This window comes from Sphingomonas alpina (genome assembly GCF_014490665.1).
Lineage (GTDB): Bacteria > Pseudomonadota > Alphaproteobacteria > Sphingomonadales > Sphingomonadaceae > Sphingomonas > Sphingomonas alpina.
This window is the reverse complement of record NZ_CP061038.1, coordinates 1,142,268-1,198,953: the sequence shown is the minus strand read 5'-3', so window position 1 is coordinate 1,198,953 and position 56,686 is coordinate 1,142,268. Positions and strand designations below refer to the sequence as shown.

The 56,686-nt window shown below is 63.8% G+C and carries 55 protein-coding genes and 3 tRNA genes (2 of these 58 only partly in view); 30 read left to right on the top strand and 28 right to left on the bottom strand.

Going from position 1 to position 56,686, the window contains the following annotated elements; translation table 11 throughout:
• From H3Z74_RS05540 to H3Z74_RS05530, 3 genes are all read right to left on the bottom strand, one after another.
• Positions 1-190, bottom strand: partial view of a hypothetical protein gene (locus H3Z74_RS05540; RefSeq protein WP_187762953.1) — the 5' portion only. The gene continues 317 nt to the left of window position 1, outside the view; only the first 190 of its 507 coding nucleotides appear in the window; it begins with the start codon at positions 188-190; its stop codon lies off the left edge, out of view.
• Between the two features lie 204 nt (positions 191-394).
• Entirely contained in the window at positions 395-601 is a 207-nt protein-coding gene (locus H3Z74_RS05535; RefSeq protein ID WP_187762952.1) for a hypothetical protein, read from the bottom strand.
• 101 nt (positions 602-702) lie between these two features.
• Positions 703-1,647 (bottom strand): LysR substrate-binding domain-containing protein, encoded by a 945-nt coding sequence (locus H3Z74_RS05530; RefSeq protein ID WP_187762951.1) that lies wholly within the window; start codon positions 1,645-1,647, stop codon positions 703-705.
• Between the two features lie 81 nt (positions 1,648-1,728).
• On the opposite strand from H3Z74_RS05530, the gene H3Z74_RS05525 reads away from it, so the two are divergent.
• The 4 genes from H3Z74_RS05525 (at position 1,729) to purC (ending at position 4,786) form a co-directional block, all read left to right on the top strand.
• Complete coding sequence (locus H3Z74_RS05525) at positions 1,729-1,899, top strand: hypothetical protein (protein ID WP_187762950.1); 171 nt, start codon at positions 1,729-1,731, stop codon at positions 1,897-1,899.
• Between the two features lie 167 nt (positions 1,900-2,066).
• Positions 2,067-2,936 (top strand): alpha/beta hydrolase family protein, encoded by an 870-nt coding sequence (locus tag H3Z74_RS05520; protein WP_229726912.1) that lies wholly within the window; start codon positions 2,067-2,069, stop codon positions 2,934-2,936.
• 64 nt (positions 2,937-3,000) lie between these two features.
• Positions 3,001-3,882, top strand: a complete 882-nt coding sequence (locus tag H3Z74_RS05515) for a hypothetical protein (protein ID WP_187762948.1) — start codon at positions 3,001-3,003, stop codon at positions 3,880-3,882.
• Between the two features lie 124 nt (positions 3,883-4,006).
• Positions 4,007-4,786 (top strand): phosphoribosylaminoimidazolesuccinocarboxamide synthase, encoded by a 780-nt coding sequence (gene purC, locus H3Z74_RS05510; RefSeq protein ID WP_187762947.1) that lies wholly within the window; start codon positions 4,007-4,009, stop codon positions 4,784-4,786.
• Positions 4,787-4,799: 13 nt separating this feature from the next.
• Here the strand turns inward: purC and H3Z74_RS05505 are convergent, their stop codons facing one another.
• Entirely contained in the window at positions 4,800-4,949 is a 150-nt protein-coding gene (locus H3Z74_RS05505; RefSeq protein ID WP_187762946.1) for a hypothetical protein, read from the bottom strand.
• A gap of 148 nt (positions 4,950-5,097) precedes the next feature.
• On the opposite strand from H3Z74_RS05505, the gene purS reads away from it, so the two are divergent.
• From purS to H3Z74_RS05485, 4 genes are all read left to right on the top strand, one after another.
• Positions 5,098-5,328, top strand: coding sequence for a phosphoribosylformylglycinamidine synthase subunit PurS (purS, locus tag H3Z74_RS05500; protein WP_187762945.1), 231 nt, complete (start codon positions 5,098-5,100; stop codon positions 5,326-5,328).
• A complete protein-coding gene (gene purQ, locus H3Z74_RS05495) occupies positions 5,325-5,993 on the top strand; it encodes a phosphoribosylformylglycinamidine synthase subunit PurQ (RefSeq protein WP_187762944.1) in 669 nt (222 codons plus the stop codon). Before purS ends, purQ begins: the two co-directional genes overlap by 4 nt.
• 147 nt (positions 5,994-6,140) lie before the next feature.
• A tRNA-Pro gene (locus H3Z74_RS05490) sits at positions 6,141-6,216 on the top strand.
• Between the two features lie 136 nt (positions 6,217-6,352).
• A tRNA-Cys gene (locus tag H3Z74_RS05485) sits at positions 6,353-6,423 on the top strand.
• 17 nt (positions 6,424-6,440) lie between these two features.
• Here the strand turns inward: H3Z74_RS05485 and H3Z74_RS05480 are convergent.
• A complete protein-coding gene (locus tag H3Z74_RS05480) occupies positions 6,441-6,770 on the bottom strand; it encodes a hypothetical protein (RefSeq protein ID WP_187762943.1) in 330 nt (109 codons plus the stop codon).
• Positions 6,767-7,516 carry a queuosine precursor transporter gene (locus tag H3Z74_RS05475; protein WP_187762942.1) on the bottom strand — a complete coding sequence of 250 codons (750 nt, stop codon included), beginning with the start codon at positions 7,514-7,516 and terminating at the stop codon, positions 6,767-6,769. The genes H3Z74_RS05480 and H3Z74_RS05475 overlap by 4 nt, the downstream gene beginning before the upstream one ends.
• Before the next feature lie 58 nt (positions 7,517-7,574).
• Here H3Z74_RS05475 and H3Z74_RS05470 point away from each other — a divergent pair.
• A tRNA-Arg gene (locus tag H3Z74_RS05470) sits at positions 7,575-7,651 on the top strand.
• Between the two features lie 40 nt (positions 7,652-7,691).
• Here the strand turns inward: H3Z74_RS05470 and H3Z74_RS05465 are convergent.
• Together H3Z74_RS05465 and H3Z74_RS05460 are read right to left on the bottom strand one after the other, a co-directional pair.
• A complete protein-coding gene (locus H3Z74_RS05465) occupies positions 7,692-8,276 on the bottom strand; it encodes a TetR/AcrR family transcriptional regulator (protein ID WP_229726911.1) in 585 nt (194 codons plus the stop codon).
• Between the two features lie 135 nt (positions 8,277-8,411).
• On the bottom strand, positions 8,412-9,428 hold the full coding sequence (locus H3Z74_RS05460; protein ID WP_187762940.1) for an NAD-dependent epimerase/dehydratase family protein: 1,017 nt from the start codon (positions 9,426-9,428) through the stop codon (positions 8,412-8,414).
• A 284-nt stretch (positions 9,429-9,712) separates the two neighbouring features.
• Here H3Z74_RS05460 and H3Z74_RS05455 point away from each other — a divergent pair, with 284 nt between their 5' ends.
• The gene (locus H3Z74_RS05455; protein ID WP_187762939.1) at positions 9,713-12,457 is read left to right on the top strand and encodes a TonB-dependent receptor domain-containing protein; all 2,745 of its coding nucleotides are present in this window, start codon (positions 9,713-9,715) and stop codon (positions 12,455-12,457) included.
• A gap of 665 nt (positions 12,458-13,122) precedes the next feature.
• Here H3Z74_RS05455 and H3Z74_RS05450 read toward each other — a convergent pair.
• The 9 genes from H3Z74_RS05450 to H3Z74_RS05410 form a co-directional block, all read right to left on the bottom strand.
• The gene (locus H3Z74_RS05450) at positions 13,123-15,105 is read right to left on the bottom strand and encodes a serine hydrolase domain-containing protein (RefSeq protein WP_187762938.1); all 1,983 of its coding nucleotides are present in this window, start codon (positions 15,103-15,105) and stop codon (positions 13,123-13,125) included.
• 363 nt (positions 15,106-15,468) lie between these two features.
• Positions 15,469-16,776: a metal-dependent hydrolase family protein gene (locus H3Z74_RS05445; protein WP_187762937.1), complete on the bottom strand. Its 1,308-nt coding sequence runs from the start codon at positions 16,774-16,776 to the stop codon at positions 15,469-15,471.
• A gap of 41 nt (positions 16,777-16,817) precedes the next feature.
• Entirely contained in the window at positions 16,818-17,828 is a 1,011-nt protein-coding gene (locus tag H3Z74_RS05440; protein ID WP_187762936.1) for a dipeptide epimerase, read from the bottom strand.
• 41 nt (positions 17,829-17,869) lie between these two features.
• Positions 17,870-19,303, bottom strand: coding sequence for a serine hydrolase domain-containing protein (locus H3Z74_RS05435; RefSeq protein WP_187762935.1), 1,434 nt, complete (start codon positions 19,301-19,303; stop codon positions 17,870-17,872).
• A 174-nt stretch (positions 19,304-19,477) separates the two neighbouring features.
• Positions 19,478-21,106 (bottom strand): N-acyl-D-amino-acid deacylase family protein, encoded by a 1,629-nt coding sequence (locus H3Z74_RS05430; protein ID WP_187762934.1) that lies wholly within the window; start codon positions 21,104-21,106, stop codon positions 19,478-19,480.
• Positions 21,107-21,144: 38 nt separating this feature from the next.
• On the bottom strand, positions 21,145-22,230 hold the full coding sequence (locus H3Z74_RS05425; RefSeq protein WP_229726910.1) for an alpha/beta fold hydrolase: 1,086 nt from the start codon (positions 22,228-22,230) through the stop codon (positions 21,145-21,147).
• Positions 22,227-23,396 (bottom strand): YkvI family membrane protein, encoded by a 1,170-nt coding sequence (locus tag H3Z74_RS05420; RefSeq protein ID WP_187762932.1) that lies wholly within the window; start codon positions 23,394-23,396, stop codon positions 22,227-22,229. The genes H3Z74_RS05425 and H3Z74_RS05420 overlap by 4 nt, the downstream gene beginning before the upstream one ends.
• The gene (locus tag H3Z74_RS05415) at positions 23,393-24,442 is read right to left on the bottom strand and encodes a DUF1611 domain-containing protein (protein ID WP_187762931.1); all 1,050 of its coding nucleotides are present in this window, start codon (positions 24,440-24,442) and stop codon (positions 23,393-23,395) included. Before H3Z74_RS05415 ends, H3Z74_RS05420 begins: the two co-directional genes overlap by 4 nt.
• A 457-nt stretch (positions 24,443-24,899) precedes the next feature.
• A complete protein-coding gene (locus H3Z74_RS05410; protein WP_187762930.1) occupies positions 24,900-25,562 on the bottom strand; it encodes a helix-turn-helix domain-containing protein in 663 nt (220 codons plus the stop codon).
• Between the two features lie 103 nt (positions 25,563-25,665).
• Between H3Z74_RS05410 and bla the strand changes: the two genes are divergently transcribed.
• The 3 genes from bla to H3Z74_RS05395 all read left to right on the top strand — a co-directional run bounded on the left by bla (position 25,666) and on the right by H3Z74_RS05395 (position 29,593).
• Positions 25,666-26,817 (top strand): class A beta-lactamase, encoded by a 1,152-nt coding sequence (bla, locus tag H3Z74_RS05405; protein ID WP_187762929.1) that lies wholly within the window; start codon positions 25,666-25,668, stop codon positions 26,815-26,817.
• 4 nt (positions 26,818-26,821) lie between these two features.
• Complete coding sequence (locus tag H3Z74_RS05400) at positions 26,822-29,209, top strand: serine hydrolase (protein ID WP_187762928.1); 2,388 nt, start codon at positions 26,822-26,824, stop codon at positions 29,207-29,209.
• Between the two features lie 78 nt (positions 29,210-29,287).
• The gene (locus H3Z74_RS05395) at positions 29,288-29,593 is read left to right on the top strand and encodes a DUF6916 family protein (protein ID WP_187762927.1); all 306 of its coding nucleotides are present in this window, start codon (positions 29,288-29,290) and stop codon (positions 29,591-29,593) included.
• On the opposite strand, the gene H3Z74_RS05390 is transcribed toward H3Z74_RS05395, so the two are convergent.
• The 6 genes from H3Z74_RS05390 to H3Z74_RS05365 all read right to left on the bottom strand — a co-directional run bounded on the left by H3Z74_RS05390 (position 29,572) and on the right by H3Z74_RS05365 (position 35,487).
• On the bottom strand, positions 29,572-30,114 hold the full coding sequence (locus H3Z74_RS05390; RefSeq protein ID WP_187762926.1) for a GNAT family N-acetyltransferase: 543 nt from the start codon (positions 30,112-30,114) through the stop codon (positions 29,572-29,574). The genes H3Z74_RS05395 and H3Z74_RS05390 overlap by 22 nt on opposite strands.
• Before the next feature lie 19 nt (positions 30,115-30,133).
• Positions 30,134-30,673 (bottom strand): phage tail protein, encoded by a 540-nt coding sequence (locus tag H3Z74_RS05385; protein WP_187762925.1) that lies wholly within the window; start codon positions 30,671-30,673, stop codon positions 30,134-30,136.
• A gap of 16 nt (positions 30,674-30,689) precedes the next feature.
• Positions 30,690-31,229 carry a phage tail protein gene (locus H3Z74_RS05380; RefSeq protein WP_187762924.1) on the bottom strand — a complete coding sequence of 180 codons (540 nt, stop codon included), beginning with the start codon at positions 31,227-31,229 and terminating at the stop codon, positions 30,690-30,692.
• A 33-nt stretch (positions 31,230-31,262) separates the two neighbouring features.
• The gene (locus H3Z74_RS05375) at positions 31,263-31,772 is read right to left on the bottom strand and encodes a phage tail protein (RefSeq protein ID WP_187762923.1); all 510 of its coding nucleotides are present in this window, start codon (positions 31,770-31,772) and stop codon (positions 31,263-31,265) included.
• 578 nt (positions 31,773-32,350) lie between these two features.
• Positions 32,351-34,261 carry an asparagine synthase-related protein gene (locus H3Z74_RS05370; RefSeq protein WP_187762922.1) on the bottom strand — a complete coding sequence of 637 codons (1,911 nt, stop codon included), beginning with the start codon at positions 34,259-34,261 and terminating at the stop codon, positions 32,351-32,353.
• Positions 34,258-35,487, bottom strand: a complete 1,230-nt coding sequence (locus H3Z74_RS05365) for a sulfotransferase (RefSeq protein WP_187762921.1) — start codon at positions 35,485-35,487, stop codon at positions 34,258-34,260. The genes H3Z74_RS05370 and H3Z74_RS05365 overlap by 4 nt, the downstream gene beginning before the upstream one ends.
• A gap of 92 nt (positions 35,488-35,579) precedes the next feature.
• Between H3Z74_RS05365 and H3Z74_RS05360 the strand changes: the two genes are divergently transcribed.
• From H3Z74_RS05360 to H3Z74_RS05285, 16 genes are all read left to right on the top strand, one after another.
• Entirely contained in the window at positions 35,580-36,179 is a 600-nt protein-coding gene (locus H3Z74_RS05360; protein WP_187762920.1) for an aspartyl/asparaginyl beta-hydroxylase domain-containing protein, read from the top strand.
• Positions 36,180-36,329: 150 nt separating this feature from the next.
• Positions 36,330-36,629: a TrbC/VirB2 family protein gene (locus H3Z74_RS05355; RefSeq protein WP_412034839.1), complete on the top strand. Its 300-nt coding sequence runs from the start codon at positions 36,330-36,332 to the stop codon at positions 36,627-36,629.
• A gap of 3 nt (positions 36,630-36,632) precedes the next feature.
• Positions 36,633-36,917, top strand: coding sequence for a VirB3 family type IV secretion system protein (locus tag H3Z74_RS05350; RefSeq protein WP_187762918.1), 285 nt, complete (start codon positions 36,633-36,635; stop codon positions 36,915-36,917).
• Positions 36,896-39,268 carry a VirB4 family type IV secretion/conjugal transfer ATPase gene (locus H3Z74_RS05345; protein WP_187762917.1) on the top strand — a complete coding sequence of 791 codons (2,373 nt, stop codon included), beginning with the start codon at positions 36,896-36,898 and terminating at the stop codon, positions 39,266-39,268. Before H3Z74_RS05350 ends, H3Z74_RS05345 begins: the two co-directional genes overlap by 22 nt.
• Entirely contained in the window at positions 39,268-40,539 is a 1,272-nt protein-coding gene (locus H3Z74_RS05340) for a type IV secretion system protein (protein ID WP_187762916.1), read from the top strand. Before H3Z74_RS05345 ends, H3Z74_RS05340 begins: the two co-directional genes overlap by 1 nt.
• Positions 40,536-41,363: a VirB8 family type IV secretion system protein gene (locus H3Z74_RS05335; RefSeq protein ID WP_187762915.1), complete on the top strand. Its 828-nt coding sequence runs from the start codon at positions 40,536-40,538 to the stop codon at positions 41,361-41,363. Before H3Z74_RS05340 ends, H3Z74_RS05335 begins: the two co-directional genes overlap by 4 nt.
• Positions 41,360-42,043 carry a TrbG/VirB9 family P-type conjugative transfer protein gene (locus tag H3Z74_RS05330; RefSeq protein ID WP_187762914.1) on the top strand — a complete coding sequence of 228 codons (684 nt, stop codon included), beginning with the start codon at positions 41,360-41,362 and terminating at the stop codon, positions 42,041-42,043. The genes H3Z74_RS05335 and H3Z74_RS05330 overlap by 4 nt, the downstream gene beginning before the upstream one ends.
• Positions 42,043-43,134 (top strand): TrbI/VirB10 family protein, encoded by a 1,092-nt coding sequence (locus H3Z74_RS05325; protein WP_229726909.1) that lies wholly within the window; start codon positions 42,043-42,045, stop codon positions 43,132-43,134. The genes H3Z74_RS05330 and H3Z74_RS05325 overlap by 1 nt, the downstream gene beginning before the upstream one ends.
• Positions 43,131-44,126, top strand: coding sequence for a P-type DNA transfer ATPase VirB11 (gene virB11 / locus H3Z74_RS05320; protein WP_187762913.1), 996 nt, complete (start codon positions 43,131-43,133; stop codon positions 44,124-44,126). The genes H3Z74_RS05325 and virB11 overlap by 4 nt, the downstream gene beginning before the upstream one ends.
• Before the next feature lie 80 nt (positions 44,127-44,206).
• Positions 44,207-44,701, top strand: coding sequence for a dienelactone hydrolase family protein (locus tag H3Z74_RS05315; RefSeq protein WP_187762912.1), 495 nt, complete (start codon positions 44,207-44,209; stop codon positions 44,699-44,701).
• A gap of 155 nt (positions 44,702-44,856) precedes the next feature.
• On the top strand, positions 44,857-45,741 hold the full coding sequence (locus tag H3Z74_RS05310; protein WP_187762911.1) for a LysR family transcriptional regulator: 885 nt from the start codon (positions 44,857-44,859) through the stop codon (positions 45,739-45,741).
• 78 nt (positions 45,742-45,819) lie between these two features.
• The gene (gene dgcN / locus H3Z74_RS05305; protein ID WP_187764182.1) at positions 45,820-46,818 is read left to right on the top strand and encodes an N-acetyltransferase DgcN; all 999 of its coding nucleotides are present in this window, start codon (positions 45,820-45,822) and stop codon (positions 46,816-46,818) included.
• A complete protein-coding gene (dgcA, locus tag H3Z74_RS05300) occupies positions 46,815-47,804 on the top strand; it encodes an N-acetyl-D-Glu racemase DgcA (protein WP_187762910.1) in 990 nt (329 codons plus the stop codon). The genes dgcN and dgcA overlap by 4 nt, the downstream gene beginning before the upstream one ends.
• Positions 47,801-49,369 (top strand): N-acyl-D-amino-acid deacylase family protein, encoded by a 1,569-nt coding sequence (locus H3Z74_RS05295; RefSeq protein ID WP_187762909.1) that lies wholly within the window; start codon positions 47,801-47,803, stop codon positions 49,367-49,369. The genes dgcA and H3Z74_RS05295 overlap by 4 nt, the downstream gene beginning before the upstream one ends.
• The gene (locus tag H3Z74_RS05290; protein ID WP_187762908.1) at positions 49,366-50,616 is read left to right on the top strand and encodes a dicarboxylate/amino acid:cation symporter; all 1,251 of its coding nucleotides are present in this window, start codon (positions 49,366-49,368) and stop codon (positions 50,614-50,616) included. The genes H3Z74_RS05295 and H3Z74_RS05290 overlap by 4 nt, the downstream gene beginning before the upstream one ends.
• A gap of 22 nt (positions 50,617-50,638) precedes the next feature.
• A complete protein-coding gene (locus H3Z74_RS05285) occupies positions 50,639-51,478 on the top strand; it encodes a phytanoyl-CoA dioxygenase family protein (RefSeq protein WP_187762907.1) in 840 nt (279 codons plus the stop codon).
• 432 nt (positions 51,479-51,910) lie between these two features.
• On the opposite strand, the gene H3Z74_RS05280 is transcribed toward H3Z74_RS05285, so the two are convergent.
• The 3 genes from H3Z74_RS05280 to H3Z74_RS05270 all read right to left on the bottom strand — a co-directional run bounded on the left by H3Z74_RS05280 (position 51,911) and on the right by H3Z74_RS05270 (position 53,922).
• Complete coding sequence (locus H3Z74_RS05280) at positions 51,911-52,378, bottom strand: SRPBCC family protein (RefSeq protein WP_187762906.1); 468 nt, start codon at positions 52,376-52,378, stop codon at positions 51,911-51,913.
• Between the two features lie 38 nt (positions 52,379-52,416).
• A complete protein-coding gene (locus H3Z74_RS05275) occupies positions 52,417-52,806 on the bottom strand; it encodes a putative immunity protein (protein ID WP_187762905.1) in 390 nt (129 codons plus the stop codon).
• An 81-nt stretch (positions 52,807-52,887) separates the two neighbouring features.
• Complete coding sequence (locus H3Z74_RS05270; RefSeq protein WP_187762904.1) at positions 52,888-53,922, bottom strand: saccharopine dehydrogenase family protein; 1,035 nt, start codon at positions 53,920-53,922, stop codon at positions 52,888-52,890.
• A gap of 100 nt (positions 53,923-54,022) precedes the next feature.
• Between H3Z74_RS05270 and H3Z74_RS05265 the strand changes: the two genes are divergently transcribed.
• The gene (locus H3Z74_RS05265) at positions 54,023-54,652 is read left to right on the top strand and encodes a TetR/AcrR family transcriptional regulator (protein ID WP_187762903.1); all 630 of its coding nucleotides are present in this window, start codon (positions 54,023-54,025) and stop codon (positions 54,650-54,652) included.
• A 3-nt stretch (positions 54,653-54,655) separates the two neighbouring features.
• On the opposite strand, the gene H3Z74_RS05260 is transcribed toward H3Z74_RS05265, so the two are convergent.
• Both H3Z74_RS05260 and H3Z74_RS05255 read right to left on the bottom strand, forming a co-directional pair.
• Positions 54,656-56,521, bottom strand: coding sequence for an amidohydrolase family protein (locus H3Z74_RS05260; protein ID WP_187762902.1), 1,866 nt, complete (start codon positions 56,519-56,521; stop codon positions 54,656-54,658).
• Between the two features lie 5 nt (positions 56,522-56,526).
• Positions 56,527-56,686, bottom strand: the 3' portion of a protein-coding gene (locus H3Z74_RS05255) for a S9 family peptidase (RefSeq protein ID WP_229726908.1). 1,232 nt of this gene lie beyond the right edge of the window; only the last 160 of its 1,392 coding nucleotides appear in the window; the start codon falls outside the window, past its right edge; it ends in the stop codon at positions 56,527-56,529.

Here is a 56,686-nt window from a genome sequence, read left to right as displayed (position 1 = left end):
CGAACGGTTCCGCCGGCCGGGTCAGGGTAAGCGTCACGGCACGATAGGGCCCTGCCGAACCTTTGACGGGGGGATGCGCCAATTCTCGCCCGGCGAGCGCCGCTTGATCGGGGGCGGAAGATGCCGAAGCCGGCGCCGCCAAAGAGATCGGGACGGATAAGATCGGGGCAGATAGGATCAGGGCCGGCAAGATCAGGCAAGTCGCTGGAACGGATCTGATGCCCATGCCTCACCTCCGGGTCGAGATGGCCATAAAGCGTTGATTATACGAACACAGTCATCAACGCTGCCGCCGCCTTGAACCGCCGGACGCGGCCTTGGTTCCACAAATGATCCCGGCATTGGAAAAGGGCCGCGCCTCCTTTCGGAAATGCGGCCCTTTATCGTCATCAGATCAGCATTTGACGTTGTGACCCGCCCGAGTGCGGCAACGGACGACCTTGATCGGGTGTTTCCGCTTGAAATTGACGCTCGGGCGGAACGCCTTGTGACATTTGACATGATGACCACGAACATAGGTACGGCAGACCTTCGCGTTGGCCGGGATTGCCGACGTCACCGCAACACCTGCCAGAGCGATCGCCAACGCGATCCGTGTCATATCCTTCTCCTTTGCGGACGATCCGCCGGAAACAGTCTACGAAGTCGCGTGCCGAAAAACATCCCGCATTGCGCCAAAGCGTCGCTTCACGAATTGGCGGATCACCCCTTTGGCGGCAGCGCATCCAGCCCGCGGTCGCGCGCGATCTCGCTCACCAGCCAGTCGCGGAAACGCCGGATCTTGGGCGTGTTGCGGCGATGCTCGGGATAGACCAGCCAATAGGCATAGCCGCGCGTCGACGCCTGATCCGACAGCCGCACCAGCCGCCCCTCGGCAATGTCGTTGCGCCAGAAGAAGGGCGTGAGCATCGCCACGCCCTGCCCGGCCATGGCGGCATGACCCTCATGCGCTTGCGAATCGAGCCGCACGCCGAGCCGCGGCGGGCCCTGGGGAACATCGATGCCCGCTTCGCGCAACCATAGCGACCACCACGTATCCTGCGGGCTGATCTGCGGCAGGGAGGTCAGGTCGGCGGGCAGGATCTTGCCGCCATGCTGGGCGAGGAAATCCGGGCTGCACATCGGCGTGAAGTCGATCGGCAGCAGCAATTCCCGGGCAAGGTCCGGCCATTCCCCCTGCCCCGTGCGGATCGCCACATCGACATCGCCCGACACGAAATCGCTCAACACGTCGCTGGTCAGCAACCGCACCGCCATGTCCGAATACGCCATCTGGAACCCGCCCAGCCGCCATGCGAGCCAGGTATTGGCGAAGGTGTTGGTGGTGGACACGGTGAGCAATGCCTCATCCTCCGCCCGGATCGAGCCGAAGGCCGAATCGAGGGCGTCGAACGCGCGCACCACCTGGGGCGAAATGCGCCGTCCCGCATCGGTCAGCAGCACGCGCTTTTTTTCGCGACGGAACAGCGGCACGCCGAGCCGCTCCTCGAGCAGTTTGATCTGATAGCTGACCGCGGCCTGAGTCATGCCGAGCTCGACCGAAGCAGCGGTGAAATTCTCGTGACGCGCGGCCGCTTCGAACACGCGGACGGCAGCGAGAGGGGGATGCGGCGCATGGCGAATTGATAAGGTCAGCTTGTTGATCATGTCCAACGATTTGTTGGCGGCGATTCGGCAGGAGCGGCATAACACGAGTGTCGGCAGCACAGCCCGGCAAGGAGACAAGCAATGCGTGACGATTTTCACAGCCAGGCTTGGGCCGACCATCACGGCGACCTGACCGCCTCGATCAATAAGGCCATCCGCAGCTTCATGGCCGGCCTTGAGCGACTCAACGCCCGTCAGTTCGACGCCCCTTGGCGCGCCGGATCGCAGGCGAAGACGAGCCTCAAACATTGATCGCACGATCCGTTGCCGGCCGCCACCAGGTGGCCGGCACGACCAATAGCTGAGCCCGCGCCGACAGCCTGCGGCATAAGCGGACTTCGACAGCGCCCCGGCCGACGACTATGGCAATAGGCATGTTCCGGCTTGCCCTGCTCGCGCTTCTCGCGTTCACCCCGTCCATGACTTCTGCTGCCGACCGGAAATTGCTCACCTGGCCCGACCTGACCGGCCGCACCCAGCCCAGCCCTGACGCGACGATCGCCTATGGCCCCGACCATATGCAGAAGGTCGATGTGTGGCTGCCCGCCGGGAACGGCCCTCACCCAACAGTCTTGATGGTGCATGGCGGCTGCTGGACGACCAGCATCGCCGATCGCAGCCTGATGAACTGGATCGCCGACGATCTGCGCCGCGACGGGATCGCGGTGTGGAATATCGACTATCGTGGCGTCGACCGCAGCGGCGGCGGCTATCCCGGCACCTTTCTCGATGCGGCTGCGGCGGCCGATGCGCTGCGCGACCATGCCGCGCGCTTTCACCTCGATACCAGGCGGATCGTCGCGGTCGGGCATTCGGCCGGCGGGCATCTCGCGCTGTGGCTCGCGGCCCGTCCCAACCTGCCCGAACACAGCCCGCTCCGTCACGGCAAGCCGATCGGGATTGCGCATGTCGTCAGCCTTGGCGGCCTGCCCGACCTCGAAGCGACCGCCGCCAGCCCGGACAATGGCTGCGGCGTCGAGGTGGTCGCGCAACTGGTCGGGGCGCCCTCCGCCACCCGGCCCGACGTTTATGCCGACACCTCCGTCCCGCGCCTGTTGCCGCTTCGCCTGGCGCAGGACCTGGTCAATGGCATTGAGGACAAGATCATCCCGATCCGGCTCGGCACGGGATATGAAGCGCAGGCGAAGAAAGCCGGCGACCGGGCCGTGCTGCACATCGTGCCGAAAACCGGCCATGTCGAACTGGTCGCGCCGGAAAGCGCAGCCTGGCAGGAAAGCAAGCGCCTGATCCGCGACGCGCTCCAGCAAAGAGGTGCGGCAAAGCGTTAGTTTTCCGCGTTGACTTGATGCTCCATCGATGTGATGTTGTATCTAATTCAACGGGAGATCGGCGATGCGTGGCTTGCTGTTGGTATCAATACCCCTCGCGCTTTCAGCCTGCAGCCCCGCTCCCGAGCATCGCGAAGCACCCGTCGCCCAAGCCGACAGCACTGGGGCGCGGGCCAATTATGATCTTGCCGAGTCGCCGCCACCGGGCATTGCGGTGACCGCCGCACCCGGCGTCGCCTTCACCTATCGCTACGCCTTCCGCCTGCCGTCGACGAGCATTTCAGCCTCGCAGGAAGCGCATGCGACAGCGTGCGAGAAGCTCGGCATTGCGCGGTGTCGGATCACCGGCATGCGGTATCGCCTGCTTGGCGAGAACAATATCGAGGCGATGCTGTCGTTCAAGCTCGATCCGGCGATCGCGCGCGAGTTCGGCAAGAATGCCATCGCCCAGGTCACCACGGCCAAGGGCGCGCTGGTCGATGCCGAGATCACCGGCACCGACGCCGGCGCGGAGATCGGCCGGCTCACCACGCAGCGGAGCCGCGCGGCGGATGAGCTGCGCCGTATCGACACCGAGCTGGCCAAACCCAAGCTGAGCGCGAGCGAGCGCGCCGAATTGCAGCGGCAGCGCGCGGAGATCGTACAGACGATCAGCGCGACCGATGACAGCCGGGCCGAACAGCGCGAGAGCCTCGCCACCACGCCGATGACCTTCCAATACGAATCGGGCAAGGCGATCCGCGGCTTCGACGCCAGCGCCCCGCTCAGCAGTGCGCTCGATACCGGGATCGGCTCGGTCCAGATCACCATCGCGGTGGTGCTTGGCCTGATCGCGATCTTCGGCCCGCCGGGCGTGATCATAGTGCTCGGCTGGCTGGCGTGGCGGCGTTTCCGGCCACGCCGCGATCCTGTGCCGGCAAAAGCCGAGGCCATAACCGGCACTTGAGGGTCCAGACCCTAATTGCGCGCCTGGGACGCTTGGCGTATAGCTCTGCCCTTCTGGCCCCGGCCCGCGCACCTGCGCCGCCGGGGCTGTCTTTTCTTGACTTTCTTTTCAGGGGTAACGCCGCATGGCTCGCCGCCGCCAAATCTACGAAGGCAAAGCCAAGATCCTTTACGAGGGTCCGGAGCCGGGGACGTTGATCCAGTATTTCAAGGACGACGCGACTGCGTTCAACGCCCAGAAAAAGGGAACGATCAGCGGCAAGGGCGTGCTCAACAACCGCATCAGCGAACATGTCTTCACCCTGCTCGGGCTGATCGGCGTGCCGACTCACTTCATCCGCCGCCTCAACATGCGCGAACAGCTGATCCGCCAGGTCGAGATCATCCCGGTCGAGGTGGTGATCCGCAACGTCGCGGCGGGCTCGCTGTCGACGCGGCTCGGGATCGAGGAAGGCACGCAACTGCCCCGCACGATCATCGAATATTATTACAAGGACGATGCGCTCGGCGATCCGATGATCACCGACGAACACATCGCCGCGTTCGGCTGGGCCAGCCAGGAGGAGATGCACGACATCGCCGACCTGGCGATTCGCGTGAACGATTTCCTGTGCGGCCTGTTCGCCGGGATCGGTATCCGCCTGGTCGACTTCAAGCTCGAATTCGGCCGCATCTGGGACAATGACTATGCCCGGGTGATCCTGGCCGACGAGATCAGCCCCGATGGCTGCCGCTTGTGGGACATGGAAACCAACGAGAAGCTCGACAAGGACCGCTTCCGTCGCGATCTCGGCGGCGAGGTCGAGGCGTATCAGGAGGTTGCACGGCGACTGGGACTGTTGCCCGAGGGCGTCGACGGCGCGGTGCTCGACCTGGAAAAGCATCGCAAGAGCCGGGGAAAATAGCCCCGGTGCGGGTTCAGCCCTTCACGCGGAACCCGCAGATGATGCCGAACACGAATGCGCTGAACAGAGCGAGTTGAACCCGGCCCGCCGGATCGCTCCAGCCGAAATATTGCCCGCCAAAGGCAAACAGCCCGACGAACATGATCATTGCGAGGGTCGCCATGTCGCAGTTTCCCAGATGGCCCCTCGCCCCAATGCGACTCGCCGACCCCAGCATCACGCGCAATTCGTAAACGAGCGATGAAGCTTGCGGCGCGCGAGCGGCCTCGCCATAGGGTCCGCAGCCCCGCCCAGAGCATCAGGACGCGCATATGAAACTCCGCATCTTCGTCACCCTGAAACCCGGGGTGCTCGACCCGCAGGGCAAGGCAATCCACAAGGCGCTCGACGGCCTTGGCTTTGGCGGCGTCAATGACGTCCGCGCCGGCAAGCTGATCGAACTGGATGTCGCCGACTCGACCGACGACGCCGCGATCGACGAGATGTGCCGCAAGCTGCTCGCCAATACGGTGATCGAGAATTACCGGGTGGAACGAGCATGAAGTCCGCGGTCATCGTCTTTCCCGGATCGAACTGCGACCGCGATCTGGCGGTGGCGATTCGCGATGTCAGCGGCATCGCCCCGACCATGGTATGGCACGGCGATACCGAACTGCCCGACGGCCTTGGCCTGATCGCCCTGCCCGGCGGCTTCTCATACGGCGATTATCTCCGCTCCGGCGCGATGGCCGCACGCTCGCCAATCCTGCGCGCAGTGATCGACGCGGCCGAGCGAGGCGTGCCGGTGCTTGGCGTGTGCAACGGATTTCAGGTGCTGACCGAGGCCGGCCTGCTGCCCGGCGCGCTGATGCGCAATGCCGGGATCGACTTTGTCTGCCGCGACGTGTCGCTGACGGTCGAGAACGCGCAGTCGATCTTTACCAGCCGCTATGCGCAGGGCGAAAAGATCACCGTCCCGGTCGCCCATCATGACGGCAATTACTTCGCCGACGACGCGACGCTCGATCGCATCGAAGGCGAAGGCCGGGTGGCATTCCGTTATGACGGCCAGGTCAATGGATCGGCTCGCAACATCGCCGGCGTGATCAATGCGAGCGGCAATGTGCTGGGCATGATGCCCCATCCCGAGCGCCGCATCGAGGCCGCGCATGGCGGCACCGATGGCCGCCGGCTGTTCGAGGGATTGCTGGAGTTGGTCGGAGCCTGATCGCCCGCCCTCCATTTTTATCCAGATAGGCTCTTGCGCTACTGTGCATTCAGTGGCGTTGAGCCGCCATGTTCTCGATTCCATTCTCCACGCGACCGCACCCGACACCCTGTCGAGATTGACGGACGCATGACTGCGCCCGTCGTTCAGGGTGTAGTTCAATTGGTAGAGCACCTGCTTTGGAAGCGGGAAGTTGCAGGTTCGAGGCCTGCTACCCTGACCATCAAATTCCAATAATGCTGCTGCCTTCAGGTGTGGCCGAACGCAATGGAGTGCGCGGTCGGTTTGTGATGCCGATGTTAGCGGGTGCAAGTCCCGCCGGTCACCCCTGAGGGCAGCAGACGCTTTCCTCGAAGCGCGTCCGGGTGGCGAAATGGAACGCAGCGGATTGCAAATCCGTCATGAGCCGGTTCGATTCCGGCCCCGGACTCCGCGCGCCAGGCGAACCTATCTGGTTTTTCCGGAGCCTCGGAACAGGCTGGTGCGCCGCGCCAGGAACAGGATCACGCTCGGCCAGAAGATCGTGTTCCATAAGTCATGGACATTGGCGGTGTAATTCTGCGCGACGTGGCCGACATAGCGATCGCGAATGTCCCAGATTTCGCCGATCACCGCAGCCGCAGCCACCACGAGCCACGGCTTCCAGCTGCTCAGTCGCCAGCCGAACAGCAAGGCCGATCCGAACAACAGGCCGAGCGCGACATAGACGTGCAGCGCGTCCTTGGCGAGGTGAAGGTTGTTGACCAGCCAGTATTTGGTCGCCTGAAGCGGGCTCAAACGCGTGCCCTGAACGGGGTGAAGTCCGTCCCCTCATCGAACACGTCGATCCCCTCGCGTCGCTTGAGAAAGCCGACCACGGCATAAGTGACCGGGGTCAGGATCACTTCCCAGCCGACCTTCAGCACCCATTGCGTGACCAACACTTTCAGCACCAGGTCCGTGGTCCAGCCTTCCGCATACAGAAAGGCAAGCGGATAGAAGATCAGGCTGTCGATCCCCTGCCCCGCCACGGTCGACCCGATCGTCCGGGTCCAGAGATGCCTGCCCCCGGTCCACAGCTTCATTTTTGCCAGTACGAAGGAATTGACGAATTCGCCGGCCCAGAAGGCACAGAGCGAAGCGAAGACGATGCGCGGCACCTGCCCGAAAATGGTTTCATAGGCCGCCTGATTGCCCCAGCTCGGCGCCGGCGGCAGCGCGACGACCACCCAGGACATGAATGCCATGAACAGCACCGCCGCCGATCCGGCCCAGATCACGCGCCGCGCACGCGCATAGCCGTAAACCTCGGTCAGCACGTCGCCGATCACGTAGGAGATCGGAAAGAACAGGATACCCGCGCCGAATGGCCACTCGCCAATCCCCGGCAGATTGACGGTCGCGACCTTTCCCGCGCCGAGCACGTTCGACAGCAGGATGATCGCGACGAACGCCGCCATCACGAAATCGAAATAGCGAAGCTGCCCGCCGGCAATTTCGCCCGCCGAAACGGGCTTGGGCCCGTCAATTTCCCCATTGCTCATGAATTGAATTATGAAGCCGGTTTCGCCGCCGCGCAATCCGCGCTAACCGGCATCGCACGCGCCCGTAGCTCAGTTGGATAGAGCACGAGACTTCTAATCTTGAGGCCGCAGGTTCGACTCCTGCCGGGCGCGCCATTTTCCGACAGCGACCAGTCGATGCGCGGTCAATAAGGTATCACTCATCCCCTGACGCTGGGTTGCCGAGGATTGCCGCGAACAGCGGGGTCAGCAGATCAATGAGGAGTTTGGGTTCGGCATCGGCGAGCGTGTCGAGCTTCATCATCTGGCGCATCATCTGAAAACCCGCGACAAGGGCGAGCAGCAGCCCCGCACGTTCGGCGGCGTGATTTCCGACGATGGTCCGGCTCGCCGTCGCGTGATGCGCAGCGGCAATGCGCTCGCGGGCAATGCGCGCGGCGGTATCGCTCGATGCCGACCGGAACAGGATCAGGAAGCCATCGAGCGGATGTTCCCCGCTCGCGGTCAGGTCGACCAACGCTTCGGCAAAGGCGCGGGCGATGTCGGGCGCGGCGAGATTGTCGGGCGAGAGGATGATGGGATCGCGCATGCTGTCGGCGACGACTTCACCGAACAAGCCTTCTTTCGATCCGAAATATCGGTTCACCATCATCGCGGTGACACCGCCCCCGGCGGCGATCGCACGCACACCCACTCCGTCATAGCCATGCTCGGCGAATGCCCGGCGTGCCGAGGCAAGGATCGCCGCCCTGGTATTTTCGGCCTTGGCGGAACGCTTCACCAGGCGCTCAGGCTCTCTCATTCGGCATTTTCCAATCGCGATGGCATCACGTCCAAGAAGCTGGCCGCACAGGCAATACTGGTGCCCTATTCCTCATGCAGAGATCGGTGCAGCACGCAACATGCCGGTGGTTCGCTAGGCGAGGCCCAGCGCGATCAGGTTGCGCGCGCAATCGTTCAGCGTGACCTCTGCCGGCCTCGGGGAAAAGCCCAGCATCCGTTCGGCCTTGCTCGTGTCCATATCGTTCCGGCGTCCGAGATCGGCCCTGAACATCCGCAGGTCCGAAATGAACAGAGCGAGCAGCCGGAAGACCGAATCGGGCATGCGACGGCCAGGAACCCGCTTCGCATCCGACCCGAGCCCATCGCGCAATATATCGGCGATCTCGCGCATCCAGAGGAACTGGCCGCCGACCAGAAATCGCTCGCCGGGCGCCTGAGGTGCGACAAGCGCGCGGATATGCATATCGGCAAGGTCGCGGACATCGGTGACCGTAAAGCCGAGATTGGGGAGCGCGGGCGGCTGCCCCTTCAGCATGCGCTGGACCACCTGCACCGAGCCAACCGTGTCCGCAAAGAGCAACGGACCCAGGACCGCGCCGGGAAGAATGGTCGTCAGGCTGGTCGTGCCACTCTGGCGCGCCATGAAGTCCCAGGCTGCGCGTTCGGCAAGGATCTTGGACAGACGATATGGGTCGAGATCGGGGATGTCAGGATCGGCCCAGACGGTTTCCCTTGCAGGTCGGTCCTCGCGTGACGATGGACGCGCCGTGGCCGCCGCAGAGGTCATGACGATACGCTTCACCCCGGCGGTGGTCGCCGCCTTGAGGACCCGCAGCGTCCCGTCGCGTGCCGGCGGCACAAGCGCTTCGCGGGTCTGCTGCCCGGAATGTCCCAATGGCGACGCGACGTGAAGCACATGCTCGCAGCCGGTCATTGCATCAGCCCAACCGGAATCGTCGGTGAGGTCTGCTTCGGCGAAGCTCAGACCGGCGACATCATGTCCGACCTTTTCCAGCGCAGACCGAACCCGATCCGCCTTGTCGAGCGATCGAAGCGTAGCTCGAACGGCATGGCCCTGCGACAGAAGCCCGGCAATGCACCAGCTGGCGACATAGCCCGTACCACCCGTGACGAGAATCCTGGCTTTCATATCGACTCCATAACCCTGGCAAACATCAAATGTATACGCGCGTATACTTTGTTTGGCGAAAGAGTCTACAGGTGTCTAATTCCCACCCGGCACCGAGGCAGGATGTTTCACATTTTTCCGAAAATGATAATTATGTCCAAATTGGGATTGCATTCTCTGATGCAACCTGATCTATCGCGATCGCCAAATGTTGAGATCGTGTGCAGCTTCCGATTTTAAAACGAGATGAAGCGCCGCGTGTCGCAGCCAATTTTCCATATCAACAAAAACAAAGGGGGGTATGTATGAAATCCATTCACCTGTTCTGGTACGCCAGCACTGCGCTTTCGATGACCTTGTGCCTTGCGCCGGCATCGGCGCAGACTGCAGATGCCGCGTCCAGCGCGGACAGCGCGTCGATCGCCGAAGCCGTACCGGCCGACGCGACCACGGAAGACGACATCGTGGTGACGAGCTCGCGCATTCAGCGCTCCGGCTTCAATGCACCGACGCCGACCACCGTCATCGGCGAGGCCGAACTGCGTCAGGGCAATCGCCCGAGCGTCGCCCAGGTCTTGAACGATAGTCCCCAGTTCCGCGCCACGTCGACGCCGGCAACGACGACAGGCAACACGACCAGCGGCACCTCGACGGCCGATCTGCGCGGGCTTGGCGCGGTGCGCACGCTGACCTTGCTCAACGGGCACCGCTTCACCGGCGCCAACGATCTCAACATCGTGCCGCAAAACCTGATCAAGCGGGTCGATGTCGTGACCGGCGGCGCATCGGCCGCCTGGGGTTCGGGCGCGGTCGCGGGGGTGGTCAACATCATCCTCGACGATGAGATGAAGGGCTGGCGCATGGGCGCGCAGACCGGTGTTTCCTCGCGCGGCGATACGGCGCGCTACGGCGCCGACATCGCCTGGGGCACGGATTTCGCGGGCGGCCGCGGCCATTTCATGATTTCCGCCGATTATATGCGCGAAGAAGGCGCGTTCGGCCGCAAGAGCCGTCCCAACCTCGAATCAAGCGTGTTCCAGCGTGCCGACGGTCAGCTGATCCTCGCCAACGACGTCAACTACACCATCATCAATCGCGGCGGGTCGGTCCTGCGGCTCAATGCCACGCCCTATAATCTCGTCTTCAATCCCGACGGCAGCGTCGGTCCGCTGCCGCTCGGCAGCCAGACCTCGGGCCAGTTCACGGTCGGCGGCGACGGCCAGAACATCTTTGATTATGTCGCGGTAAGCTCACCGTACCAGCGCAACAATGTCTACGCGCGCGCTACCTTCGACATCACCGATTCGCTGAAGCTCTGGGTGGACGGCAGCTATAGCCGCATGTGGTCGAACTATACCTTCTTCCCGGAAACGCCGGTCGTGGCGATCATGCCCGACAATGCGTTCCTGACCCAGACCGCGCGCAACCAGCTTGCCGCAGCCGGGGTCACCGGGCCGTTCGCGCTGGGCCGGATCCTCGACGATGTCGGCCCCGACCGGATGCTCAACTTCAGATTCTCGCGCCGCAATCTCGAAGGGGCGTTCGGCCTCAAAGGGTCGTTCGGCGATGGCTGGGGTTATGACGCCTATTACGACCATGGCGAGCTCAGGGCCGACCAGTCGCTTTACAATCAGCGGATCACGGCCAAGTTCAACAATGCCGTCGATGCCGTGCTGGTGAACGGCGCGCCGGTGTGCCGCATCAATGCCGATGCCAGCACCACCAATGACGATCCGAACTGCGCACCGATCAATCTGCTCGGCAACGGCAATATTTCGGCGGCCGGTGTCGCCTATGCCTTTGGCGGCACCCACTCCATCGTGACGACCAAGCTTGATGCGGCGGGTGCCAGTGTGCACGGTCAGCCCTTCTCAACCTGGGCCGGCAAGGTCGATATCGCGTTCGGTGCCGATTTCCGTTGGGAGAAGCTCGTCACAAGCCATATCGACGCACTGTCGCAGGCAAAGGCCTTTTCGACACTCAACTCCGCCGCGACCAATGGCAGCTTCAGCGTCAAGGAAGCATTCGGCGAGGTCAACGTGCCGCTGATCGACATCGCGAACGTCATCCATCTCGAGGTCAACGGCGCGGCGCGCTATTCGGACTATAGCACCAGTGGCGGCATCTGGTCGTGGAAGACCGGCGGCACCATGCGGATCGCCAACGACCTGTTGCTGCGCTCAGTCTATTCGCGCGACATCCGCTCGCCCAGCATCACCGAATATTTCCTTAGCCGGGCGACCAACAAGGCCGATCTCTACGATCCCTTCCTCGATGCGACCCAGGCCGGCGTATCGATCTATACCGGTGGCAACCCCAACCTGACGCCGGAAATCTCGCACACGCTGACGCTCGGCGGCTCCTATTCGCCGCATTATGTGCGCGGGTTCAGCCTCTCGGTCGATTATTACGATATCAAGATCGACAATGTGATCACGACGATCACGGCGCCGGACACGCTCAGGCAGTGCAAGGCGGCGAATCCCAACGACCCTACCTGTGGTGGCGTGATCACCCGCGATGCCAACGGCAAGCTCGAATCGCTTACCGCAACCTACCGCAACCTGGTGTCGTACAGCACGCGCGGCCTGGACATCGAAGCATCGTACCGGATGCCGCTGGGCAACGGCAAACTGGGCGTGCGTGTGCTCGCCAATCACATCTTCGACCTGATGATCGCCGATGGCGTCAGGACCAACGATGTCGCCGGCGTCGTTGGCGGGGACACCGCCTTCTCCACGCCGAAATGGCGGGCGACCGGCTCGGTGAACTATGAAATCGGCGGCTTCGGCGCAGATTTGCGCGCCCGCTATGTCGGCGGCGGCATCTACAGCACGCAGCTTGGCGCAAACGGCAAGCAGATCCTGAACAATCAAATCAGCGCCAGGACTTATATCGACCTCGGCCTGCAGTTCAAAACGGGGCCGTTCACGCTGTTCGGCAACGTCAACAATCTGTTCGACGCCGACCCGCCCTATACGCCCTACACCAACCCGAACTACGACGTGATCGGCCGCTATTTCTCGGGTGGCGTCAAATTGAAGTTCTGATCGCTACGACCGCTCCCAAGCGGACTTCATGAGACGGCCATCGGGGCAGCGGTGCGATCCACCGCTGCCCCGAAGCATTTCAGGCCCGAAGAGCCAGCCTATGATGGCCAGTGGCCTGCCACATCCGCTGACTGGCCCAGGGTTGGCCCCTGTTATCCCCTGTTTTCGGCGTTGTATTTTCCCGCCCCTGTTATGTTGGATCCGATTGCCGGATTATGCGCCTGTTTTCAGTGACATGACTGGCCCATCCCCTGTTATGGAAACAGGGGTGGAACAGGGGCAATAACAGGGGCCGTCTTGATCGAAACAGGGGCGATGGTCGCCCGGCGTTTTCGCGGCCATGTGAAAGAGCGGGAAGAGCGCCTGGCCGGCGTCTCGTCTTACCTCCACAGTGCTGCATTATGCCGCTGCGTTGAATCGATGTTGCCGCGGCAAGGGTGCCGCAGATCGATGTTGCCGCGGCAAGGGTGCCGCAGATCGATGTTGCCGCGGCAAGGGTGCCGCCGGGCGATGGAGTTAACTTGCGCCGTCTGTGGACCGAGTTGATCTGTCCTTAGGGGGTTGAGCGAGCGATCCCACACTCCAACCGGCGATGCTTCAGAGTCCGAATTGATCCGGGCGGCAAGCCGAAGTGTTCGGCTACCACCCGGATTTCAGTCCCGACTTTAGAAATTCACCGACATCGACAGCAAGCCGAAGGTCCAGGCGACATACAATACGGTAAGCGTCGCAATCAGGATCAGCACCGCCCAGAGCTTGCCGAACCAGCCGCGCTTTTCCCGCACGGCGAGCAACAGGTTCCAGCCCGCCAGCAGCACGGCGCCGACGAACACGATCAGGCCGATGATCTGCAGCGACCACATCTGCACATCCGAGCGGGACGTCATATTGTCGAGGTTGGAGAGCCAGGCGCTGGCCCAGACCCAGCCGCCAAGCACCGCCAGCACAAGCCCGGACCCGAGCCGTACGCCGCGATAGGCGAGCAGCGAGCGGCCCTGCAATGTGAGTGGCGCCTTGTAGCGGCGGCGGATCAGTGCGGACACCGGCCAGTGCAGCAGGGTGAGCAGCAGGACGCCCATGGCCGCATAGAGCAACGGCAGCAGCCAGGCCGAGGATTGCGACGCGGGTGCGCGATCATAGACCATGAAGGGCGACATGCCGTCCATGCTCCAGCGGACCACCTTCCCATCGACAACCTTGGCGGCGAGCCTCTCATGCCCCCCTACATTGCGCCAAACGAACGGAGCGATCTCGACCCATTTCATCGGCTCGCGATCCATGCCACGGGCAGAGGGAACGATCAGTTCGCCCTTCGGCCCCACCGTGATCGATACCTGGCCCAGCAGCTTGAGCGAGGCAAAGATGGTCGTTTCCGACCGGCGGCTATTCAGCCAGTTGCCAACCATCATCTTCGCGTGCTCGGCCGCGGCCTTCGCATCGACCCTGCCGTCGGCCGGCGCGATATTGGGGAAATAGCGATCGGCGAACCCTTCGAACAATGCACGGCGCACCGAGCCGACCGAGCGATCCTTGCCCATGCTGTTGAACGATGCGTACACGCCGACATTCTCATTCATGAACAGGTGAAGTGCGGTGTGGAAAGCCATCGTATCGCCGAGATGGGCGATGACCTGACGGCCATTGATGTTGGTTTCGAAGAAGCCGAGCTCCATCCGGTTGAGCGGCGGCAACAGAGTGAGTGGGCTATTGTGCATCAGGCGCGCGGTTTCAGGCTTCATCAGCCCCGCCCCCTGGTTGAGGTGCGCCATCATGAAACGAGCCATATCGGTGCCGGATGACGACAGCGCGCCGGCCGGGACGGTCGCCAGGATCTCGAATTTACGCGGCTCTCCCGAGGCCTCCATATAACCGGTGGCCATCAGCGGCAGGAATTGCCCGGGCAGCGGCTGGCGAAAGGTCGAGTGCGCCATGCCGAGCGGCTTGAAAATGCGCTGCTCGACATAGTCGTTGTACGGCATCCCCGACACGCGCTGGACGATATAGCCGGCCAGGGTCGTGGCGTAGTTGGAATAGGACGGCGTCGTGCCGGGGGTAAAGACGCGCCGGGGCAGCCCGTTCTTCACATAGTCGTCCAGCGGGATCAGATATTTCGGATCGTTGAACATGGTATATTTGCCATGTTCCTCGAACCCGGTGGTGTGCGTCATGATCTGGCGCATGGTGACGGGCAGACCGTCCTTCAGCGGAATCCTGAAGTCGAGATATTTGTTCACATCGGCGTCGAGATCGATCTTGCCCGCCTCTACCTGCTGCATGACGGCAGTCCAGGTGAACAGCTTCGATACCGAGCCGGGCCGGAACAGGGTAAGATCGGGGTCGACCGGCTTGCGCGTGGCGACATCGGCATAACCGAAGCCACGCTTGGTCACGATCTGGCCGTCCTTGACCACTACGACCACGCCGCCGGCGACATCGCCCTTGGCGAGCGCATAGGGCAGGAAGCCGTCGAGCCAGCTATCCAGATCCTGCTTCGTCAACGCCTGTCCGCCCGGAGCGGCAACGGGTAGCGATGGGGCGGCCTGCTGCCGGGGCGAGACCGAGGCCGCAGGGGATGGCGCGAGTTGGGCCGCCACACCGCCGCCGATCAGCATCAATGCCAGCGACGCGAGCAACTTGAATGAGCGCATATCCAACGACCCTTCCCTTTCGCTTTCGCGGCCGGAATTGCCAGACCAGATGCGAAGCGCGATCTTTGATAATATTTCTAATTTGGAAATAGTATGATCCCAATTAGAAAATTGTCAACTTGAATTGGGCGTCGAGGATTGCACCAAATTCCCGTCGCCATGGGAATTCTGCGGCGCGCTTGCGGGAAAATCGGGAAATTGCGGAAGCGTTCCTGATGAGCTCGATTCAATCCCTACCCCGGATGCGCCTTACGCGGCATGCTACGCATCCATGTGGGAGGGCAGATATGACAGGCTCGACAGTGACTTGAATCGCGCAAAGCATGCTGGCCGGGTCGGTGATCGCCCCGACCAGCCTGCCCGCTATTCTCCGACCGCGCGCGTCACCACGCCGCCCTTCATGACGAATGCCATCGCCTCGAGCGCCCTGACATCACTGAGCGGGTCGCCTTTCACCGCTACGATGTCGGCAGCCTTGCCCGTGGCGAGCGTACCGATTTCATCCTGGAGGCCGATATGCGTCGCGCCCCAGACTGTCGCCGACCGGATCACTTCGATCGGGGTGAGGCCCGCCTTCGTCATCAGCGCGAATTCGCGGGCATTCTCGCCGTGCGGCGATACGGCGGAATCGGTGCCGAAGGCGATCTTCACACCGCCTTCATGCGCGCGGCGCAGCGCGTCGATCATCAGCGGGCCGACGATCCGTGCCTTGGCGCGAACATTTGCCGGCATCCAGTCGGCAGTTTCCGCCTGCCGCTTGACGGTGTCGCCCGCCAACAGGGTCGGCACGAGATAGCTGCCCTTTGCCTTGAACAGCCGGATCGATTCCGCATCGAGATACGTGCCGTGCTCGACCGAATCGACGCCGGCGCGAAGCGCGGCATTGACCCCGTCGGTGCCGTGCGCATGCGCCGCCACCTTGCGCCCGAGATGATGCGCGGTCTCGACGATCGCGACCAGCTCGGCGTCGCTCATCTGCTGGCCCAGCCCCGCCGCGGTATTGGACATCACGCCGCCGGTCGATGCGGTCTTGATGATGTCGGCCCCGCTCTGCACCGCGAGCCGAACTGCGCGCGCGCATTCATCGGCGCCCGAGCACAGCGTGGGCGCGCGAAACAGGTCGAGGATTTCCTGGCGATAGCCATGGATGTCGCCATGCCCGCCATGCGCCGCGACGCCGCCCGCCGCGATGATCCGCGGCCCCGTCACCTTGCCGGCCGCGATGGCATCGCGCAGCGCGTTGATCGCCAGCGGATCGGCGCCCAGGTCGACGACGGTGGTGAACCCGGCACGGAGCGTGCGCTGCGCATAGACCAGTCCGTCAAAGGCCTGATCGGTCGCCGACTTGGTCACTGCGTCGAGCTGGCTGGTGGGGCCGGACTGGAAGGTGATGTGCACGTGACTGTCGATGAAGCCGGGCATGACGAAGCTGTCGCGCAGGTCGATCACCTTGCCGTCGCCGACAAAGCCGTCGCGGATTTCGACGACGCGGCCGCCCTCGACCACGATCGTCTTGCTGCTCTCGACCCGCCCGCTGGCCGGATCGGCAAGCAGCCGCCCGGCCTGGATATAGGTCCGGGGTGCTGGCTCCCCCTGCCCCGCCGGGCCCTGCGCCGCAAGCGGCTGGACCGCCGTCGCGCACATCATTGCCGCCAATATGGCCGTCTTCATCTGCACCCTCCCCATTCCGTTATCATTGACTGTTTGCGCACTCAGGCGACCGTGCGGCCCCAGATATCCTCGCCGCACCAGGCATTGCCATGTTCATAGCGGATCGACGGGACACGGTCGGCGGCAAGGAAAATCGGGCCGTCGAGATCGACGATGTCGCAGAGCTGCCCAAGCACAAAGGCCGGCCCCATCGCCAGGCTCGACCCGACCATATTGCCGACCATCACACCAAGTCCGAGTTCGCGTGCGCGGCGTGCGATCGCCAGTCCTTCGGTCAGCCCGCCGCATTTATCGAGCTTGATATTGACCACGCTGAACCGGCCGACCAGCCCCTCGACATCGCCAAGGGTCAGCGCGCTTTCATCCGCAGCGAGCGGAATCGGGCATTGATAGCCGTCGAGATCGGCTTCGCGGCCACGTGCCAACGGCTGTTCGAGCAATTGCACATCTGCCGCCACCAGCGCCGCGACCAGCGTGTCGAGATCCCCGATCGCAAAGCCCTGATTGGCGTCCACGCCGATCCAGCATTCCGGCCGTGCCGCGCGCACCGCCTGCACTCGTGCGATATCGGTATCGAGATCGCCAGTGAGCTTGAGCTTCAGCGCGATCGCCTGGGCATAGCTCCGGGCGCCCGCCGCCATGACCTCCGGATCGTCGGCGCCGAGCGTAAAGGTGGTGCGCAGCGGGCAAGGCTGCGGCACGCCCGCGCTTTCCCAGACCGGGGTGCCGCTGCGCCGCGCTTCCAGTTCCCACAGCGCGCAATCGATCGCGTTGCGCGCACCGCCCGCGGGCAGCAATTGCAGCAACTGCTCGCGCGTCGCCCCGGCCCCGACCGCATCGCGCACGCCATCGATCGCGGCGCTCATCGCGGCGACGTCATCGCCGAGATAATAGACCCCCGCTGCCTCACCGCGCCCGATATGGTCGCCATCGGAAATCGTCACCACCACCACCGGGGTTTCTGTGAAGACATGGCCGGAAATGCGGAACGGCTTGGCCAGCGGCAGCGATTCAACCACATAATCGAGCGACAGCCGGGTGCGCACAGTCATTGTCGATAGTCCTTTGGTTTCAGATCATTGGCGGTTTCAGATCATTGAGCGCCCGTACCGGGAGCCAGTGCGGCCACGATGCGGGAGAGATAGGTGTTGTAATCGAAGGTCTGCCCCTCCGGCGTCCAGCCAAGCCGGACGATGACCGCATCACGTGACGGGATCACTGCGACCATCTGATAATTATGCCCCATCGCCATGAAGGTATCGACCGGCAGATCCTTGAACAGCCGGCGGCGTTCCCCGGCATCGTCGCCGCGATTGAGCCAGAATTGCCCACTGTAAAAGGGCCGGGGCGCGGCCGCGGTCGGAGTGTGGACGAAGTCGATCCATGCCGATGACAGCAGCCGCTTTTTCCCCACCATGCCGCCATTCAGATAGAGCTGACCGAACCGCGCCCAGTCGCGCGCGGTGGCATAGGCATAGGAACTGCCGACCGGCACGCCGGATTCATCCGGTTCGATCAGCGTGCTCGTCATGCCGAGAGGTTCGAACAGGCGCTTGCGCGCGAACCGCGTCGCCGCCTCGAGCGACCCGCCAGTCGCGTTGAACACGATGCGCGACAGGATATTGGTCGTGCCCGACGAATAGCTCCACGCCGAACCCGGCGCCTTGTCCTGCGGCAATGCTGCCGCCAGCGCGCCCATATCGGGCGCGGCGAACAGCATGTTGATCGAATCATTGCCGGGCTCATAGCTCTCGACGAAACGCAGGCCGCTCGACATGGTCAGCAGCTGGCGCAAGGTGATCTTGCCGCGCGGATCGCCCGCGCCCTGCCATTCCGGCACCGGCGCCGGTGCATCGAGCTTAAGCACGCCGTCATCGACCAGCAGGCCGACCAATGTGCCGGCTATGCTCTTGCTCGCCGACCAGCCAAGCAATTCGCTATTGCGATCGAAGCCCGGGGCATATTGCTCGGCGACGATCCGCCCGCCCTGCACCACGACGATCGCGCGGGTGTCGGGATATCCGCCCTTGTTCTGCTCGACAAAGGCCTGGTTGACCGCCCGGTCGAGCGCCGCCTTGTCGACCTTTGGCCCCGGCCCCTTTGGCTGGACGTCGCCCAGTGGCCAGGGCTTCGCGGCCTGCGGCTTCAACGGCGCAAGGCCGGCCGATTGGCGCAGCAGCGTGTCGCGGCTGGTCTTGCCGGTCAGCAAGGTGCAGCCCACTGCCGGCCGGTACAATGCCGTGCGCGTCACGGCGCCGGGGGCCGATGCGGTGACGGTGTGATCCTTGCGGTCGACCGCCAGGGTGACCGCTTTGGTGAAGGGCGCGAGCGCCTGGACATCGTCGCGCAGCACATCCGCTTCGGCCCGCCCGGTCACGAAGATCCCGGCGCAGGCGATCTGCGCCGAGACCGCCGTGCCGAGATCGGCGGGGCCGGAAATCGCGGCGGGAACCGGGTCGGCCTGGGCCGGCGCCGAGAACAGCAGCGCCAGGCCCGCAAGACCGGTTCCGGAAATGTGTCGGATCATGCACTCTTCCTTTGTCATGGTATCGCGTGGACGCAGTGACGCCTGACTAACTCATCCCCGTCAGCCCCGCGAAAGCGGGGATCCCGCTGCCTTTCTCGCAGACAGAAGAGAAGAAGCGGGATTCCCGCTTTCGCGGGAATGACAGAAGAAGATGCACTCAAAGCCACATTGGTATCAATCGCCGCAGCTATGGCGGAGCACCTCGCCCTTGCGTGCGCCGGTATGCTTGCCGCCCTCGATCGTGACCGCGCCGTTGACGATCACAGTGTCGATCCCGGTCGGCAGCGCGGTCGGCTTTTCCCAGCTCGCGACATCGTCGAGCTTGGCCAGATCGAAGATCACGATATCGGCATGCATGCCGTCTCGGATCAGGCCGCGATCACTCAACCCCATGCGCTGCGCCGGCCAGCCGGTCATCTTGCGCACCGCGTCTTCCAGCGACAGGATCGGACGGCGCTTCACATATTCGGCGATGACGCGCGGGAAGGTGCCATAAGCGCGCGGATGCGGCAGGCCGAGCGCATCCATGCCACCCAGCTTGACCGATGCGGCCGCATCGCTGCCGATGCTGGTCCAGGGCTGGTGCAACGCGGTTTCGATATCCTTCTCGTTGATCATGAAATAGAGCGCGACGGAGCGGTTGGGCAGCCCCTCGAGCAGGATATCCCATGCCGCATCGGCGGGGTCGCGCTTCAGCGCCGCGCCGATCTTGTCGAAGGTCTGGCCGTGATATTGCGCGTATTTCGCGCTGAAGCCATTGGCGAGCCGCACATTGCTCCAGCCGCCAGAGGCATGGACCAGATTGGACCAGCCCGGCATCGAACCCGCCGCAAGGTCCTTCTTCATCCGCTCGCGCTGTTTGGGATCCCGCAGCCGCGCAATGCCCTTTTCGACACCATCGGCCCAGACCCAGGTCGGCGCAGTGATTTCGAGGCCAGTGCCGCCAGCCGTATAGGGATAGAGATCCGCGGCCACATCCACGCCCCGCGCCCGCGCCGCGTTGATCGCCGCGACCGCCTGCGGCATCAGCTTGCCCCATTCCGGCGCATAGGCGGCCTTGAGATGGAATATCTCGACCTTCACCCCGCCCTTTTCTCCGATCTCGATCGCTTCTTCGATCGCCGGGACGAGCTTCGCACTTTCGTCGCGCATATGCGTTGCATAAAAGCCGTTGCACTGGCCTGCGACCTTGGCGAGCGAGACCAGGTCCGCGGTCGTCTGAAAGCTGCTCGGCGGATAGATCAGCGCGCTGGTGATCCCGAACACGCCTGCGTGCATTGCGGTCCTGACTTCCCCTTGCATCGCCTCGAGCTGCGCGGGAGTCGGCGCGCCCGCGGCATCGCCCATGATCTTTTCCCGCGCCTGATGCGACGCATAGTAAGTGCCGAAATTGACCGAAATACCCTGGCTTTCGAGCTTCTTGAAATAGTTGGAGATCTCCGCGGCATCGACCGGCGTGCCGCCTTCGCCGGCAATGACGGTGGTCACGCCCATGCGCAGCTTGTTCTCGGCATCGCCATTTTCGAGCAGCACGCCGCCCGACTGGTCCATCATGTCGATAAAGCCAGGCGAGACATAACGGCCGGTCGCGTCGATCTCCCGCGTGCCGCGGCCCGCAATCTTGCCGACATGCACCACACGGCCATTCTTGACCGCGATATCCGCACGCACCCAGGGATTGCCGGCGCCATCGAGAACGCGACCGCCACGGATCACGATATCATATTCCGGAGCAGCGTCCGGCGCCGGCGCGTTCGAGACGAGCAGCAGGCATGCCACCGAGCCGAGCAGATAACGCTTCATCATTCCATCTCCCATCACGATTGTTTGAAACTGGCCTCTTACCGGGCCTGATCGTCAGATTTTGGCTTCGCATCGGCACGCACCGTATCGACCACATCCTTGACCGCAGCGATCACGACGTCGGGGCGGTCGATCTGGATGTAATGGGTCGCGTCGGGCACGCTCTGTTCGCGGCCACGCGTCGACAGGCGCGCCTGTTCCTGGTGGAGCGTTTTCCATTCCTGCTTGAAACGGTCGCCGCCCTGGCGCGTCACGCCCATCCCTTTCAGTTGATCCGGGGTCAACGGGGCCATCGCGGTCAGCACGATCACGGGGCGATTGCCGAAACTGCGGACCTGGCGCGCCTGATCCATCGTCCGGTCGAAACCATCGACTTCGGACAGCGCGCCCTTGATCGACGTACCGATATAGGCGGACGCCTTTGCCGTCGCTTCCCGTCGAGGCGCCGGTACCTTGCCGCCCGTCATCAGGAAGCGCACGATACCGGTCCAGGAGAAGGCCGAGGCGGCCTTCATCATGCCGAGATATTGTTTCGGATCGAGATTGGTGTGCACCAGTTTCCCGAGCCGGACGATCTGATCGGGATGGGACGGATCGACCATCACCAGTCCAGCAACCTGATCGCCATATTTCCCGACATAGGTCGTGGTGTACGGGCCACCGATCGAATGCCCGACCAGCACCAGCGGATCGGTGATCCCGGCGCCCTTCAGCGTCGCATGCAGATCCTGGGCGACGGCGGCGGCGTCCTGCGGCGTGGATTTGGCGTCGCTCCACATGATGCCGGCGCGGTCATAGGCACAGGCGCGGGTGAAACTGGCGATCTTGTCATGCACCAGGGTCCAGTCGAGCGACCCACCCGTACCCAGCCCGGCTTCGAAGATGACCGTCGGCGATCCGCTGCCGCGGCAATCGATATGCATACGCCGCCCGCCGATATCGACCAGCTTTCCGGGCGGCGGATAGTTTCTCGCCGCATTCCACCGGCTCAGCGCTTCATAGATTGCGCCCACAACGATCACGAGGATCACCAGCGCAAGCAAGCCCAGTCCGATCCGCTTCAGCCAGCGCTTCACGCGCGAACTCCTGGCGGGCCGGAGTCCCGGATCGCTGATCGGTGTCATGATATTATCCCCTCGACGACGCCTTGGGGCGCCTGTTTCTTTTCGGCTGGATGGCGGCGGATCAGTCGGAAGACGCCGATGGTGAGCAGCGGCACGACATAGATGGCGAGAAAGATATAGGCGAGCGCGCGGTAGCCGCTCGAGATCAGCGCGACCAGGCCGAAGCGATCGGCAACGAACATGCATCCGATCAGCATCCCGGCGGCGATGATTCCGCGCGCCCGGTTGCTCAGCGGTCTGTGCCAGCGTGCGCGCATCGCGGCGTCGATGCGCTCGTTGATCGCGTGGACCGAGCCGGTTCCGCTTTCCAGCAGCGCGGCAAAGATCATCGCCTGAAAGAGCAGATGAAACAGCGGCAGCTCGAGCTGCTTGAGCATGAAATCGGACGGCAGCGTCTCGTGCATGATCGCCGGATAGAAGGCGATCATGCAGATGAAGAAGAGGATCGCCGGCGCCATCGCCAGCGGTCCTGCGACAATCCCCGAGATCACGGCGTCGCGCCGGCTGGTCATGTGGCGCACCACCGGCAGGATCACCACCGCGCCAATGACATTATAGCTGGCATAGGTCAGCCCGCCCAATGCCCAACCGTCGCTTGGTGCCGGAATCCTGAAATTGGTCGCGATCAGATCCCCGAAATCGCTCAGCGCCAGCACCATGAACAGCGCGTAGACACCGTAGAGCAGGAACGAGACATATTTGAACAGCCGTTCGACCGACGCATTGCCGAAGGTCGCGAACAGCGCGATCGACGCCGCGAGGAACAGCGTGCCGATGATCGGCGGCAGGCCGAACATCGCACTGCCGATCGCGCCCGCCGCCGCGCCGAATACCGCGAGTATGAGCGTGACGAACAGGACATAGCCGATCTCGAACGCGATCCAGCCGGGCCCGAGCAGCTTTTCGAAGAAGCTGCGATACTCGAACGTGCCCATCTTGTGCGCGAACGCGAACGTCACCGCACAGATGAGGCTCCACAACAAGGTGGCGAGCAGCATCGCGGCAAGTCCGCCCCACGGCCCGCTCGGCAGGAAGAATTCGGCAAGCTCACGCCCGGTGGCATAGCCGCCACCGATCACCACTGCCTTGAAGGCGAAGCCCGGCAACAGGAAGCGCTGGAACCAGGACGGCCCAGCGTTACCGGCCGTGGCGCTGACCGGATTCATGCAAGACAGCTGTCGATCAGCCGCGCGAACTGGTCGCCGCCGCGGATCGGATCAGCAACGGGAAGGCCAAGCCTGCGGCTTTCCTCAGCCATCACCGCGATCGCTTCTTCTTCTCCGAGATGCGAGGTGTTGAAGGAAAGTCCCGCGCAGCGGATCGCGGGATTGGTCCGGGCGCCAAGCCGCAGGTTGAGATCGATCGTCTCCTCCAGGCTTGGCAGAGCATAGGAATCGGATCCGAGCATGATCGTCCGGCCGGGCTGGTGGCAGACGATGATGACGTCGGGCTGGCTGCCATGGAGCAGACCGAGCGAGACGGCAGCATAAGCGGGATGGAACAGCGAACCCTGCCCTTCGACCACATCCCAATGGTCCGGCGCGGCATCCGGGCTGAGCAATTCGGCGGCACCCGCCTCAAAATCGGAGACCACCGCATCCATCGGAATGCCGCCACCGGCAATCATGATCCCGGTCTGTCCGGAAGCGCGAAAATCTGCGTCGAGCCCACGCGCGACAAGAGCCTGTGACACGGCGAGCGCGGTGTATTTCTTGCCCAGCGCACAATCGGTGCCGACGGTCAGCAGCCGCTTGCCGGTCCGCTTGCGCCCGGTCCCCACGGTCAAGCCAGCCGGCGGATGGCGAACGTCAATGAGCTGCCGCCCAAGCTTCCCGGCGATCGCGGCCAGCCCGGGCACGTCCGCCAGGCGGACATGCATGCCGCTGACGATGTCCAGCCCCGCCTCGAGCGCTTCGATCAGCGCCGACACCCAGATTGCGGGGATCACCCCGCCACTATTGGCGACGCCGATCAGCAACGACCGCGCGCCCCGGGCATGAGCTTCGGCAGGCGTGAGTGCAGGCAGCCCCGTGCTCACCGTCGCCTCAGGCAAGGCATATTCGCCCGTACATTTGTCCGGCGCCCAGTCTCGCAAGCCATAAGCGGTCTTCGCAAACCCGGCCTCGGTCGTGTCGCCCAGGAACAAAAGATAGGGTTGAGGCAGGCGCAGCGCGCTGGCGTCTGCAGTAAAAGGCGTATTGATATTCACCATTCATCCTTGCACATCAAAAAGGAAGATCGGCAGCCAAACTCGCTACCTGGCTGATCCGGGGTCGCCCGGCGAAAGTCGTCAGTTGAGTGGATCGAGACGCCGCAACTACGCTCGCCTTACATTCTCGATCCGATGGATTTCCGTGAGGCCGGCAGCCATTCGACGGCGCAAGGCCCATGACAATGACTGCATTCGCCAGCCCTCCCTGTTATCATCTTTATCCTGATTAGGATCATATTTTCAATATATGATAATTGCAATAGGGTTTTTGGACGCACCAATCCCGCCTGGAGATGTCAGGCCGAAGAAGGATGCCCATAATTGATGAGATTTATGGCGCCTTCGGTCGAGCCGCGGCGCTCTCGGGCGCCATTGGCGCACGCCGAGTCAGCCAATCGATGCGGTGGGACTTGTACCGATAAAGCGGCCGCGCCGAATTTCGGTTTTAGAGACGATCCTAATCGTTGATCGGCTGCAGGGCTGATTTTAGATCATCCTGCGTGGCCGAGCATATCGAAAGAATACGGCACGGACCGTCACCAACGGCCACATATCCATGTCCCATCGCGCCGTCGAAATAGACCGAGTCCCCTTTATTGAGGAGGGACGGTGCATAGAGATCGCAGTAAAATTCGCATTGCCCCTCAAGGACCAGGGCATATTCCTCACCCGGGTGGCGCATCAATTCGCCAAAATCCTCGATCGATCGTACTTTGATGTCGATGATCATTGGATTCAGCGTCTTGTGAAGCAGGTCCGCGGACGGGTAGATATAATTATAGGTCGCAGTGCGGATCGAGGGCCCCTCACCCGCCAGGGTGATGCTGCGACGGCCTGTGGCCGTCCTGCGGGTAACGGGAGACGGCACCCCGGTTGAGAAGAGCCTGGTTATATCGATGTCGAGCCCGCGGCTGATCCGCAGCAATTTTTCGTAGCTGAGCGACATCTTGCCGGTTTCCGCCTTGGACAGCGTGGAGACAGGCATCCCCGTACGCTGGCTGACATCGGCAAGTGTCAGGCCAAGCTCCTTTCGGATTTCTCGCAAGACCGCGCCCGGATTGTCTTCCGCAAGGGCCCGTGGATCACCGTTCGGCGATTCACGAAGACTGGCAGGCCGCATTGCAATCCTTTCACGCGATTTTCTCGATTAGCATATTTGGTACCATTGTCGGCGTGCAGGAAAAACCCGGAAAAACATCCATTTCATTTGCCACGGCAGCCAAATGCACCGCAGCACCAATCGCCCAATCAGGACATCAGTTGACAAAATAGAAAAATTTGAAAGGATCACTGAATTGGGCGGACGGATCTCGCCGGCCCGGTTCGCGCAAAATATGAAAAGGGTCTCCATGAAACGGCAATCTCTCCTGTCCGCAGCCAGTGCGTTCATGCTTCTGGCGGGTTCACCCTTGCTTGCCGCGCCCGCCAAGGCCGCACCGAATGCCAAGACGGTGGACGCCAGGGTGCGATTGGCAGAAGAATTCGCCCGCCTGGCAAAGCAGACCGATGGCAGCGTCGGCGTCGCCGTTCAGCGCGTCGACGGCAATGTCCGGACCACGCTCAATGCCGGCACGACGTTTCCGATGGCCAGCACATTCAAGATTGCCGTGGCCGGGACGATCTTTTCCCGGATCGACAAGGGCGAACTCACCCTTGACCAGATGATCACAGTGGACCCGGCCATCATCGTGGCCTCTGACGGAATCGCCGATCAGACGCCGCATCCCGGCGTGTCGCTGTCACTCCACAATCTGTTGGAGCTCATGCTGACCCGCAGCGACAATACCGCGACGGATATATTGACGGCACAGGCAGGTGGCCCGGCGGCCGTGACCGCATGGCTTCGCGGCCTTGGCGTGACCGGTCAACGAGTCGACGCCGACACGGCCCATATCATCTACCGCGCTCTAGATATCGTACCGGGACCCGGAACCTTTGCCGAGCAGATCGAAGCCGCTTTTGCGGCAGATCCCTCCAAGCGCGAGCGGGACACGAGCGGGAGACCGAACAAACCCTTCAATGATGATTCCCGCGACAGCTCGACACCGGAAGCGATGCTTGATCTGTTGCTGAAGATTCAGTCGGGCAAGGCCGTCAGCGCCGCCAGTACCAAGGCGCTGCTCGCGATCATGGAACGCTGCCATACGGGAGAAAAGCGTCTCAAGGGTTTGCTCCCCCTCGGCACCGTGGTCGCGCACAAGACCGGTACCTTGATGAGCATTGCCAACGACGTCGGCCTGGTCACCCTGCCCGATGGAAGCAAGTTCGCGATCGCCGTCTATATCAAGGGGGATACCAAAGGCATCGAGGTGCAGGAGCGGGTGATCGCCGACATTTCGCGCGCTGCCTATGACTATTTCCTTCTGGTCGGCTGAGGCCATGATCCGACGCTTCCCGATCCTGCTTGCCGTGATGGTAGCCGGTGCCAATCCGGCGACGGCCCAATCCAATCCCGCCCTGCCCTCCGCCGCGCCCTCTTCCGCCGACGTCATCGCGGCGGTTGCCCGTAATATCGATGTGGCCGCGAGCGCCGAACGCACGGACAAGGCAATCCCCTCAATCACTGTTGCGCTGGTCGACAGGAGAGGAGTGATCTGGTCCGCGGCCTGGGGCACGGTCGATGCCGCCGACAGCCGGCCAGCCACCCCCGCAACACTTTATCGGGCAGGATCGGTCAGCAAATTGTTCACCGATGTCACGGTGATGAAGCTGGTCGAACAGGGCAAACTCGATCTCGACGCGCCGGTCACGCGGTATCTGCCGGAATTTTCGCCGCACAACCCCTTTGGGGTGGCGATCACGCTGCGGCAGTTGATGACCCATCGTAGCGGTCTGGTCCGCGAGCCGCCGCGCGGAAATTATTTCGACGCCACGCCCAAAGGACAGGCAGATACCGTCGCCAGTCTCAACACCACGACCCTGGTGGCGAAACCCGGCGCGATGACCAAATATTCCAACGCGGGTATCGCCGTGGTAGGCGAAGTGGTCGCGCGCGTTACCGGCATGCGCTTCGAAGAGGCAGTTCGAAACCTGGTGCTCGCGCCACTCGGCATGACCGCCAGCAGCTTCGTGCACGCCGACCTCAAGACCCCCATTGCCTATGCACAGATGGCGTCGTTCGACGGCGGTCGGTGGGCGGCCCCGGCGATCGATCTCGGGACGCCGGCGGCAGGCAATCTCTACACGAATGTCGGTGATCTCGGCCTGTTCGTTACAGCGATGCTGAATTCGGGCGCACTGCCCGGCGGCAAGGGCACGCTTCTCCAAAGCAGCAGCCTGGCCGAGATGTGGCGCGCGCAATATCCGGCCGTGCCCGATGCACGGAGCTTCGGCCTGGGCTTTGTGCTTGGCGAGCTCGACGGCCAGCGGACCATTGGTCATGGCGGGGCGGTATACGGCCATGCGACCGATGTTCGCTTGATGCCCGATGCCGGTATCGGGGTGATCGTTTTCAGCACGGTGGATGCCGGCCCGACCGCACAACGCATCGGCAGTTTTGCGCTGCGCAGCCTGCTCGCCGCGCGGGAGGGAAAGCCACTCCCGCAATGGGTGAAAACCCAGCGCATATCGGACACCGCGGCGGCGTCGAAATCGGGCCGCTTCGTGAATGGCGGCGACAGCGTCAATGTTCGCGTTTTCGATGGCGGCCTGGTGCTCGACGGCCCCGAAGTGGCCGCAGAAGTGCGGCAGGCCGGCAATCGCTATTATCTGGATGACGCGCAATATTTCAGCGACACGCTTGCGTTCGCGCCGGATGCAAGCTGGGTCGAGCTTGCGGGGCTGCGGTATGCACGTGCGGATTGGCCGCGGCCCGCGAAGCCAGACGCCGAGTTGGCGAGCCTGATCGGTGAATATGGCTGGGACTATAATGTGCTCCGCATCTATCAGCGCGACGGCAAGCCCTATGCCCGCATCGAGTGGACGGACTGGGCGCCGCTGCGGCGCCTGGAAGCCGATCGCTATGCCTTTCCGGAACGTGTCGGACTCTATCCGCTGGAATCCCTGCGCTTCGAACGGGACGCTTCCGGCAAGGTGACTGCCGCACTATTGGGCACGATCCGATTTCCGCGGCGTGACTTTGGCGCGGAAGCAGAGGCTGCGGTTCGCTCGGTCATGAATACGGGCATTGACGCCCTGCGAAGCAGCGCGCGGGCGGCCAGGCCGCCGGTCGAAACCAGTTCCGCCAAAGCATCTGACCTGATTGCGCTGACCCAGGTCGAGCCCGGGCTCCGTCTCGATATCCGCTACGCCGCCACCAATAATTTCATGGGTCAGAAAATCTATGAACGCGCTGGCGCGTTCATGCAGCGTCCCGCCGCGGAAGCGATCGGACGAATCCACAAGTCTCTAACGTCGCAAGGCTTCGGCCTGCTGATCCATGACGCGTATCGCCCCTGGTACGTCACCAAGATGTTCTGGGATGCCACGCCACCAGCCAACCGGGTCTTCGTCGCCGACCCAAGCCAGGGATCGCGCCACAATCGCGGCGCGGCCGTTGATTTGACCATGGTCGACCTTCGCACCGGCGCGCCGATCGTGACGACCGGGCGCTATGACGAATTCTCCAGCCGGTCCTATTCCAACTATGTCGGCGGAAGCGATGAGCAGAGATGGCTCCGCGAAGTGCTACGGACCGCGATGGAGCGCGACGGTTTCACCGTCTATTCCCAGGAATGGTGGCATTTCGATCGGGTCGGCTGGCGAGACTATCCGATCGGCAACCGATCGTTCCAGGACCTCGCCGCAGTGCCCGACAAGGCGAAATAGGCCATGCGGATACCTTGATTCTGCGCGATCAATCGCTCACGGCTTGTCCAGCGGAATCGGGTGGCAAGGGGGGAGTGGATGACCATGGCTGACGACATGCTCGTATGTGAAAATTTCGAGCGCCATATCGGAACGATATTTGTCCTGACCGACGAAGCGGGGCAAGTCGCCGACTTGGCATTGACCGAAGTCACCGCGTTGAGCGCCTCTTCCGGAGCCGAACGGCGCGCCCAGTTTTCGGTGTTGTTCAAATCGAGCGAAGCGACCATCCGGCCACAAGCCATCTATTCGCTCAGCCATGCCGAGATGGGCGATATGGCGCTATTCCTGGTGCCGGTCGCGCAGGATAAGTCAGGCGTCAGCTATGAGGCCTGCTTTGGCTGATCATCGGCCGATTGATACTTCCGCTCCATTTCGAGATAGACTTCCGTCTCGCTGATCTCGGTAAAACCGAGGCGGCGATAGAGCCTCAACGCGGGATTGAAGCGTTCGACGAAAATGCCGACCCCTCGACCTGAGGTTGCCGCCGTAGCGATCAGCGCCTCGATAATCGCTCGCCCCACGCCCCTGCCCCGCGCTTCGGGAATCAGCGCGATATCGACCATCGATATCTGAGTCTGGCGCGGCTCCAGATAGAGCCGGCCGACCGGCACACCATGCTGCTCGATCAGCGCGAAACGACAGTCCATCTGGGTCTTGTAGTGATGGCGCTGCGCGGTGAATTGCTGCGCCAGGAACAGGGATTTCTGTTCCGGGCTCCAGTCAACCTGCGCCAGTTCGCCCTCGCGAGTCGAGGCATAGAGGCGCATCGCGAACGGTACGTCCGCGTCGGTTTCAGGGCGCAACGAAAAACCCTGAACAACCAGCGTTGCCGGGAGTTCAAACGGAAACCCGGCGTCCGCCATCATCGATCCGTCACCGCGCCTAGTTACGCGCGGGGAAGATGCCCTGCAGCGCGATGCAGAAGTTCACCGTGAGAAAGGGCTGCAGATTGTTATGCGGCTGCCCACCCCCCTGTGGCAGAAGCGCCTCATTGGCCAGCGCCACCGCCGGCGTCGCCACCGACGAATAGGCGTTGCCCGGGTTCGAGATACCCAGTTGAGCGCCGCTGTTCGGGGTCGGCACGTTCTGGGCCGGGTTGGCCGGGGTGAGCGTCGCAGCGTTGAGCACATGGTCATGTGCGGGAATCTCGCTGATCAACAACGTGACATCGCGCACGCCGCTCTCTTCGCCAAGAACATAGTCGCTCAGGCCCGGCCCCTGCCCGGGGGCCATGGGTGCGCGGCCCTGAAGATTGGGCAGCGCAAAGGTCGTGGTGCCATTGCCGCCATAGGTCGTGCCGAGCAGCGAGAACAACGCGGTGTTCTGCGAAATCGGCAGAATCTGACCCGCGCAGAACGCCCAGCCTCTTGGCGGGAAGTTGAAACCGAAGATCCGAATCTCGGCTACAAATGGAGAAGACATCGTCCGAGGCTCCTGATTACTGCGAGGGGAAGACGCCGAACAGCGAAATGATGAACGATATGTTCAACGCCGGCATCCGGTTCTCATGTGCCTGGCTGCCACCGATCGGCGAGATGCTCGTCGCGGCCATTGGCGTCTGATTCATCGTGCTCGTCCCGGGCGTGACATAGAAGGAATATTGGGTTGCGGTTGGATTGACCGCCCCGGGCAATGCACCGGCGGGCGAAGGCAGTGTCGCAGCGGCAGTCGACGCGACCAGCGTATGGCTATGCGCCGGCAGTTGGCCGACGTTCAGCGTGACCTCTTCGCTGCCCGACTTTTCGCCGATGACGCGAGTCGTCAGACCCGGCCCCGTTCCCATGTGCACCGGCAATCGGCCACGCAAATCAGGCAGAGCGAAGGTGCTCTGGCCGTCGCCGCCATATGTGGTGCCGATCAGCTGAAACAGCACATCATTCTCGGAGATGGCGAGCAGGCGGCCATCGCAGAACGCCCAACCCAAGGGCTGGAAATTGCCCCCGAACATCCGAATTTCGCCGATAAAAGGTTGCGACATACAATTCTCCGTGCCGATTGGCCGAACGCTGAATCAGTTGCGCGAGGGGAAGATACCCGACAGCGCGATGACGAAGTTGATGACCAGATAGGGCTGCATATTGTTATGCCCCTGGCTCCCGCCGCGAATGCCGACCGATGCGGGCGCCAAGGGGATCGGGTTGGTGACCGGCGAGTAGAACTGCACATCGTTGCGCGAATCGGCGGCCAGCGTGCTGCCGTTCGCGGGACGCTTGTCGCCGACAGCCGAGGTGCCGTTCAACTGATGGTCGTGCTCCGGTATCTCGGTGATGAGCAGCGTATGATTTTCCTCGCCCAACCGCTCGCCCTGGGTAAAGCCATTGCCGAAGCTGTTCGGCGTTCGCCCCCGCAAGTCAGGAAGCGCGAATGTCGTGGTGCCATTACCGCCATAGGTCGTGCCGAGCAGTGAGAATAAAGCCTGATTCTGGGCAATCGACAGGAGCTGGCCATTGCACAATGCCCAGCTCCTTGGCGCGAAGCCGAAAGCGCACAGCTTAATTTCACCGACATAGGGGGTGCTCATGACAGCCTCTCAAGCTTCGATCGGGGAAAGAAGCCATCTGTCAGCCACCCGCCCCCAAGTGTTGAAATGTGTGGATGGATCGTTTTGCGACAGGACACAACAGCAATTTTTGGCATGCCAAGGCATGCTATGGCACAACAGGGTCTAACTCCATGAAAAGGCTCACCGAAGCGATCAACGCCCAAAAAATCGTCGTGCCAAAGGATAGCACCATTCCCCATTCAGTGCTGCGTCGCTTCTATTGCACGACGCCTCCTATTCTGTCATTCAACTCCCCTAGATAAAGGGGCGTTCGTACCTTTGGGGGCTTGTGGGAATTATGAAAACGACCAATTTCCCGACGATATCATCTGTCGAGATAACAACTTATGGCGAAACGACTTCCATAGGCGATGTACGTAAGCCATGGTCCAGCCCTGCGGTTATCCTGGCATCCGAGGCGCGGCTGACCAGCGCAAACGCCGTCAACCATGGCACGGATGGCACCTCCTCGCACGGGTATGTCTACGGCTCTTGATCCTCGGCGTAAACCGGCTTCCGCCTGTGGGGATTCGCCTGCCTTTATGATCAAACCTCGATCATCGATTAGCCTTATCGAACCAGGCGATGAACCGCGCTAGCGCGACCGTACGCATTGCGATCTGTAATGCCCGATGATCGGCCATTCGCTCTTCTTTCGGATCGACGATCATGGCAGCCAGTTTTTCGAAATCGACATAGCGTGACACACGCCCCGCGTGATCCAGAGTGCGCGCCTCCGCCAGGGCGGACGGTGCGCATTCGCACGCCATACGGAATGAGTCGGGATCTTCCGCGTCATTGCCCGGGCCGCTGATCAACAGCCGATGCGGCAGAATGTCGGCCAGTGCATGGCGCGCGAGGTAGCGTTCCAGCCCCTCGCGAAACTGTAGCCTTTCCGGAATCGCCAGACCGAATTCCACGATGCGGCGATCGTGATAAGGCCGACTGAAATCCAGCCCTTCGATGGCAGCAAGCGTAGATTGTACCGGCACCATTGCTGCAGCCTTGCGTAGGAGACTGAGCCATCGCTGATGCCAGCGGTCATGGACCGATCGCGCCATGCGCAAGCGCGACGGATCGATTACTCCCTGGGCAAACAACGACCCGGCAAATTCCGCATTTATCGGCCGCATGCGCCAGAACGGCTGCCCCCTACGCCGCAGCGACTGAATTGCCGCCGATAATTTGAGTGGCATCAGCGCCGGCATCACATCCTCGCGCCATATCCGCGGCCATGAACGGCCGGTTGCGCGTCGTCTCGCGCGCGCCTCGCTGACGAATGCCCCTAACCTGCAGCGAAGCAGCATTCGGCCAAGCATTGCACCCGCGCGAACATTGACCGTGTAGTCACCGCCCATGCCGTCCAGCACCAGCCTCGCGCCCGATTCCGCCGCGAGACGATACAAGCCGCGCCGCACATATGCTGTTCCTGCACTATCGTCGGTTGCAGAAAACGACCCTTCCAAATCACTGAAAATGGTGTCGTTGCCCCGCACATAGTAACTTATTTCGAGATAAGGATAAGGCCGGAATGCCTCGACGGCGGCGCGCGCATCGCGGACGGCCCGACGTTCGCCTGCTTCAAGCGCCGAGCAAACGGCAACGATCCGACGCCCTTGTGCCGCAACGATCGGCCCGGCAAGCGCGGCGATCCCACCGCTGTCGAATCCGCCGCTGAACAACAAGGCCGGCTGCCGTGCCAATCTTCTGACGCGGCAGGCCACTGCCTCGGTCAGGATCGCGCGATAGGTTTCGAGATAATAGGCATCGTCGCGGCCAAGGTGTTCTACTCCCGGATGCGGTTCCCAATAGCGGCGCGTTAGTACCGATCCATCGCTGTTCAACGACAATGTCATGCCCCCAGGCAACATCGCGACCCCCGCGTACAATGTCGCACCGGGCTCATGATCCACCGGGAACAGCAAACGTCGTCCGATCATCTTTTCCGACAACCGGCGGGGTACGCCTTCCACCGCCCACAGGGCTTTCACTTCGGTGGCGAATACGAAAAGACCCTCGCCATGATAATAATAGACGCCGCGTTGCCCCATATGATCGCGGCCGAGCAACAGGCGGCGTGTCCCCGAATCCCAGATCGCGAAGGTGAAATCCCCGAGCAGATGCTCAGCGCACGCATCCCCCCAGCGCCGGTATGCAGCAAGCAGAATCGCGCTGTCAGGCATATCGCATAACCTCGCATCGGCGATACCGAGTTCGTCCGCCAGTACTTCGCGATTGTCGAGCCGCATATCGGCAACCAGAGTCACACCGCCGTCGCGGATCGGCTGCGCCTCATACCAATCTTCGCGATTCACGCGCAGCAGGCAATGTCCCATGCCGACGCCGTCATGGACCGCGATATGACGGCCATCGGGACCGCGATGCGCCAGTGTATTGGCCATGCGCCCGATCTCGCGTTCCGACACCGGCGCGCCATCGGTTCGGATGACACCAAAGATCGCGCTCATCGAGAGCCTGAGGTCGCGCCTTGCGCGAGGCGCAGATCTTCAAGTCGGCGATAGGAATCGGCCAGATGCTCGACAGCAGCAGCGCGAACTGCCGGCGTCGCCGTTTGCTGCTTGCGCTCGGTATCGCGGCTGAATGCGTGCATCGGCGCCTTGGCATCTTTCGCGCCGGCCCTGCGCAAGGCCGCGCGAGCATCGTCATCGGGATCGATCCCGAAATGGGACAGGATTTGCGCTTCGACCGCATCCGGCAGCGCATCATAGTTGATCAGCAACCCACCACCGAGCGGCTGATGCTCGATCGCCGCTTCCGCAATGCTGCGCAGCACGCGCGCGGTATATTCCTCCACCGGCATATTCTGGCCATCGACGATCCCGAATGTGTTGATGGATGCCCCGGCGACGGTCTGAATCCCTCTCATGCGCATGTGCGACACCAGGATCTCCACCGGGTCGCGGTAGAGGAAGACCCATGGCGTGTCGGGAAAGGCGAGCCGCAACAGCGGCAATTCCAGCGTGTGCCAGCAATCGAGCTTGACGACATAATGCCGCGTTCCGCCGGTGCGGTCGCGCCCGAGCGCCCCGACCATCGCACGCAAGACGTCCAGGCGAATCTCGATCGGCACATCGGCGCGGATACGGGCCCACTGGATCACATCGTCCAGCGGTGACGGCTCTGACGCGACGATGGTGTCGTCCATCGCCGCCAGCATTTGCGCCACCAGAGTCGAACCACAACGCGACAGATGAAAGACGAACCCATCGGGCGTCGGCAAGCCCTTGGCCGGCGCTCCTTGTGCGAAATTGGACAGCGGCGTGCGATAGCGCATCAGCCGGTTGATCGGCAGGGGCCGAGCGCGGATCAGCGAGTCCATGAAGAACGGGTCGGTGAGGCGCCGGCCGGCAAAATGCACCCAGTCCACCACCATTTCCGGGCCGGCCGCAACCATCGCCGAGGGGAGCCATTGCGTGTCGGGCCAGGCGAGTCCGCGCGGCGGCGTTTCGTCGAACCGGCTCATGCCGGCCGGGTCGGGCTTCATCATATTGCGGACGTCCACAGCCGAAAGCGCAATGCCCTGTGCCGCAGCGACCTCGGCAACGGCAGTGGCAAAGACACTGTCGTCGTAAATCGAGGCCAAACGCTGCAACAGCGCGGCGTCGTTCATTGCGTGATCACGAAAACGGTCGAGCAGCGCCGCAACGTCGCGAATATCGGTACTGGCTGTCATGGATCGTGAACGCCGTCTTTCCAACCGCCCCCACGGCCGATAGTCTGACCGGATATCGGGGCGTCGACCCCGGTCAGGGGTGCTCGCCTATCATGCTCATTGTGCCGCAACAATCCGCACCAACCTATGCCGACCGACTGCGCTTGCCGCTGTCGTTCGACCCAGTGCGGCTGCGCGAAGATCTCGAGCGGCTCGAACGCGACGCCTGGACCCAGCACTATGTGCCGCAAAATTACGAGGGCGACTGGAGCGTATTGCCGCTGCGCTTCGCCAAGGGCGCGACACATCCGATCAAGATGATCTATGCCGATCCGACCGCGACGGAATTCGTCGACGGACCCAATCTCGCCGCGTCTCCCTATCTGACAGAGGTATTGGCGGCGTTCGATTGCCCGATGGAAGCGGCACGGCTGATGCGGCTGACCCCCGGATCGGTGATCAAGGAACATGCCGATCATGACCTTGCCGCCGACTGGGGCAAGGCACGGATCCATATCCCGATCACCACCAACCCCGGCGTCGAATTCATGCTTAACGACATGCATGTCGCGATGCTTCCGGGCAGCACCTGGTATCTGCGGCTGTCCGATCGGCACCGTGTCGCCAATCGCGGCACCGAGGACCGGGTCCATCTCGTTATCGACTGCAAGATGAACGACTGGCTCGAACGGATGCTGCGCGCCGCCGCCTGAGCGCCTGCTTGTACCGGGCCGGCGGCACGGCTACGCAAATGCCCAACGGGGATTGGCAAGCGGCAGGCAAACGCGCAATGTCCGGATCGATTCTGGTGACGAATGACCGGGTGGGGTAATCGCGTGAAGTTTCAACGTACAACGGCGTCAATCTGGCTGGCGGGCATCGCCGCTGCGGTTCAATCGAGCGCCGCCATAGCGCAGGATTCGCTCACCGATCCGGCCGGCTCCGGCGTGCTGGTCTCGGCGGTGCAGTGGATGCAGGGGACGCTGCTCGGCACCGTCGCAACCGTCGTTGCGGTAATCGCGGTCGCCGTGGTCGGTTTCATGATGCTGACCGGGCGGATCAACTGGCGCTACGGTGCGACGGTGATTCTCGGCTGTTTCATCCTGTTCGGCGCGGCAAGCATCGTCGCGGGCATTCAATCCACCGCCAGCCTCGGAAACTGAGCGGTGAACGGGCTGGAACGCGATACGGTGTTCGTCGCCCTCACCCGACCGCAGATGTTCGCGGGCGTCACCTATAGCTATTTCGTGGTCAACGCGGTCGTCGCGACCGAATTGTTCCTGATCTTCCATTCGATCTGGGTGCTTGCGGTGGCGCTCGTCGTGCATGTCGCGGGTGTGTTGTTGTGCCTGCGCGAACCACGCATCTTCGACCTCTGGCTGACCCGCGTGTCGCGCTGCCCGCGCGTCCGCAACCATGCGATCTGGCGATGCAACTCCTACCGCCCCTGAGCCAGAATCCGAAGGCGGCAGCGCGAGAGAAACCGGCCGGCCATCACCTCCCCTATGCGCGGCATGTCGACGATCACACGATCGCGACGCGCGACGGGATGCTGATGCAGGTGATCCATCTGCGTGGCCTGTTGTTCGAGACCGCCGACACCGAAGAGATCAATTATCGCAAGACGCTGCGCGATGCGATGCTGCAGGCGATCGGGTCGTCGCGCTTCGCGCTCAACCATCATGTCGTGCGGCGGCGCGTCGAAACCGACCTGAGCGCGGAGTTTCCGGACCCTTTTTCCGAGCAGCTCGACGCCGCATGGCGCGCCCGGCTGTCGGCCAAGCAACTCTATGTCAACGAATTGTTCCTGACGCTGATCCGGCGGCCGCTGCAGGGCCGGGTCGGGATCGCCGACCGGTTGCGTGGGCTGCTCGGACGGACAGTCACTTCGGCCGACGATGAATCGATCCATGAAGTGCGCCAGCTGGATGCCGCACGCGACGCTCTGCTCGCGCAACTCGGCAGCTATGCCCCGCGCTTGCTCGGCGTCTATGATACCGCGCAAGGCCCCTGCTCCGAACCGCTCGAATTCCTCTCCTCGCTCTACAATGGCGAGACGCGGCCAGTGCTGCTGCCGATGCAGGATGCCGGCGATTATCTGCCCTATCGCCGCATCAGCTTCGGGCAGGACACGATCGAGCTGGCTCCGGCCGGCGCCACGCCGCGCAGCTTTGTCGGCATGGTGTCGATCAAGGATTACCCCGGCCAGACCGCGCCCGGCATGCTCGACGAATTACTGCGCCTGCCGTTCGAGCTGACCGTGTCGCAGTCCTTCGGCTTCGTCGATCGCCAGGCGGCGCTCGGCAAGATGAACCTGGCGATACGGCGGATGAAATCAGCCGAGGACGAAGCGGTCAGCCTGCGCGCTGAACTGTCCAGCGCGAAGGACGAGGTCGCCGCCGGCCGCGCCGGCTATGGCGAACATCATATGACAGTCGCAGTGCGCGGCAGCACACCGGCCGAGGTGGATAATGGCGTTGCCGAGGTACAGGCCTCGCTGGCCGATCTCGGCATCATCGCAGTGCGCGAAGAGATTGCGCTCGAGCCCGCTTTCTGGGCGCAATTTCCCGGTAACTTCAAATATATCGCGCGGCGTGGCATGGTCTCGACCGGCAATTTCGCCGGGCTGGCGAGCAGCCACAATTTCCCGCTCGGCCGCGCACAGGGCAATCACTGGGGCGATGCGGTGACATTGCTCGAAACCACTGCCGCCGGCCCCTATCACTTCAATTTCCACCAGGGCGATCTGGGCAATTTTACCGTCATCGGGCCATCGGGCTCGGGCAAGACCGTAGTGCTCAACTTCCTGCTCGCCCAGGCGCGGAAATTCCGCCCGCGGATCATCTTTTTCGACAAGGATCGCGGCGCGGAGCTGTTCATCCGCGCGATCGGCGGGCGTTATGACCTGCTGCGCCCCGGCACCGCGTCGGGACTCAATCCGCTGCAGATCGACGACAATCCGGGCAACCGGCAATTCCTGATCGACTGGGTGGCGATGCTGGTCGGCGGCGCGGACATCGACGATGTCGCCAAGATCAAGGATGCGATCGACGCCAATTTCGCGCAGCCGATCGAACATCGCCGGCTGCGCCATCTCGCCGAACTGTTCCGCGGCGGGCATCGCCCGCATGCCGCGGATCTATGGGCGCGGCTACGGCCCTGGTGGGGTGACGGCGAACGCGCCTGGCTGTTCGACAATGAGCGCGACCTGACCGATTTGTCGGCGGAAGCGGTCGGTTTCGATATGACCGCGATCCTCGACGATCCGACGGTACGCACCCCGGCGATGATGTATCTGTTCCACCGCGTCGAGGAGCGGCTCGACGGCACAGCGGCGATCATCGTCGTCGACGAAGGGTGGAAGGCGCTCGACGACGAGGTCTTCGTGCGCCGCATCAAGGATTGGGAAAAGACCATCCGCAAGCGCAACGGCATTGTCGGTTTTGCCACGCAAAGCGCGCAGGACGCGCTGGAGAGCAAAATCGCCAGCGCGATCATCGAGCAGGCCGCCACGCAAATCTTCATGACCAACCCGAAGGCGCGGGCGGCGGATTATATCGAGGGCTTCGGCCTGACGCCGCACGAATATGAGCTGGTCCGCTCGCTGCCCGACGATGCGCATTGCTTCCTGGTCAAGCATGGTACCGACAGCGTCGTCGCACGGCTCAACCTGACCGGCGAGCGCGACTTGCTGACCATTTTGTCGGGCCGCGAGCGGACTGTCCGGCTGCTCGATGAGATTCGCGAAGCGAGCGGCGATGATCCGGTCGACTGGATCCCGAAATTGCTCGAGCGCGCCTGATGACCTGCCCGTCAATCTATTCCGGCGGCGCATTCCTTTCGGGCGTGCTCAACTATGTTGACTGCCAGGCGCAGGCGGTTGGCCAGAGCGGCTATCAGGCGCTGGCGACACCCGGTTCGGGTGTTTCACTGTTGCTCACCGGCGTGCTGACGATCTTCATCGCGATGTTCGGCTATCGCATGATCCTGGGACAGACGCCCGATGCGCGCGACGGGGTGACCGCAGTGGTCAAGATCGGCATCGTGCTGGTCCTGGCGACCAGCTGGCCGGCTTTTCGTATCTTGGCTTATGACGTCGCGATGCACGGCCCGGCGCAGCTGGCCGCCAATATCGGCCAGCCCGCCGGCCTGCCCGGATCCGACGGCGGGCTGGTCAGCCGGCTGCAGGGCGTCGACAATAACATCGCCGCGCTAATCGCAATGGGCACGGGCAAGCCGGACGACGCGGACGTCATTGCCGGCCCGACCCAGACACTGACCCCGCAGCAGCAGCAGCAGGAGCAGCAACGCCTGCAGCGTAGCCTGCAGCGCCCGCGCTGGGACCCGGCCAAGGACAATGACCGGCTGAACCAGGCGCGCACGCTCTATCTGACCGGCGCGATCGCCGCCTTCGCCTCAGTGCGCCTGGTTGCCGGCCTGTTGCTCGCTTTGGGGCCGTTGTTCGCCTTGTTCCTGCTGTTCGACGCAACGCGCGGCCTGTTCGAGGGCTGGGTGCGTACGCTCGCCGGCGCGACGCTCGGGGCGCTATCAACGGCGATCATCCTGGGTATCGAGTTGGCGCTGATCGAGCCATGGCTGGCCAATGTCCTGGCGCAGCGCAATTTCGATATCTCGACCCCCGCCGCGCCGGTCGAGTTACTGGTGATGACATTGGTGTTCGGGCTGACATTGCTGGCCGCGCTGATCGCGGTGGCGCGTGTGGCGCACGGATTCCGTATTCCCAATAGCTGGCGCCTGACGCCCGCCCGACTGGCCGATGCGATGGGCGGGCTGGATGGCGGCCGTGCGTCGGTGGCGCCGGCCGGCCGGTCGACTCCCGCCGACGAGCCCCGTTCGCGCGCGATCGCGATCGCCGACGCGGTCGCCGCGAGCCAGCGGCGCGAGAGTGCCGGATCGCCGCCGCCGGTGACGCAGATCGGGGCACGAATGAGCAGCCAGACGGTGTCGCGCGACATTCCGGTGGCGGGGGCGACCCCGCTCGGTCAAAGCTATCGCCGCCGCACCAAGGGACGCGTATCGGCGGGGGCCGCGCGGCGGGACGGGAACAAATGAACAAGACCACCAAGATACCGCGCGAAGGCTATTACAAGGCCGCGGAAAGCTGGGCCAACGACCAGCAGGAAGCCTTGCGCGCCTCGCGCAAGGTGGCCTGGATCGTCGCCTCCGTCGCCGCCGCGGTCGCGCTGGTCGAGGGGGTCGCATTGATCGTGCTGATGCCGCTCAAGACGGTCGTTCCCTATACCCTGCTGGTCGATCGCAGCACCGGTTTTGTCGAGACGTTGAAGCCGCTCGATGCAGCGACGATTGCGCCGGACAAGGCGCTGACTCAGTCCTTCCTGGTGCAATATGTCATCGCCCGCGAAAGCTTCGACATCGACGCACTGCAGTCCAATTACCGCAAGGCATCGCTCTGGTCCGCCGATCCGGCACGGTCGGAATATGTCTCGAGCGTGCAAGTCGCCAATCCAGACAGCCCGCTGGCGCGCCTGCCGCGTTCGACGGTCATCTCGACCCGGGTGAAGAGCATCTCGCCGCTGGGCGGCAATTCGGCGCTGGTCCGGTTCGAAACGCAACGCCGCGACGCCGGCCGCCAGCCATCGCCACCTCAGGCATGGGTCTCGGTCATCCGCTACCGCTTCTCCGGCGAACCGATGCAGCGCGAGGATCGCTTCGTGAATCCGCTCGGTTTCCAGGTGCTGCGTTATCGCCGCGATGCGGAGTCGTTGCCCGTGCCCGATCCGACGATACCGGTTGCCGGTGACGATCCACAAGACATGGTACCGGCGGCGAATGCGGCGCAAGGCTATACCCCAATGCCCGTGCCGCAAGCCGTTCAGCGCAATGGTCGCCCACAAGGCATCGAGATCGTCCCTTGAGGCTGGCCCTGCTCCTCTCCCTGCTCGCCGTACCGGTCGCTGCGCACGCGCAAATCCGCCCCGCGCCCGGGCCGGGAGATCCGCGCATCCAGACGGTCGCCTATGATGCCGCCCAGGTCGTCTCGCTGCAGGTCGCCAGCGGCTATCAGCTGACTGTCGAATTCGGCGCCGGCGAGCGGATCGAAAATGTCGCGATTGGTGACAGCAATGCGTGGCAGGTCACGCCCAACAAGCGTGGCGACCATCTGTTCATCAAGGCGCAGCAGAATGGCGTGTCGACCAACATGACGGTGGTGACCGACGCGCGCAGCTATAATTTCGAATTGACGCCGCTCTATGGGCCGCTGCCCGACATGGCCTTCACCGTGCGCTTCACCTACCCGGCGCCCGCCGTCGCAACGGTCGTCAAACCGGTGATCGAGCCGGGCCGTTACAAGCTGAGCGGCGCACGCGATATCTGGCCGGCCACCATCGATGATGATGGCGAAAAGACTTTCATCACCTGGCCCGCGGATCGCGCCTTGCCCGCAGTCTTCGCGATCGATTCCAGAAAGAACGAGACATTGCTCGACGGCGCGATGCGCGACGGCGAATATGTCATCGACAGCGTGCAGCAGATACTGGTTTTCCGGTTCGACAAGAAGATCGCCCGCGCCGTGCGAATCAAGGCGAAGAAGTGATGGCAAGCAGGACTTCGGGGGGCGATCCTCGCATCGCCGGTGGTCATGAGGCCGATGTGCGGCCAATCGTTGCCATGCCATCGTCCGGCCTGCCTTTATGGGTGATCGTCGCCGGCATCGTGATCGTCGGGATTTTACTGTTCACGATCCTCGATGGCCGCCGCCGCTCGCTCTCCGCGCCCGCGACCAAGGCGCGTGCATCAGATATGTCGGGCGGCGCCGCGATGCAGCCCGCGCCGCTCTATGTCCCGCCCGCCCCAGCGCCGGTGATGATCCAGCCGCTCGTGGCGCCGACACCGCCACCTGCCCGCATTACGCCGGCACAACCGCGCATCGTCTATGTGCCCCAGCCTGGTCCGCCGATGCAGCAGCAAATGCCGATGCCGCCGACACCGCCGGTTGCGCGCAACGCAGCGGATCCGGTCCTGATCGTCGACCTCGGCACTGCCGAACCTGCAGCACCCCCCGCTGACGCCGCCGCCAGCGCGAGCGCAATCGCCGGCGCGGGTGTCCGCGCCGGATATATGCGCAACCGCGCGACCACCGTGCCGCAGGGCGCACTGATCCCGGCGGTACTCGAAACCGCACTCAATTCGACTCGCCCGGGACTCGCACGCGCGCTGGTGCAGACCGATGTGCGTGGCTTTGACGGCAGCAAGATCCTGATCCAGCGCGGCAGCCGCCTGATCGGTGAATACAAGGCAGACCTGCAACCCGGGCAGAATCGCGCACTGGTCATGTGGACCCGGCTGGTGCGGCCCGATGGGGTGACGATCGCGCTCAATTCGCCGGCCGCCGATCCGCTTGGCCAGGTCGGCATCAAGGGCAAGGTCAACAGCCATTTCCTGGCGCGTTTTGGTGCCGCGATTCTGCAATCGGCGCTCGATGTCGGCGTCAATGTCGCGTCGCGATCTATCGGCGGCCGGAATTCCGCCGTCGTCGTTGCCCTGCCCGGCGCGCTGCAGAACAGTACCGCGCCGCTGACCAACACCGCACAGATCCAGCCGACCCTGACCGTCAAACAGGGCACCGCGATCGGCGTGTTCGTTGCGCGCGACCTGGACTTCACGGGTGTCGAGGGCCGGCGGTGAGTGCAGCCGCCGCCAGTGATCGGCCGCTCTATCTGCACAGCTATCTCGCACCGCTCGCCGACCATCTGAATCGTCCCGACATCACCGACATCTATGTCAATCGCCCGGGCGAAGTCTGGATCGAGAGTATTACCGGGGCGATCGAACGCCATGAAGCGCCCGGTCTGGACGAAGCGACGCTGGCACGACTGGCACGCCAGATCGCGGCCCTGTCCAACCAGGGGATCAGCCGCGAGCATCCCTTGCTTTCCGCCTCCCTGCCCGATGGCGCACGCGTGCAGATCGTCATCCCGCCGGCGACCCGATCTGGTATGGCACTGGCGATCCGCAAGCATGTCTCGCCCGACCTCACGCTTGACGATTATGTCGCGACCGGCGCGTTCGCAGACACAAAGCGTGGCGACCTGTCGGCACGCAGCGAGATCGACGAGAAGCTGGCCGAGCTGCTCGACGCACGCGACATCGCCGCGATGCTGTCGCTGGCGGTGCGGGCGCGCAAGAACATCCTGGTGTCGGGCGGCACCTCGACCGGCAAGACCACCTTCCTCAACGCGCTGCTGCGCGAGATACCGGCCGAGGAACGGCTGATCCTGATCGAGGATACGCCCGAGCTCAATCTGCGCCACACCAATGCGGTCGGCTTACTCGCGGCGCGCGGCGCGCTCGGCGAGGCACGGGTGACCGCCGACGATCTGCTCGCGGCATCGCTGCGCATGCGTCCCGACCGGATCATCGTCGGCGAGCTGCGCGGCAATGAGGCCTATACCTTTCTGCGTGCGGTCAATACCGGTCATCCCGGTTCGATGACCACAGTGCATGCCGACAGCACCGAGCGTGCGATCGAGCAGATCACTCTGCTGGTGCTGCAGACCGGCACGCAGCTGGGCCGGGAGGATGTACACCATTATGTGCGCAGCACGGTCGACGTCTTCGTACAGCTCGCGCGTACGGGCGGTCGCCGCCACATCGCCGAGGTCATGCTGGCTCGCTAGGGTCCATAGATATAGTTGTAACCCTATCGATCTGTCGTTACGCTGGCGGTTCAGCTATTGCGATGACATTGGGGGCAAGCATGTCGAACGAAACTGATCTGGTTGTATCGTCGGTGGAAAAGCTCGCAGCAAAGCCGGTCGATCGTCGCAAGGTTGTCGCAGGCATTGCCGCCGCGCCGATTGCGACCTCCGGCATTGGCGGCATCGCCGCGCCGGCAATGGCCGCAACGATCGCCCCCTCGGATGAGCGCATCAACACGTTCAAGGGGCGTTATGCGCTCGGCAGCGGCAAGATCATCGACGGCTATTTCGCGCAACCGCGCGGCAAGACCAATCTCAACGTCGTATTGGTCATGCCCAAGGGCGATACGCTCGATGCCGAGACCGAGAATGAGGTCCGCCGCCATGCGCTTGCCGGCTATCTCGCTATTGCCCCCGATCTTCGGGCGACCAGCGGCGCACTGTCGCTGGCAGGCCGCAATGCGATGATCGCCGACATGATGACGGCGCTGCCCGGCCTGAAGAAGATGGCGCACGGCAATGGCCATCTCCGCGTTGTTGGTGCTGAAGGCTAAGGGCTCTTTCGCTCGCATCGATAGGGTGATCGCGACTCCTCTCGCTCCTTCCGGGGAGCGGGCTGGATGATGCTGCGGCAGAGCGCACGAAAGCAGGGCGTTTCCCTCTTCCGCAAACCATTCTAGGCTGCCGGCATGCCGAAGGCCCGTTACCCATGAACCTGCGCCATATCGAGATCTTCCACGCCGTTTACGTCAACGGCTCGGTCAGCGCCGCCGCGCGCGCACTCAACGTCTCGCAGCCGTCGGTGTCCAAGATGCTGCGCCACGCCGAGTCGCTGCTCGGCTTTCAGCTGTTCCAGCGCACCAATGGCGGCCTGGTCGCGACCGAAGACGCGCATGCACTCTTCAGCGAAGTCAGCGAGATCCAGGACCGGGTCTATGCGCTGCGCGAAGCAGGCAGGAACCTGAAGCGCGGCGCGACCGGCATGCTGCGCATTTCCGCGCTACCCTCGCTCGCGCTGGACGCGCTACCCACCGCCGTCTCGCGCTTTCTGCGCAGCCATGAGAATGTGCGCTTCGACCTGCAGACGGTCCATCACGACGATCTGCTGCGCAAGCTCTATGAACGCGAGACCGACATCGCGCTCGCGTTCGAGGTGCCGCCGGCGACGCCGATCAGCCACCGCTGGCTTGGCGAAGGCGAGCTTGTCGTGCTGTACCGCGAACAGGACATGCCCGATGCGCCGCCCCGGCTGGAACTCGAGGCGCTGCGCGGCCGACGCTTCATCAGCCTGGCGGGCAGCGGTCCAATCGGCCATCTCTTCGCCCAGGAATTGCAACGCCTCGATCTCGAACTCGACGAGGTCGTGTCCGCACGCACATTCTACATCGCCGCCGCGCTGGTCCGGCAGGGCGTCGGCATGACGGTGGTCGACAGCTTCACGGCCCAGGCGTCGCTTGCTCCCGGCCTGTCGATCCGGCCGCTCAAGCCGCAACTGACCTTCGACGTGCACGCCATGTTCCTGATCAACCGGCCGCCGACAGCACTCGCCACCGATTTCCTCAACATGCTCGCGCGCGTGATCGACACGCCATGACGTGCCATAACGCCAGGCTATAGCCAGCCTTTCACTCACTATGCCGGAGACGCGCGGGGCGAGGATAGGCTCATGGCGATGATCCCTACTCCCTATCTCCTCTACCTCGGTCACAGCACCGACCCCGTCGGCATCAAGACCTCGCGCGGTCTCGCCGTATTTCGCCGCGATGCCTGTGTCGGCGAGTTCCGGTACGACGACTGCCCCTTCACGCTCGACCTGCCGCGCATGACGCTCGCCGAGGGCGCCGCGGCGGGCGCGCGCACGCTGGTGCTCGGCATCGCCAATTCGGGCGGCACAATGGGCGAAGACCTGATCGCCGATGCCATCACCGCGCTGGAGGCCGGGATGAACGTCGCGGCAGGCCTGCACCAGCGCTTGCGCGACGTGCCTCGCCTGGCCGCACTGGCCCAGGAACGCGGCCTGCAGCTGTTCGACGTCCGCGACCCGCCAACGGACCTGGTCGTCGGCAACGGCTATGCCCGTGCCGGCCACCGCCTGCTGACAGTCGGCACGGATTGCTCGGTCGGCAAGATGTATACCACGATCGCGCTGACCGACGCGCTTCGCGCTCGCGGCGTGACCGCCGACTTCCGCGCGACCGGCCAGACCGGCATCCTGATCGCGGGCGCAGGCGTGCCGGTCGATGCGGTCGTCGCCGACTTCATCTCCGGCGCGATCGAGCAGCTCGCTCCAGCGCGCGCCGATGGCGGCTGGGACGTGATCGAGGGACAGGGATCGCTGTATCACCCGTCTTTCGCCGGCGTTTCGACCGGCTTGCTGCACGGCGCCCAGCCTGAGGCGATCGTGATGTGCGACGATCCGGTCCGCCGCCATATGCGCGGCATCCCCGGACGCGCGCTGCCCGGCCTCAAGGAGTGCCTGGAGATGAACCTGCAAGTCGCGCGACTGACCAGTCCTGGCGTGCGTGCGGTCGGCATCTGCCTCAACACCTCGGCGATGGAGCTCGATACGGCGCGCGCGCTGTGCGAGGCGACCGCCGCCGAACAAGGCCTGCCCTGCACCGACCCGATGCGCTTCGGCCTTGAGGGCGTGATCGACCGATTGCTGCAATGAGCCGCACGCTCCAGGCGCAGCACGACCGGTTCGAACTGATCGCGCCGTTTCGCATCGCCCGAGGAGTCAAGACGGCGGCCGATGTCGTGACCGTCACGATCAGCGATGGCGTGGCATCCGGGCGCGGCGAAGGCGTGCCCTATCCGCGCTACGGCGAAAGCATCGAGAGCACGCTGGCCGCGATCGAAGGTGCGAGGGCAGCGATCGAGGCAGGCGCCGATCGACAGGCGCTGTTGTCGCTGCTGCCGCCAGGCGCCGCGCGCAACGCGGTCGACTGCGCACTGTGGGACCTCGAAGCGCGCCAGTCGGGCAGAAGCGTGGCGAGCCTGATCGGCGCGCCAGAGCCGCAGCCGCTGGCGAGCGCGCTGACCATCGTCATCGACTCGCCTGAGGCAATGGCGCGAGCCACCGCCGCGCTCGCCGCCGCACCGCTGCTCAAGATCAAGGTCGATGCCAATGACCCCGCCGCGCAGATCCGCGCGGTGCGCAATGCTGCACCCGATGCTGCGCTGATCGTCGACCCCAATGAGAGCTGGAACCAGGCACTGGTCGAGGCACTGCAGCCATTGCTGATCGAAACGCGGGTCGCGCTGCTCGAACAGCCGGTGCCGGCCGACCATGATGCGTGGCTCGAAGGGTTTACCTCGGCTGTGCCAATCTGCGCCGACGAGTCGGTCCATGTCGCCGCCGATCTCGATGTGATCGCGCGCCGCTATAGCCATGTGAACGTCAAGCTCGACAAGGCCGGCGGGCTGACCGCAGCGCTCGAGCTGGCCCGGGCGGCGCGCGCGCGTGGGCTTGGGCTGATGACTGGCTGTATGGTCAGCTCCTCGCTTTCGATCGCCCCTGCCCTGCACGTCGCGCGCCTGTCGGACTTTGTCGATCTTGACGGCCCGATCTGGCTCAGGGAGGATCGACCCGGCGGTGTCACGGACGAGAGCGGTATGCTCGCCCCGCCGGCTACAGGCTTTTGGGGAACGATATGAACCGCATCGCGCGCGTCCTGGCTGTAGCGACCATCCTGACGAGCGCGTGCGGCGCTGCACCGGCGCGGCAAAGCGTCGACCTGCTGATCCGCGGCGGCACTATCTATACCGGATCGGACGCGCCGTTCGTCGGCGATGTCGCGATCAGTGGCGACCACATCCAGATCGTTGCCGCCCATGCCGATGTCACCGCCAAACGTGTGATCGACGCCACCGGGATGGTGGTAGCGCCGGGCTTTATCGATCCGCACACCCATATGGGCGACGCGCTTGCCTCCGCAAATCCCGCGACCCGCCTGATCCCGCCTTTCCTGATGCAGGGCGTGACCACCGCTTTCATCGGCAATGACGGTGGCGGTTCCCCGGATATCGCCAAGGTGCTGGGCAGTGTCGCGGCAAAGCCGGTCGGGATCAATTTCGCCGCCTATGTCGGGTTTGGCGCTGTTCGGACGAAAGTGGTCGGCGCCGCTGACCGTGCCCCCACCACCGCCGAATTGGCGCAGATGAAGTCGCTGACCGCGACCGCGATGTGCCAGGGTGCGATGGGCCTGTCGACTGGCCTGTTCTATGCGCCGCAAAGCTTCTCCAAGACCGATGAAGTGGTCGCGCTGGCCGCCGAAGCCGGCCGGCATGGCGGCATCTATGACAGCCATATCCGCGATGAATCGAGCTATACTGTCGGCCTTGCCGCCGCGATCGACGAAGCGATCACGATCGGGCGCGAGGGCAAGCTGCCGGTGCATATCTCGCACATCAAGGCGCTGGGCGTGGACGTGCAGGGCCAGGCGGCCGCGATCATCGCCAAGGTCGAGGCCGCGCGCCGCGCCGGGCAGGACGTCACCGCCGACCAATATCCCTGGTCCGCATCGGGCACGAGCCTGACCGCATCGCTGATCCCGCTCTGGGCGCAGGATGGCGGGCGCCCGGCGCTGCTCAAGCGCTTCGACGATCCCAAGCTTGCCGAGAAGCTACGCACCGGCATGACCGAGACCTTGCGCAAGCGTGGCGGCGCGGCATCGCTGCTGATCACCGCCGGCCAGTTCAAGGGCCGCACGCTGGCCGACATCGCAAAGGCTCGCAAGGAGGACCCGCTCGCCGCCGCCATCGCGGTGATCCGCATCGGCGATCCAGCGGTCGCCTCGTTCAACCAGATCGAGCCCGACATCGCCGCCTTCATGAAGCAACCCTGGGTGATGACCGGATCGGATGCCTCGACCGGCCATCCGCGCGTCTATGCGACCTATGCGCGCAAATACGCCAAGTACGTCGCCGCCGATAAGGTGCTGACCCTGCGCGAATTCATCGAGCGGAGCTCGACGCTGACCGCCGATACTTTCCATCTTGAGGGACGCGGGCATTTGAAGCCCGGCGCGTTCGCCGATGTGGTGGTATTCGACCCCAAAAGCTACGCGCCGCGCGCGACCTATGAGCAGCCGACGCTGCTGGCGGTCGGGGTGCGCACCGTGCTGGTCAATGGCGTGGTCGCGGTCGACAATGGCGTTCTGACGAAGCGCGCCGCCGGACGGGCCCTGCCGCGCAAACCGACCCCAGGCAGCTGTTCTTGAGCCTGCTCCGCACCTGGTTCACGATCGCCTTGTGGAAGCGCGTGCTGGGCGCGCTCGCGCTCGGGCTGATCTTCGCGCTGGTGTGGCCGTCGGCGACGCCGGCGGTCGCCTTCATGGGCGATCTGTTCGTGCGCGCAATCCGCATGCTGGTCGCGCCGATCGTGCTGATCACCATTGCGTCGGGCATCACCGCGTTGGCCGATCCCAAGCGGCTCGGCGGGCTCGGCGCGAAAACCATCGGTCTGTTCGCCTTCACCACCGCGGTCGCCGTGTCGGTCGGCATGCTGGTCGCCGCGCTGGTACGCCCGGGAGTCGATGCGCCGCTCGGCACCGCCGTCGCGCATGCGCTCGGCACGCCGGTCACACCCTATGACCAGTTGATCGGCATCATCCCGCTGAACATCGTAGAGGCACTGGCCAAGGGCGACATGCTCGCGCTGATCTTCGTCGCGATCCTGTTCGGCGTCGGGACTGTGGTTGCGGGCGAAGCAGGCAAGCCGTTCGCCGCGCTGCTGCAATCGACCTCTGCGGTGCTGCTCAAGATCGTCGGGATCGTCATGGAAGCGACTCCGTTCGGCGTGTTCGCGCTGATCGCCGGTGCGGTCGCCGCCAATGGCGCGGCGGTGTTCGTGCATGTCGGCTGGCTGGCGCTTGCCGTCGTGCTCGGATCGCTGATCCAGATCCTGGTGGTGCACAGCCTGTTGCTGAAATTCGCTGCCCGCCTGCCCGTGCTGCCCTTTTTCCGCGGCATCGTCGATGCGCTGGTCGTCGCCTTTTCGACTGCGTCGAGCTCAGCCACGCTGCCAGTTGCGATGCGCGTGGCGGAGAGCAATCTCGGCGTCGGCCGGCCGGTCTTCTCCACCGTCCTCCCGCTCGGCGCGAGCATCGGCAAGGACGGGACGGCGATGTATGTCGGCCTGCTCAGCATGTTCGCATTACAGGCGTTCGGCACGCCGCTCACGCCCGGCGTCTACGGCCTGGTGCTGCTGACCGGCGCGCTCGCCGCGTTCGGCACCGCGCCGGTCCCTTCAGCCTCACTGTTCATGCTTGCCGCCGTCCTGTCGGCAGTCGGTATTCCGCCCGAACAGACGGCTTTGGTCGTCGGCTTCGTGCTGCCGTTCGACCGGCTGCTCGACATGACCCGCACGGTGCCGAGCGCAAGCGCCAACCTGACGGTCGCGACCACCGTCGCGCGCTGGGAAGGCGAACTCGACGAAGAGATTTACCGGTCGCGGCGCGACGACTGAACGAGCGATGGAAGGAACGGCAATGGCGAGCAAGGATCGGGACGACATCGCCGTCGCCTATCACCGCGACGGCTATGCGATCGTGCGCGGCGTTTTCACCGCGGCGGAGATCGAAGCGGTTGGCGCAGCGGTCGACCAGATCCATGCCGAGGGCGTACAGCACGGCCGCAGCTTCCGGCACGGCAATCTGTTCTACAATGTCGCGGACGGCACAGATGGCCCGGTCGTGCGGATGGCACAGTGGCCGTCCTATCACCAGCCGGTGCTGAACGCGCTGCGCACCGACCGTCGCGTCGCCGGCATCCTCGAACCGCTGATCGGCGGCGACCTGAAGCAGATCATCAACCAGCTGCACTGGAAAGCGCCCGGCGGTCAGGGCGATTTCGCCTGGCATCAGGATTCGCGCTTTCGCAAGCCGGATGCGGCGTATCGTAATCTCGGCACGTCCTATATCCAGACCGGCCTCGCGATCGACCCGCACACCCACGATTCCGGCTGCATGAGCTTCATTCCGCGCAGCCATTTGCGCGGCAATCTCGATCTGGATTCATCGATTGAGGTACTGGGCAGATCGATGAGCGATTCTGCGCTGCTCTCCGCCGACCTGTCGCCGGACGATGCGGTCGACGTGGTGCTCGATCCCGGCGACCTGGCACTGTGGAGCCCCTATCTGGTCCATGGCTCAGGCACCAACCGGTCGAGCCATCGCCGCCGCCTGTACATCAACGGCTATGTCCGCGCCGAGGATTGCGACCGCGGCGAATGGGCATTCCGGGCTGGCGAGCCGGTGCCGCTGGGTCCCGAACCCGCGCTGGTCCATTACGAGGAGCTACACGAGCGCGGCGAGCCGCATTACGTCTAGAGCCAGAGACTTTAAGTAACTCTTTTCCGTCATACCCGCGAAAGCGGGATGCCCGCTTTCGCGGGAATGACCAGGTGGTTCAATCAAACCTCATCCCAGTCTAGCGGTCCACGCAAAGCTGGCTGTTCCTGGCTGTTATTCGCTGATAACTTTTTTCCTGGCTGTTAAATCGAGCTCCAGCGTCCGAATTCACAATGCTTTTCAGCATCTTACTGGCTACTGGCTGTTAACGAATAACAGCCATGGAACAGCCAGGTAACAGCCAGGTAACAGCCAGCTATCAGCCAGCTATCAGCCAGCTATCAGCCAGCTTAAATCAGTTCTCCGACCATGTGAAAGAGCGCGCCGGAGTCCGAAATGGGTCCGCCGGGCGGTCCAATGCCATGGTCGCCACCAGCGTTGAATCGACGTCAATTCCACGTCGGAGGCGCGCTATTCGGTAAAGGCCGCAAGATTGTCGAGCGTCGAGCCGAGCCCGACCGCATGGTCCTCCGGCTTGATGCCCGGCGGCACATTCTCGCAGATGATGCGCACCTCAGTGCCGTCGGGCACCGGCGTCAGCGACCAGGTCATGGTCATCTCGCCGGCAAAGGCCGGGTCGTCGGATCTGAATTCGACGACCTGCACGACGCGCTCGTCCCGCACCAGCCTCACGAACTGTCCGCGAACTACATCGGAATCGGCCGATGCCTTGCCCGATGTGCCTGCCGGCAGTTCGTCATAAGTCAGGGTCATGCGGTAACGCCCGCCTTCAAACGGCTGGAACAGCTCGATGCTGCCCGTCATGCCCTCAGGCGGCAGCCAGATCAGCCAGGCATCGGCATCGACAAAGGCGCGATACAGGGACTGCGGCGAGGCCTTGATGATCCGCGATGCCGCATCGATGCGTTTGTCGCCCATGGTCCTGATCTCCCTGCTTCAACGCAGTGAATGCGGCGTCACGGCACAAGGTTCCGAAGATGAGACGGCAAATGGAGGCGCTGCCAGTTCCGTTCTGCCTCTGCGTCCCCTCCCGCAAATGCTTTAGCCTTCAGTGCATAGGTCGCGGCATGGGGGGCATGTGTGACGACATGCGCGGTGGCCGCAGCGTGCCCGGCCGCGCGGGCTGCGGCGGATCCGGCAGGAGTGGCAGCGTCGCGCGCCGCCGCATGGGCGGCAAAGGCATGATCGCGCGCGCCGGTCATCGCCAGATCGCCGCTTTCCCATTGCCGCGCCGCCTGGATTGCCTGTCGCGGCCTGGCATCGTCGGGATGCTGCGCTTCGAACAGATCCAGTACCCGCTCGGCACAATCCGCCGCCCATAAAGCCAGTTTCCGGTGATCGCTCATGACGGACGTCGTATCATAACAGGCGCGGCAATGGACCGCGCTGGAAACGGCAGCGTGCAACAATGCCAAGGCGGGCAAAGGTCAGGCCGCGTCCTGATAGACAACCCGCAACGTGTCCGGCCCCAGCGCATCCAGAAAGGCGCGGGCATCGAAAACATCACCGAGCGTGCGCGTACCCGCCTTGTCCCAAGCTTCGCCGGCCAGCAGCCGCTCGACCGCCTCGACGATGATCGGCGCGGTGATGGCGTAGATGTCCTGGCCGCTGGCGGTTGCGCGGCGTACCCGGTCGCCCGTTCGCACCAGCACATCCATGGCGAAGAGTTGCGCCGAGCGTCCCTGCGCGTCGCTTGGCTGGGGCGGTGGTGTCGCCGGATCACGGAGGTCACGCAGCGGCGCCAGATTGATCCAGCTGTCGATCGTTTCGGGGCGCAAGTGATGCGCGAGCGTGATCATTTCGGTGAGCGGGAGCATGACCATGTCCTGATCCCCGAACGGCGCAGGGAAGCTCCAGTGTCGGGTCGGCGCCGGATCCGGAATCACTTCCAGCCGGCCCTGCCGCTGCATCAGCCTTTTGGCGGTGTTGCGCTGACCGGTCACACGCGTGCCGCTGGTCGGATGCCAGCTGTCCAGGAACATCGCCACGGTCACTTCGTCGACCGGCCCGGATCCGTCATGAACCGCGCCGGCAAGCAGGTCGGCGAGTCCGCCATAAAATGCCGCCGCGGGCAGCAGCACGATACCTGCCTGCCGGGCGGCGGCGTCACGGGTTGCGATGATCGCTTGCACCGTCTGCTGTTCAGCGGTGACGTCGAGATAGGGGATGCCGGCACGCAGCGCGGCGTCGATCACCGGAATCGCGGTGTCCATGAAGGGCCCGGCGCAATTGATCACTGCGGCCGCCCCCGACAGAGCGTCATCGAGCGAGGTCGGGTCGTCCATGCCTGCTGCCCGCACCGTGATGCCCGGTGAAGCCGCTTCGGCGGCCAGCTTCTGCTGGTCGCGCCCAACCACAATCACCCCCAGACCGCGCCGCTTCAGCTCGGCGACGACGAAGCGCCCGGTATGGCCAGCGCCGCCGATGACGGCGACGATCTTGTTTTCACTCGCGATGCTCATGATATCACCCTCGACGCTACAGACCTGTCTGTTCTAATGATACAGATCTGTAGCGTCGTCAAGCATTCCGGTGTAGCAATGCCGGCGGCGACCGGATTTCATGAGGTTGGACGGAGTGAAGCAAAACCAGACCGAGCCGGGCGAGAACGCCGCAAGCGTGCGCGACCGGATCCTGCAAACGGCAGGCGAACTCTTCTATCGCGAGGGAACGCGCGCGATTGGCGTCGACCTGATCGTCGAGCGCGCGGGTGTCGCCAAGACCAGCCTGTACCGGCATTTCCGCACCAAGGACGATTTGATCGAAGCGTTTCTGCACAATGAGGATCGGGATTTCTGGGCGCAATGGGATGCGGTGGCGATCGCCCATGCCGGCCAGCCCGCGCAGGAGCTCGACGCGCAACTGGAATGGATCGGCGAGCGCGTCGCCCGCCCCGGCTATCGCGGCTGTCCGCAAATCAACATCGCGGCCGAATATGCCGATGAGGCGCATCCGGCGCGCAAGGTCGCGGTTGCGCACAAGGCGGAACTGCGCCGGCGCCTCGCAGCGCTGGCGAGTGAAATGGGCATAGCGGATCCCGACCATTTCGCCCTGCAGATGGGAGTGGTGATCGATGGCGCGCTGAGCAGCGGCCGCGCGCTTCACGAGGCGGGCCCGGTGTCCTTCCTGCAGAGGATTGCCCACACGATCAGCGCTGCGTCGCTGCCACCCGAGGCTGCCGCCAGCCGCTGACCGTCAGGGATCGGCACGGTAGAAGCGCAGCCTGGCCAGTTCGAGCCAGGCCTTGCCGTCGGGCGGACCATCGAGCCGCACGATCACCGCGCGTAGCCGGGCCGGATCGAGCACGGCCTTGTCGTCCCGGCTGCGAAAGGCGCTGAACGGAATGCGGATCTCTTGGCGGCTTTGATCCGCCGCGAACGGTGCTGCGAAGTTCGCGCTGCCGTCCAGGCCGTAACTGTCGAACAACAGCCGGTACTGCCCCGCGCCGCGCGCCTCGAACGCCACGCCGGCGAAACCGCGCGCATCGGCGAGTTGCACGGCGCCTTTGGTGAGCGGCAGGATCAACTGCGCATAGGGCTTCGGCGCCGAGCCGAGATGCGCGACCATGAACAGCCTCTTGTCCTCGCCCTGATCGGGGCGGGCAAAATCGAGATGGCTGTGGTCCACGCCTGAGTCGGTGCTTTCAACCGGCAGCGTGTCAAGATCGGTCCGCCCTCCCCGGCCCGCGCCGGTATCGATCGGCCCCGTCATGCGGTGCAGTGGCAGGGGCGACATCGCAGTGCTGTCGAGCGCGTCCCGGAGCGGCTTCAGCGGTACATCGCGCCCCGACACGAACACGCGGCGGACATCGTAGAGATCGTCGATCCGCTCATCGGGCTTGCCGCCGACCAGCACCAGGTCGGCGCGCTGGCCGGGCGCGATGCGGCCATGGTCAGCGCTTTCGCGCAGGATCCCGGCGCTGGCCGCGGTCGCCGCCACCAGCGCCTCGGCCGGGGTATGGCCAAGCAGAGTCAGCCAGCGCATCTCGCGGATCGTCGAGCTGCCATGATAGACGCCGCCGATCCCGGCATCGGTGCCGATGCCGATGCGGATCCCGGCCGCCTTAAGCCGCCGGACATTCTCCCGCATGATCGTCCAGCGTTTCGAGTCCAGCTCGGGGATCGGCTCGATCGGCCGGGCCAGCCGTTCCTGCTCCTGCGCGCGTTCGGGCGGGCGCAGTTCGCGCCATTCGGCGGGTGTGAAGCTGCGGTCCTGTTGCGGCTCATAGACCACCAGAGTCGGGACATAGCCGGTACCGTTCGCCTTCATCAGTGCGATCAGCTCGTCATCGACCAGCGCGTCGCCGACGCCGTGGCCGAGCGCATCGACCCCGGCCGATGCCGCCAGCTTGGCGCCGGCCAGCGTGACGGTGTGGGTGATCACCGGAATATGCGCGGCATGCGCATCGCGCACGATCGCGGCGAGTGTCGGCTGGTTCATGCTGTCCAGCCCCGAACCGCGGCCATAGCGCCAGCCATCGGCGAATACCTTGATGACATCGGGCTTGTACGCGAGCGCCCGCGCCATGGCGAGATGAGCGGCGCGCGGCGTCTGCACCTGCAGCGTGAAGAAATTGCCCCAGCCATATTCGGTGCCGTGCCCGCCGGGCACGCCGAAGCGGATCGCGAGCTTCAGGTTCGGTGCAGTCACAGTGCCAGCAGCCCCGGTCGACTGGCCGGTCATCTCGCGGATCGGCGCGATCATTTCGCCCGAGACGGAGAATTCGTTCACCGTGGTCACACCGTGGCGGAGATAGCCGGCATAGGATTTGGGCAGATCGTCAGGCCCGTCGAACGCGGGCGAGCGCATATGGGTGTGGAGATCGTGCAGCCCGGGGATGAGGGTCAAGCCCCGCGCATCGATCACCTTGCTGCCGGCCGGGGCGCGTATCTTCTTGCCGACCGCGACGATGCGGTCGCCGTGGATCAGGACATTTTCCACCACCGCCGGCGCGCCGCTGCCGTCGAACACACGCGCGCCCCGGATCAACGTGGTTCGATCATCGACCGAGGGCGAGCCGATCCCGGCCACCGCCGCGACCAGCGCCAGCGAATTGCGCAACCAGATCAGGGCAGTGGTTCCTTACGCATCAGCGTCTGAGCCAGGAAGGCATCGGCCGCACGGTAGCTGGCCAGCCAATTGGCATAGCGCTGAAAATCGTGGCGCTCATCGGGAACGGTCAGGAAACGGAAGGGAATCCGGCGCGCGGTCAATTCGCGCACCAGC

Bases quoted from the DNA above. Each gene is read 5' to 3' on its own strand.
- H3Z74_RS05435 (WP_187762935.1), bottom strand. From the start codon at position 19,303: ATGATCCGACACATTTCCGGAACCGGTCTTGCGGGCCTGGCGCTGCTG.
- H3Z74_RS05530 (WP_187762951.1), bottom strand. From the start codon at position 1,647: ATGATCAACAAGCTGACCTTATCAATTCGCCATGCGCCGCATCCCCCT.
- purC (WP_187762947.1), top strand. From the start codon at position 4,007: ATGGCTCGCCGCCGCCAAATCTACGAAGGCAAAGCCAAGATCCTTTAC.
- H3Z74_RS05335 (WP_187762915.1), top strand. From the start codon at position 40,536: ATGAACAAGACCACCAAGATACCGCGCGAAGGCTATTACAAGGCCGCG.
- H3Z74_RS05285 (WP_187762907.1), top strand. From the start codon at position 50,639: ATGGCGAGCAAGGATCGGGACGACATCGCCGTCGCCTATCACCGCGAC.
- H3Z74_RS05375 (WP_187762923.1), bottom strand. From the start codon at position 31,772: ATGAGCACCCCCTATGTCGGTGAAATTAAGCTGTGCGCTTTCGGCTTC.
- H3Z74_RS05395 (WP_187762927.1), top strand. From the start codon at position 29,288: ATGACCATGGCTGACGACATGCTCGTATGTGAAAATTTCGAGCGCCAT.
- H3Z74_RS05520 (WP_229726912.1), top strand. From the start codon at position 2,067: ATGACTTCTGCTGCCGACCGGAAATTGCTCACCTGGCCCGACCTGACC.
- H3Z74_RS05295 (WP_187762909.1), top strand. From the start codon at position 47,801: ATGAACCGCATCGCGCGCGTCCTGGCTGTAGCGACCATCCTGACGAGC.
- H3Z74_RS05400 (WP_187762928.1), top strand. From the start codon at position 26,822: ATGATCCGACGCTTCCCGATCCTGCTTGCCGTGATGGTAGCCGGTGCC.
- H3Z74_RS05445 (WP_187762937.1), bottom strand. From the start codon at position 16,776: ATGAAGACGGCCATATTGGCGGCAATGATGTGCGCGACGGCGGTCCAG.
- purQ (WP_187762944.1), top strand. From the start codon at position 5,325: ATGAAGTCCGCGGTCATCGTCTTTCCCGGATCGAACTGCGACCGCGAT.
- H3Z74_RS05410 (WP_187762930.1), bottom strand. From the start codon at position 25,562: ATGCGGCCTGCCAGTCTTCGTGAATCGCCGAACGGTGATCCACGGGCC.
- H3Z74_RS05525 (WP_187762950.1), top strand. From the start codon at position 1,729: ATGCGTGACGATTTTCACAGCCAGGCTTGGGCCGACCATCACGGCGAC.
- H3Z74_RS05420 (WP_187762932.1), bottom strand. From the start codon at position 23,396: ATGAATCCGGTCAGCGCCACGGCCGGTAACGCTGGGCCGTCCTGGTTC.
- H3Z74_RS05315 (WP_187762912.1), top strand. From the start codon at position 44,207: ATGTCGAACGAAACTGATCTGGTTGTATCGTCGGTGGAAAAGCTCGCA.
- H3Z74_RS05340 (WP_187762916.1), top strand. From the start codon at position 39,268: ATGACCTGCCCGTCAATCTATTCCGGCGGCGCATTCCTTTCGGGCGTG.
- H3Z74_RS05415 (WP_187762931.1), bottom strand. From the start codon at position 24,442: ATGGTGAATATCAATACGCCTTTTACTGCAGACGCCAGCGCGCTGCGC.
- H3Z74_RS05460 (WP_187762940.1), bottom strand. From the start codon at position 9,428: ATGAAAGCCAGGATTCTCGTCACGGGTGGTACGGGCTATGTCGCCAGC.
- H3Z74_RS05365 (WP_187762921.1), bottom strand. From the start codon at position 35,487: ATGACAGCCAGTACCGATATTCGCGACGTTGCGGCGCTGCTCGACCGT.
- H3Z74_RS05455 (WP_187762939.1), top strand. From the start codon at position 9,713: ATGAAATCCATTCACCTGTTCTGGTACGCCAGCACTGCGCTTTCGATG.
- H3Z74_RS05265 (WP_187762903.1), top strand. From the start codon at position 54,023: ATGAGGTTGGACGGAGTGAAGCAAAACCAGACCGAGCCGGGCGAGAAC.
- dgcA (WP_187762910.1), top strand. From the start codon at position 46,815: ATGAGCCGCACGCTCCAGGCGCAGCACGACCGGTTCGAACTGATCGCG.
- H3Z74_RS05450 (WP_187762938.1), bottom strand. From the start codon at position 15,105: ATGCGCTCATTCAAGTTGCTCGCGTCGCTGGCATTGATGCTGATCGGC.
- H3Z74_RS05385 (WP_187762925.1), bottom strand. From the start codon at position 30,673: ATGTCTTCTCCATTTGTAGCCGAGATTCGGATCTTCGGTTTCAACTTC.
- H3Z74_RS05380 (WP_187762924.1), bottom strand. From the start codon at position 31,229: ATGTCGCAACCTTTTATCGGCGAAATTCGGATGTTCGGGGGCAATTTC.
- H3Z74_RS05425 (WP_229726910.1), bottom strand. From the start codon at position 22,230: ATGACACCGATCAGCGATCCGGGACTCCGGCCCGCCAGGAGTTCGCGC.
- H3Z74_RS05475 (WP_187762942.1), bottom strand. From the start codon at position 7,516: ATGAGCAATGGGGAAATTGACGGGCCCAAGCCCGTTTCGGCGGGCGAA.
- H3Z74_RS05505 (WP_187762946.1), bottom strand. From the start codon at position 4,949: ATGGCGACCCTCGCAATGATCATGTTCGTCGGGCTGTTTGCCTTTGGC.
- H3Z74_RS05310 (WP_187762911.1), top strand. From the start codon at position 44,857: ATGAACCTGCGCCATATCGAGATCTTCCACGCCGTTTACGTCAACGGC.
- H3Z74_RS05280 (WP_187762906.1), bottom strand. From the start codon at position 52,378: ATGGGCGACAAACGCATCGATGCGGCATCGCGGATCATCAAGGCCTCG.
- H3Z74_RS05270 (WP_187762904.1), bottom strand. From the start codon at position 53,922: ATGAGCATCGCGAGTGAAAACAAGATCGTCGCCGTCATCGGCGGCGCT.
- H3Z74_RS05430 (WP_187762934.1), bottom strand. From the start codon at position 21,106: ATGAAGCGTTATCTGCTCGGCTCGGTGGCATGCCTGCTGCTCGTCTCG.
- H3Z74_RS05360 (WP_187762920.1), top strand. From the start codon at position 35,580: ATGCTCATTGTGCCGCAACAATCCGCACCAACCTATGCCGACCGACTG.
- H3Z74_RS05440 (WP_187762936.1), bottom strand. From the start codon at position 17,828: ATGACTGTGCGCACCCGGCTGTCGCTCGATTATGTGGTTGAATCGCTG.
- H3Z74_RS05390 (WP_187762926.1), bottom strand. From the start codon at position 30,114: ATGGCGGACGCCGGGTTTCCGTTTGAACTCCCGGCAACGCTGGTTGTT.
- bla (WP_187762929.1), top strand. From the start codon at position 25,666: ATGCACCGCAGCACCAATCGCCCAATCAGGACATCAGTTGACAAAATA.
- H3Z74_RS05275 (WP_187762905.1), bottom strand. From the start codon at position 52,806: ATGAGCGATCACCGGAAACTGGCTTTATGGGCGGCGGATTGTGCCGAG.
- H3Z74_RS05370 (WP_187762922.1), bottom strand. From the start codon at position 34,261: ATGAGCGCGATCTTTGGTGTCATCCGAACCGATGGCGCGCCGGTGTCG.
- H3Z74_RS05535 (WP_187762952.1), bottom strand. From the start codon at position 601: ATGACACGGATCGCGTTGGCGATCGCTCTGGCAGGTGTTGCGGTGACG.
- purS (WP_187762945.1), top strand. From the start codon at position 5,098: ATGAAACTCCGCATCTTCGTCACCCTGAAACCCGGGGTGCTCGACCCG.
- H3Z74_RS05345 (WP_187762917.1), top strand. From the start codon at position 36,896: ATGCAACTCCTACCGCCCCTGAGCCAGAATCCGAAGGCGGCAGCGCGA.
- H3Z74_RS05325 (WP_229726909.1), top strand. From the start codon at position 42,043: ATGGCAAGCAGGACTTCGGGGGGCGATCCTCGCATCGCCGGTGGTCAT.
- H3Z74_RS05515 (WP_187762948.1), top strand. From the start codon at position 3,001: ATGCGTGGCTTGCTGTTGGTATCAATACCCCTCGCGCTTTCAGCCTGC.
- dgcN (WP_187764182.1), top strand. From the start codon at position 45,820: ATGATCCCTACTCCCTATCTCCTCTACCTCGGTCACAGCACCGACCCC.